The organism is Allobosea sp. UNC402CLCol (assembly GCF_000745475.1).
Taxonomy (GTDB): Bacteria; Pseudomonadota; Alphaproteobacteria; order Rhizobiales; family Beijerinckiaceae; genus Allobosea; species Allobosea spartocytisi.
Genome location: NZ_JQJJ01000014.1, coordinates 221,009 through 278,679 on the forward strand (window position 1 = coordinate 221,009; position 57,671 = coordinate 278,679).

Annotated in this window: 43 protein-coding genes (1 of these 43 cut by a window edge); 23 read left to right on the forward strand and 20 right to left on the reverse strand. The window is 67.3% G+C overall.

The genetic code is table 11. The features are described from left to right. The 11 genes from GY40_RS19610 to GY40_RS19660 all read right to left on the reverse strand — a co-directional run. A protein-coding gene (locus tag GY40_RS19610; RefSeq protein ID WP_051988300.1) for an efflux RND transporter permease subunit crosses the window boundary here: on the reverse strand, window positions 1–2,968 show its 5' portion. It extends 182 nt beyond the left edge of the window; the window shows 2,968 of its 3,150 coding nt (coding positions 1–2,968); its start codon is at window positions 2,966–2,968; its stop codon lies beyond the left edge, outside the window. Continuing rightward, window positions 2,965–6,129, reverse strand: coding sequence for an efflux RND transporter permease subunit (locus GY40_RS19615; protein ID WP_038365703.1), 3,165 nt, complete (start codon window positions 6,127–6,129; stop codon window positions 2,965–2,967). Before GY40_RS19615 ends, GY40_RS19610 begins: the two co-directional genes overlap by 4 nt. A gap of 13 nt (window positions 6,130–6,142) precedes the next feature. Next, window positions 6,143–7,606 carry an efflux RND transporter periplasmic adaptor subunit gene (locus tag GY40_RS19620; protein ID WP_051988301.1) on the reverse strand — a complete coding sequence of 488 codons (1,464 nt, stop codon included), beginning with the start codon at window positions 7,604–7,606 and terminating at the stop codon, window positions 6,143–6,145. Beyond that, on the reverse strand, window positions 7,603–9,087 hold the full coding sequence (locus tag GY40_RS19625; RefSeq protein WP_051988302.1) for an efflux transporter outer membrane subunit: 1,485 nt from the start codon (window positions 9,085–9,087) through the stop codon (window positions 7,603–7,605). Before GY40_RS19625 ends, GY40_RS19620 begins: the two co-directional genes overlap by 4 nt. Window positions 9,088–9,285: 198 nt before the next feature. Then, window positions 9,286–10,134, reverse strand: coding sequence for an ABC transporter permease (locus GY40_RS19630; protein ID WP_051988303.1), 849 nt, complete (start codon window positions 10,132–10,134; stop codon window positions 9,286–9,288). A 32-nt stretch (window positions 10,135–10,166) separates the two neighbouring features. Continuing rightward, on the reverse strand, window positions 10,167–11,108 hold the full coding sequence (locus tag GY40_RS19635; protein WP_038365705.1) for an ABC transporter permease: 942 nt from the start codon (window positions 11,106–11,108) through the stop codon (window positions 10,167–10,169). 36 nt (window positions 11,109–11,144) lie between these two features. Beyond that, window positions 11,145–12,737, reverse strand: a complete 1,593-nt coding sequence (locus tag GY40_RS19640; protein ID WP_038365707.1) for an ABC transporter substrate-binding protein — start codon at window positions 12,735–12,737, stop codon at window positions 11,145–11,147. 63 nt (window positions 12,738–12,800) lie between these two features. Continuing rightward, complete coding sequence (locus GY40_RS19645; protein ID WP_081925536.1) at window positions 12,801–14,498, reverse strand: M20/M25/M40 family metallo-hydrolase; 1,698 nt, start codon at window positions 14,496–14,498, stop codon at window positions 12,801–12,803. A gap of 71 nt (window positions 14,499–14,569) precedes the next feature. Beyond that, the gene (locus tag GY40_RS19650; protein ID WP_038365711.1) at window positions 14,570–16,120 is read right to left on the reverse strand and encodes an ABC transporter substrate-binding protein; all 1,551 of its coding nucleotides are present in this window, start codon (window positions 16,118–16,120) and stop codon (window positions 14,570–14,572) included. 1 nt (window position 16,121) lies between these two features. Next, window positions 16,122–16,919 carry a polysaccharide deacetylase family protein gene (locus GY40_RS19655; protein WP_051988305.1) on the reverse strand — a complete coding sequence of 266 codons (798 nt, stop codon included), beginning with the start codon at window positions 16,917–16,919 and terminating at the stop codon, window positions 16,122–16,124. Next, window positions 16,916–17,740, reverse strand: coding sequence for a polysaccharide deacetylase family protein (locus tag GY40_RS19660; protein WP_038365713.1), 825 nt, complete (start codon window positions 17,738–17,740; stop codon window positions 16,916–16,918). The genes GY40_RS19655 and GY40_RS19660 overlap by 4 nt, the downstream gene beginning before the upstream one ends. A 208-nt stretch (window positions 17,741–17,948) precedes the next feature. Between GY40_RS19660 and GY40_RS19665 the strand changes: the two genes are divergently transcribed. Both GY40_RS19665 and GY40_RS19670 read left to right on the forward strand, forming a co-directional pair. Next, entirely contained in the window at window positions 17,949–18,740 is a 792-nt protein-coding gene (locus GY40_RS19665) for an IclR family transcriptional regulator (protein WP_051988306.1), read from the forward strand. Window positions 18,741–18,802: 62 nt separating this feature from the next. Beyond that, the gene (locus GY40_RS19670) at window positions 18,803–20,491 is read left to right on the forward strand and encodes a M28 family metallopeptidase (RefSeq protein WP_081925553.1); all 1,689 of its coding nucleotides are present in this window, start codon (window positions 18,803–18,805) and stop codon (window positions 20,489–20,491) included. A gap of 86 nt (window positions 20,492–20,577) precedes the next feature. Here GY40_RS19670 and GY40_RS19675 read toward each other — a convergent pair whose 3' ends face one another. Further along, a complete protein-coding gene (locus tag GY40_RS19675) occupies window positions 20,578–21,318 on the reverse strand; it encodes a FadR/GntR family transcriptional regulator (RefSeq protein WP_038365715.1) in 741 nt (246 codons plus the stop codon). Window positions 21,319–21,562: 244 nt separating this feature from the next. Here GY40_RS19675 and GY40_RS19680 point away from each other — a divergent pair, with 244 nt between their 5' ends. From GY40_RS19680 to GY40_RS19720, 9 genes are all read left to right on the forward strand, one after another. Next, window positions 21,563–22,330: an HpcH/HpaI aldolase family protein gene (locus GY40_RS19680; RefSeq protein ID WP_197062782.1), complete on the forward strand. Its 768-nt coding sequence runs from the start codon at window positions 21,563–21,565 to the stop codon at window positions 22,328–22,330. 1 nt (window position 22,331) lies between these two features. After that, entirely contained in the window at window positions 22,332–23,459 is a 1,128-nt protein-coding gene (locus GY40_RS19685; RefSeq protein WP_038365719.1) for a four-carbon acid sugar kinase family protein, read from the forward strand. Further along, complete coding sequence (gene pdxA / locus GY40_RS19690; protein ID WP_038365721.1) at window positions 23,456–24,511, forward strand: 4-hydroxythreonine-4-phosphate dehydrogenase PdxA; 1,056 nt, start codon at window positions 23,456–23,458, stop codon at window positions 24,509–24,511. Before GY40_RS19685 ends, pdxA begins: the two co-directional genes overlap by 4 nt. An 11-nt stretch (window positions 24,512–24,522) precedes the next feature. Continuing rightward, a complete protein-coding gene (locus GY40_RS19695; protein ID WP_051988307.1) occupies window positions 24,523–25,683 on the forward strand; it encodes an iron-containing alcohol dehydrogenase in 1,161 nt (386 codons plus the stop codon). Further along, window positions 25,683–26,894, forward strand: coding sequence for a sialidase family protein (locus tag GY40_RS19700; protein ID WP_038365723.1), 1,212 nt, complete (start codon window positions 25,683–25,685; stop codon window positions 26,892–26,894). Before GY40_RS19695 ends, GY40_RS19700 begins: the two co-directional genes overlap by 1 nt. A gap of 83 nt (window positions 26,895–26,977) precedes the next feature. Then, the gene (locus GY40_RS19705; RefSeq protein ID WP_038366016.1) at window positions 26,978–27,742 is read left to right on the forward strand and encodes an ABC transporter ATP-binding protein; all 765 of its coding nucleotides are present in this window, start codon (window positions 26,978–26,980) and stop codon (window positions 27,740–27,742) included. After that, complete coding sequence (locus GY40_RS19710; protein WP_156116005.1) at window positions 27,742–28,614, forward strand: ABC transporter permease; 873 nt, start codon at window positions 27,742–27,744, stop codon at window positions 28,612–28,614. Before GY40_RS19705 ends, GY40_RS19710 begins: the two co-directional genes overlap by 1 nt. A 36-nt stretch (window positions 28,615–28,650) precedes the next feature. After that, window positions 28,651–29,721, forward strand: a complete 1,071-nt coding sequence (locus tag GY40_RS19715) for an ABC transporter substrate-binding protein (protein ID WP_038365725.1) — start codon at window positions 28,651–28,653, stop codon at window positions 29,719–29,721. Continuing rightward, window positions 29,718–30,425 (forward strand): SDR family NAD(P)-dependent oxidoreductase, encoded by a 708-nt coding sequence (locus GY40_RS19720; protein WP_051988308.1) that lies wholly within the window; start codon window positions 29,718–29,720, stop codon window positions 30,423–30,425. Before GY40_RS19715 ends, GY40_RS19720 begins: the two co-directional genes overlap by 4 nt. A 69-nt stretch (window positions 30,426–30,494) precedes the next feature. Here the strand turns inward: GY40_RS19720 and GY40_RS19725 are convergent, their stop codons facing one another. After that, complete coding sequence (locus GY40_RS19725; protein WP_038365727.1) at window positions 30,495–31,196, reverse strand: GntR family transcriptional regulator; 702 nt, start codon at window positions 31,194–31,196, stop codon at window positions 30,495–30,497. Between the two features lie 238 nt (window positions 31,197–31,434). Between GY40_RS19725 and GY40_RS19730 the strand changes: the two genes are divergently transcribed. The 7 genes from GY40_RS19730 to GY40_RS19760 all read left to right on the forward strand — a co-directional run bounded on the left by GY40_RS19730 (window position 31,435) and on the right by GY40_RS19760 (window position 39,313). Beyond that, window positions 31,435–32,445: an ABC transporter substrate-binding protein gene (locus GY40_RS19730; RefSeq protein WP_038365729.1), complete on the forward strand. Its 1,011-nt coding sequence runs from the start codon at window positions 31,435–31,437 to the stop codon at window positions 32,443–32,445. Between the two features lie 43 nt (window positions 32,446–32,488). Then, a complete protein-coding gene (locus GY40_RS19735; RefSeq protein WP_038365731.1) occupies window positions 32,489–33,277 on the forward strand; it encodes an ABC transporter ATP-binding protein in 789 nt (262 codons plus the stop codon). A gap of 55 nt (window positions 33,278–33,332) precedes the next feature. Continuing rightward, entirely contained in the window at window positions 33,333–34,166 is an 834-nt protein-coding gene (locus tag GY40_RS19740) for an ABC transporter permease (RefSeq protein ID WP_038365733.1), read from the forward strand. A gap of 125 nt (window positions 34,167–34,291) precedes the next feature. Further along, window positions 34,292–35,509 carry a lactonase family protein gene (locus GY40_RS19745; RefSeq protein ID WP_051988309.1) on the forward strand — a complete coding sequence of 406 codons (1,218 nt, stop codon included), beginning with the start codon at window positions 34,292–34,294 and terminating at the stop codon, window positions 35,507–35,509. 51 nt (window positions 35,510–35,560) lie between these two features. Then, entirely contained in the window at window positions 35,561–37,291 is a 1,731-nt protein-coding gene (araD, locus tag GY40_RS19750) for an L-arabinonate dehydratase (protein ID WP_038365734.1), read from the forward strand. 15 nt (window positions 37,292–37,306) lie between these two features. Then, the gene (locus tag GY40_RS19755) at window positions 37,307–38,020 is read left to right on the forward strand and encodes a ribonuclease activity regulator RraA (protein ID WP_038365736.1); all 714 of its coding nucleotides are present in this window, start codon (window positions 37,307–37,309) and stop codon (window positions 38,018–38,020) included. A gap of 180 nt (window positions 38,021–38,200) precedes the next feature. Further along, window positions 38,201–39,313: a M20 family metallopeptidase gene (locus tag GY40_RS19760; protein WP_038365737.1), complete on the forward strand. Its 1,113-nt coding sequence runs from the start codon at window positions 38,201–38,203 to the stop codon at window positions 39,311–39,313. A 180-nt stretch (window positions 39,314–39,493) separates the two neighbouring features. Here the strand turns inward: GY40_RS19760 and accC are convergent, their stop codons facing one another. From accC to GY40_RS19775, 3 genes are all read right to left on the reverse strand, one after another. After that, window positions 39,494–40,855, reverse strand: coding sequence for an acetyl-CoA carboxylase biotin carboxylase subunit (gene accC, locus GY40_RS19765; RefSeq protein WP_038366029.1), 1,362 nt, complete (start codon window positions 40,853–40,855; stop codon window positions 39,494–39,496). Between the two features lie 29 nt (window positions 40,856–40,884). Then, window positions 40,885–41,352 carry an acetyl-CoA carboxylase biotin carboxyl carrier protein gene (accB, locus tag GY40_RS19770; RefSeq protein WP_038365739.1) on the reverse strand — a complete coding sequence of 156 codons (468 nt, stop codon included), beginning with the start codon at window positions 41,350–41,352 and terminating at the stop codon, window positions 40,885–40,887. Between the two features lie 339 nt (window positions 41,353–41,691). Next, window positions 41,692–42,501, reverse strand: a complete 810-nt coding sequence (locus GY40_RS19775; RefSeq protein WP_051988310.1) for a DsbA family protein — start codon at window positions 42,499–42,501, stop codon at window positions 41,692–41,694. Window positions 42,502–42,714: 213 nt separating this feature from the next. Here GY40_RS19775 and GY40_RS19780 point away from each other — a divergent pair, with 213 nt between their 5' ends. Further along, complete coding sequence (locus tag GY40_RS19780) at window positions 42,715–43,905, forward strand: pyridoxal phosphate-dependent aminotransferase (RefSeq protein WP_051988334.1); 1,191 nt, start codon at window positions 42,715–42,717, stop codon at window positions 43,903–43,905. Window positions 43,906–43,988: 83 nt separating this feature from the next. Then, complete coding sequence (locus tag GY40_RS26695) at window positions 43,989–46,292, forward strand: mechanosensitive ion channel family protein (RefSeq protein ID WP_197062783.1); 2,304 nt, start codon at window positions 43,989–43,991, stop codon at window positions 46,290–46,292. A 13-nt stretch (window positions 46,293–46,305) separates the two neighbouring features. On the opposite strand, the gene GY40_RS19790 is transcribed toward GY40_RS26695, so the two are convergent. After that, entirely contained in the window at window positions 46,306–46,659 is a 354-nt protein-coding gene (locus GY40_RS19790) for a hypothetical protein (protein WP_038365740.1), read from the reverse strand. A gap of 137 nt (window positions 46,660–46,796) precedes the next feature. After that, window positions 46,797–49,598 (reverse strand): ribonuclease E/G, encoded by a 2,802-nt coding sequence (locus GY40_RS19795; protein ID WP_038365741.1) that lies wholly within the window; start codon window positions 49,596–49,598, stop codon window positions 46,797–46,799. A 718-nt stretch (window positions 49,599–50,316) separates the two neighbouring features. Here GY40_RS19795 and GY40_RS19800 point away from each other — a divergent pair. The 3 genes from GY40_RS19800 (at window position 50,317) to prfB (ending at window position 55,407) form a co-directional block, all read left to right on the forward strand. Next, window positions 50,317–51,519 carry an N-acetylmuramoyl-L-alanine amidase gene (locus GY40_RS19800; protein ID WP_051988312.1) on the forward strand — a complete coding sequence of 401 codons (1,203 nt, stop codon included), beginning with the start codon at window positions 50,317–50,319 and terminating at the stop codon, window positions 51,517–51,519. Between the two features lie 141 nt (window positions 51,520–51,660). Next, complete coding sequence (locus GY40_RS19805) at window positions 51,661–54,105, forward strand: penicillin-binding protein 1A (RefSeq protein WP_038365742.1); 2,445 nt, start codon at window positions 51,661–51,663, stop codon at window positions 54,103–54,105. Between the two features lie 173 nt (window positions 54,106–54,278). Further along, a protein-coding gene (prfB, locus tag GY40_RS19810) for a peptide chain release factor 2 (RefSeq protein WP_156116007.1) occupies window positions 54,279–55,407 on the forward strand; the annotation gives its coding sequence in 2 pieces (ribosomal slippage) (window positions 54,279–54,347 and window positions 54,349–55,407; 1,128 coding nt in all). Window positions 55,408–55,569: 162 nt separating this feature from the next. Here the strand turns inward: prfB and GY40_RS19815 are convergent. Together GY40_RS19815 and GY40_RS19820 are read right to left on the reverse strand one after the other, a co-directional pair. Beyond that, the gene (locus GY40_RS19815; protein ID WP_142021002.1) at window positions 55,570–56,880 is read right to left on the reverse strand and encodes a M23 family metallopeptidase; all 1,311 of its coding nucleotides are present in this window, start codon (window positions 56,878–56,880) and stop codon (window positions 55,570–55,572) included. A gap of 87 nt (window positions 56,881–56,967) precedes the next feature. Further along, window positions 56,968–57,432 carry a peroxiredoxin gene (locus GY40_RS19820; RefSeq protein WP_038365745.1) on the reverse strand — a complete coding sequence of 155 codons (465 nt, stop codon included), beginning with the start codon at window positions 57,430–57,432 and terminating at the stop codon, window positions 56,968–56,970. Window positions 57,433–57,671: the final 239 nt, after the last annotated feature.

A 57,671-nucleotide genomic window follows, 5' to 3' on the forward strand; every position in this document is an offset into this window, starting at 1 on the left:
GGCCTGTCGCGATCATCAGCGGGACAGCGCCGAGCATGGCCGAGAGCGTCGTCATCAGGATCGGCCGGAAGCGTTCCAGGCAGGCGTCGAAGATCGCCTCGCGCGGGGTCTCGCCGCGCTGCCGCTCGGCGCTGATCGCGAAATCGACCAGCATGATGCCGTTCTTCTTGACGATGCCGATCAGCAGGATGATGCCGATGAAGGCGATGATGGTGAGATCGGCGCCGGCGATCCGCAGCGCGATCAGCGCGCCCAGGCCCGCGGAGGGCAGGGTGGAGAGGATCGTCACCGGGTGGATCAGGCTCTCATAGAGCACGCCGAGGATGATGTAGACGGCGAGGATCGCGACCAGGATCATCATGCCCTGGCTGCCGGCTCCTTGCGTGAAAGCCTTGGCGTCGCCGGCGAATTCGGCGCGCAGCGAAGCCGGCATATGCAGCGCCTCGACCGCGGCGACCACGGCGTCGCTCGCCTCCTGCAAACCGACGCCGGGGGCGAGATCATAGGTGATCGTCACCGCCGGGAACTGGCCCTGATGGTTGATGACCAGCGGCGCCGTGCCGCGCTCGACCTTGACGAGGCTGCGCAGCGGCACCTGCGCGCCGTTGCGGCCGGGCACGTAGAGATCGAGGATGTCGCCCGGATCGCGGCTGCGTGAGGGCGCGACCTCGAGGACGACCCGGTACTGGTTGCGCGCGCCGTAGATCGTCGAGATCTGGCGCTGGCTGAAGGCGTCGGACAGGACGTTGTCGATGTCCTGGATCGCGACGCCGAGCTGCGACGCCTTGTTGCGGTCGATCACGACATTGGCCTGCAGACCGCCCTGTTCGCGATCGGTCGCGACGTCGACGATCTCCGGCAGCGTGCGCAGGCGCTCCAGCACCTTGGGCACCCATTCTTCCAGCTCGGGCAGGTTCGGGTCCCAGAGCGTGAACTGGTATTGCGAGCGGCCCTGCCGCCCGCCGGCGCGGACGTCCTGGATCGGCGTCAGGAAGATGCGCAGGCCCGGAATGGAGCCCAGGCGCCCGCGTAGGCGGTTGACCACCTGCGCCGAGCTCAGGCCGCGCTCCTCCAGCGGCTTCAGGCTGACGAAGAAGCGCCCGGTATTGACCGAGCCACTGCCGCCGCCGATGAAGGAGGCGACGCCGAGCACGGCGGGATCCGACGCGACGACGGCCGCGCCCCGCTGCTGGAGCTGCGCCATCGCCGGGAAGGAGATGTCGGTCGAGGCCTGGGTGAAGCCGATGATCAGGCCGGTGTCGTCCTGTGGGAAATAGCCCTTCGGCGCGCTGCGGAACATCTGCACGGTCAGCGCGACCGTCGCGATCATCACGATCAGCATGAACCAGCTATGCTGCAGCACGACCCTGAGCGTGCTGGCATAGAAGCGCGTCATCGCCGAGAGCACGCTCTCCACCGCCCGGTCGAAGCGGCTCGGCACATGCGGCCCGGTCTTGAGGAAATGCGCGCAGATCATCGGCGTGACGCTGAGCGAGACCGCCGTCGAGACCAGGATGGCGAAGGTCAGCGTCAGGGTGAACTCGCGGAAGAAGCGGCCGGCCACTCCGTCCATGAAGAAGAGCGGAATGAAGGCCGCGATCAGCGACAGGCTGATCGAGACGACGGTGAAGCCGATCTGGCCGGCGCCAAGCAGGGCGGCGCGCAGGGGCGACAGGCCGCGGGCGACGTTGCGCTCGATGTTCTCGATCATGACGATGGCGTCGTCCACGACGAAGCCGACCGAGATCGTCACCGCCATCAGCGAGAGATTGTCGAGCGTGAAGCCGGCGAGCCACATCGCCGCGAAGGTGCCGGCGATCGAGAGCGGCACGGTGACGCCGGCAGCGACGGTCAGCGTCGTGCGCCGCAGGAACACGAAGACGACCAGCATCACCAGGGCAATGGAGATCAGCAGCGTGTGCTGGATATCCGCGATCGAGGCGCGGATCGTCACCGTGCGGTCCGACATGATCGAGAACTGGATGCCGGCGGGCACCCATTTCTGGATCTCGGGCAGCAGCGCCTTCACCCGGTCGACCGTGTCGATGACGTTGGCATCGGCCTGCTTGGTCATGGTGATGAGGATGGCCGGCTTGCCGTTGTACCAGCCGGCGGCGCGGCTGTTGCGCACGCCGCGCTCCACCGTCGCGACATCGGCGAGCCGGACCACGGTGCCCTTGGCCGAGCGCACGACGATGTCGCCGTAATCCTCCGGCTGCCGGATCTGGTTGTTGGCGGAGAGCGTCTCGCTCTGGTGCGTCCCGTCGAAGGAGCCTACCGCGGACACCGTATTGGCGTTGACGATGGCGGTGCGGATCGTGTCGAGGCTCAGGCCCATGGCGGCAAGCTGGGCCGGGTCGAGGCGCACGCGGATCGCCGGCTGCTCGGCACCGGCGACCGTGACCTCGCCGACGCCTTCGACCTGGGAAATGCGCTGGGCGATGACGGTGTCGGCCGCGTCGTACATCGCGCTCGGCGTCATCGTGTCCGAGGTCAGCGCCAGGATCAGGATCGGGGCGGCGTTGGGATTGGCCTTGCGGAATTGCGGCAGTGTCGGCAGGTCGCCCGGCAGGTCGGTCGCGGCGGCGTTGAGCGCCGCCTGCACGTCGCGGGCGGCGCTGTCGGTGTTTCGCGTCAGGTCGAATTGCAGCACGATCTGGGTCGAGCCGAGCGAACTCGTCGAGGTGATCTCGGTGACGCCGGGGATCGAGCCGAGCCGCCGCTCCAGCGGCGCGGCGACGCTGCCGGCCATGGTCGCGGGGTCGGCGCCGGGGCGGCCGGCGAAGACGCGGATCGTCGGGAAGTCGACGCTCGGCAGGCTCGCCACCGGCAGGAACATGTAGGCGACCATGCCGACGAGGAAGAGGCCGATCGCCATCAGCGCGGTGCCGACCGGGCGCAGGATGAAGGCGTCGGAGAGACCCCGCACCGTCTTCCAGCCCTTGTCCTCCTCGGGCGCCGCGCTCATTCGGCCGCCTCCGGCCCCGGATATGGCACGACGCCGTCACGGCCGCCGCCGAGGCGCCGGCGCAGCCGTTCCAATGCCAGGTAGATCACGGGCGTCGTGTAGAGCGTCAGCAACTGGCTGAGCAGCAGGCCGCCGATGATGGTGATGCCGAGCGGCTGGCGCAATTCGCTGCCGGTTCCGGTCGCCAGTGCCAGGGGGAGGGCGCCGAAAAGAGCCGCGAGCGTCGTCATCATGATCGGGCGGAAGCGCAGCCGGCAGGCCTTGACGATGGCGTCCTCCGGCGAAAGGCCCTCGTTTCGCTCGGCATCGAGCGCGAAGTCGATCATCATGATCGCGTTCTTCTTGACGATGCCCATCAGCAGGATGATGCCGATCAGCGCCACGATCGAGAGCTCGCGGCCGGTCACGATGAGCGCGAGCAGGGCGCCGACGCCCGCCGAGGGCAGGGTCGTCAGGATCGTGAAGGGGTGGACATAGCTCTCGTAGAGCACGCCGAGCACCAAATAGATCGTCACGATGGCGGCCAGGATCAGCCAGGGCTGGTTGGCGAGCGAGCGGTTGAACTCGGCCGCGTCGGCGCTGAAGCTGCCCGAGATCGAGGTCGGCATGCCGATTTCCCGCTCGACGGCGGCGATCATCGTCACTGCATCACCCAGAGCGGCGCCCGCCGCGAGGTCGAAGCTGACGGTCGCGGCCGGAAACTGCTCCTGATGGGCGATTGAGAGCGGCGCCGTCTCGCGGATCAGGCGCGTGAACGATGAAAGCGGCACCTGCACGCTGTTTTGCGTCACGGTGGTGTTGCCAGCGCTGTTGGTCTGCCCTTGCGTGTTGGTGTTGCCGGTGACGTAGAGCTTCGTCAGCGAGGAGGGATCGCGCAGATATTGCGGCGCGGCCTCCAGGATCACGCGGTACTGGTTCGACTGCTCGTAGATCGTCGCGATCTGGCGCTGGCCGAAGGCGTCGTAGAGCGTGTCGTTCACCGCTTGGATCGAGATGCCGAGCCGCCCCGCCTTGGCCCGGTCGATCTCGACATGGGCGCGCAAGCCCCCGTCCTGCGTCTCGTTGGCGACGTTGCGCACCAGCGGCTCGCGGCGCAGCGCTTCCGAGAGCTTGCGTGCCCATTCCATCACCTGCGCTTGGTCGGCGCCGGTCAGGGTGTACTGATATTGCGAGCGGCTGGCGCGCGTCGTGATCTGGATGTCCTGGACCGGCTGGACATAGGTCACGGCGCCGGGGATCGCGGCTGCCGCGGCCCGGAGTCGTTCGGCGATCGTCACGGCGTCGTCGCGGCGCTCGTCCTTGGGGCGCAGCGTCACGGTCAGGCGGGCGGTGTTCAGCGTTGCGTTGGCCTGGCCGATGCCGAGCACGGAGACGATGCCGGTGACGTCGGGGTCCCGCTCGAAGGTCTGCGTCACCTGCTCCTGCAGCCGCTTCATCTCGTTGAAGGAGACGTCGGGCGAGGCTTCGAGGACGACGCTGAGCTGGCCGGTATCCTGGCTCGGCAGGAAGCCCTTGGGAATGACGATGTACATCCACACCGTCAGGGCCAGCGTCGCGACGGTCGCCAGCAGCACGAGGCCGCGTGCCTTCAGCGCCCAGCCGAGCGTCACGTCGTAGAGCCGGGCCATGGCCGAGACCGGCCATTCGGCCGCGCGCATGAGCCAGTTCTCGCGCTCATGCCCGGTATGGCGCAGCAGGCGGGCGCACATCATCGGCGTCAGCGTCAGCGAGACCACTGCCGAGACCACCACCGCGATGGTCAGCGTCAGGGCGAATTCGCGGAACATCCGGCCGACGAGACCGGTCATGAACAGCAGTGGGATGAAGACCGCGACGAGCGAGACGGTGAGCGAGATGACGGTGAAGCCGATCTCTCGCGCGCCGTCATAGGCGGCCTGCAGCGGCTTCTTGCCCTGCTCCATATTGCGCACGATGTTCTCGATCATCACGATCGCATCGTCGACCACGAAGCCGGTGCCGATGGTCAGCGCCATCAGCGAGAGGTTGTCGAGACTGAAGCCGGCAAGCCACATCACCGCGAAGGTCGCGATCAGCGACAGCGGCAGGGCGACGCCCGCGATGATCGTCCCGCGGACCGTCCGCAGGAACAGCAGCACGACCAGCACCACCAGCGCGCAGGCGAGCACCAGCGTGAACTGCACGTCGGCGATCGAGGCGCGGATCGTCTCGGTGCGGTCGCTGACCACCTGCAGATCGACGCCGGCCGGCATGCCGTTCTTCAGGCGCGGAATTTCCTGCTTCACCTGCGCGACCGTGGCGACGATGTTGGCGCCGGGCTGGCGCATGACGTCGATCACCACCGCCGTCTTGCCGCGGAACCAGGCGCCGATGCGGCTGTTCTCGAGGTCCTCCAGCACCACCGCCACATCGCGCAGGAAGACCGGGGCGCCGCTGCGATAGGCGACGACGATGTCGCGATAGGCCGCGGCGCTGCCGATCTGGTCGTTGGCGCTGATCGTGTAGGCCTGATGGTTGCCGTCGAGCGCGCCCTTGGCGCCGGCGACATTGGCGTTGACGATGGCGGTGCGCAGATCCTCCATGCCGAGCCCGTAGGAGGCGAGCCTGGCAAGGTCGGCCTGGATGCGGATGGCGGGACGCACGCCGCCCTCGATCGAGACATGGCCGACGCCGGAAACCTCGGAGAGCCGCGGCGACAGCAGCGTGTCGGCGAGGTCGCTGAGCTGGCGCAGCGAGACGGTGTCCGAAGTCAGCGCCAGCACCATGATTGGCGCGTCGGCCGGATTGATCTTCGCGTAGGTCGGCGGGTAGGGCAGGGTACGCGGCAAGGTGGAGCCGGCCGCGTTGATCGCCGATTGCACGTCCTGCGCGGCGGCGTCGATGTCGCGGTCGAGGTCGAATTGCAGCGTGATCTGGCTGAGGCCGAAGGAGCTCTGCGAATACATCGTCGAGAGCGAGGGGATCTGCCCGAACTGGCGCTCCAGCGGGGCGGTGACCAGCGAGGCGATGGTCTCAGGATTCGCGCCCGGCAATTGCGTGGTGATCTGGATCGTCGGGAAATCGACCTGCGGCAGGGCCGAGACCGGCAGGCGCAGATAGCCCAGGATGCCGCACAGCAGCACGGCGACGCCGAGCAGGGAGGTCGCGATGGGCCGGCTGATGAAAGGCGCGGACACGCTCATCGCGGCTGCCCCGTCATGGCTGCGCTTGCGGTCTTTGTGCCCCGGATCCGCTGCCGGGGGAAGCCTCGCCGTTCGGCCGGCCACCCTCGCGGCGCGTGCTGCCGGGCGCTGCTCCGTCCCGCCGCGGCCGCGCCTGCCCGTCGGCCGGGGGCGCTGCGGCCGGTCCGGACGGCGCCTCCGGCGCCGGAGCCGCGGAACCCGCTCCCGCGCCCGCCGCATTGCCGCCGGCCTGATCGCCTTGCCGGCGCTGCCCCTGTCCTTGCCCGGGCTCGCGCACGCCGCGCCGGCCGGGCGCGGTAGCCAGCGGCTGGGCAGCGTCCTCGGGGGTGGTGACGCGGACCTTGGCCTTGTCGGTCAGGCGTGCGAAGCCGGTGGTGACGAGCTTCGCCGGTGGCTCGACGCCCGAGGCGATCACGGCCGTCGTCTCATTCTGCTGGCCGACCGTGACATTGACGAGGCGGACCGTCTCGTCGTCGTTGACCACGAAGACGTAAGCTCCGTTCGGCCCGCGCTGGACTGCGGCGGTCGGCGCGACGACGACGTTCTTCAGCATGTCGACGAAGACCCGCACATTGACGAACTGGCCGGGCCAGAGCTGGAGCCGGTCGTTCGGGAAGCGCGCCTTGACCTTGATGGTGCCGGTGGTCTGATCGACGACGTTGTCGATGACCTCGACGACGCCCCTGTCGATGATCGTCGTGCCGTCGGAGTCGAGCGCATCGACCTCGACCGGCCCGCGCGCGACGGCCGCGCTGACGGCGCGAAGCTGCTGCTGCGGTAGGTTGAAGATCATGGCGATCGGCTTGAGCTGGGTGATGACGACGAGGCCGTTCGTGTCCGAAGCGCGCACGATATTGCCCTGGTCGACCTGCCGGATACCGAGGCGGCCGTCGATCGGCGCGCGGATCGTGGTGTAGTCGAGAATGGCCTTGGCGTTGTCGATCGCGCCCTGGTCGGAGCGAACCTGCGCCTCGAGCTGCGCCACCGTGGCGCGCTGGGTGTCGGCCTGCTGGCGCGAGCCGTAGTCGGTCTGGGCGAGCTTGGCGTAGCGTTCGAGGTCGGCGCGGGCATTGGCGAGCTGCGCCTCGTCCTGCGCCTTCTTGGCCATGGCCTGGTCGTACTGCGCCTGATAGGTCGCAGGGTCGATCTTCGCCAGCACGTCGCCCTTCTTGACGTCCTGCCCGTCCTTGAAGGCGATTTCGAGCAGCCGGCCGTCGACCTGCGTGCGGGCGGTCACGGTGTTCAGGGCCTGGATCGTGCCGACCGCATCGGCGGTGACCGGAACGTCGTCACGGCGGGCAGGGGTCGCGATGACGGGGATGGCTCCTTCGTTGCCGCCCAGACGAGCGCCACGCCGCCCGCCGCGCTGGCCCTGGGCCGCCTCGCTGTCCCCGCTGGAAGGCAGCCAGCCGCCATTGTAGCTGTGCCACCCCCAGGCGGCCGCGGCGAGCAGCAGGATGAGCAGAAGCCGTTTCATGGCGCGGTCTCGGTGGCGGCGATGGCGGCCTTGCGGTCGGCGTCGGTCCAGCCGCCGCCCAGCGCCTTGAACAGGTCGACATAGGAGATCAGCTTCTGGAGCTTGATCTGCGAGAGCTGGTCCTGCGCCTGGAACAGGGTCTGCTGGGTGTTCAGCAGCGTGACGATGTCGATGGTGCCCTCGCGCAGCCTCTGCTCCGTGATGGTGTAGGCGCGCCGGGCGGAGGCGACCGTGTCCGCCTGCAGGCGTTCGTGGCGGGTGTTCTCCTGGATGGCGATCAGGGCATTTTCGACATCGGCGAAGGCGCTGACGATGGTCTTGCGATAGGTCGCGATCAGCTCGTCGGCCGTGCCCCGCTCCAGTTCCACCCTGGCTTTGAGATTGCCGCCATCGAGAATCGGCTGCACCAGCCCCGCCGCGGCCGAGGCGAAGGCCGCGTCGGGGCGCAGCAGATTCTTCAGCAGCGCGCTTTCGAGGCCGCCCTGTCCGGTCAGGCTGATGCTCGGGAACAGAGCCGCGCGGGCGGCGTGGAGCGTCGCTTCCTGCGAGGTCAGGCGCGCCTCGGCCTCGGCGATGTCCGGCCGGCGCTGCAGCAGCTGCGAGGGCAGGCCGGCGCGCACGGAGGGCACCGCCACCGCGTTCAGGCTGCCGCCCTTGATCGCGACGGCGGCCGGCGTCTCGCCGACCAGCACGGCAAGCGTGACCTTGGCTTGGCGCAGGGAGAGTTCCAGCGGGGGCACCGAGGCCTTCTGCTGCGCGACGACGCTCTCCTGCTGGGCGATGTCGAGCTGGGTGGCGGTGCCCACAGCGAGCCGGGCGCGGATGACGGCGAGCGTCCGCTCAGCGGCCGCGATGTTCTCGCGGGCGATGGTCAGCCGGTCCTGCGCCGCCAGAACCTGGAAATAGGTGCTCGCTACGCTGGCGACGGCGGTGAGCGCCACCACGTCGCGGTCGAAGCGCGTCGCCTCGGCGGCGAAGCGGCCCGCATCGGCGGTCGCGCGGTTCTTGCCCCAGAAGTCGAGTTCATAGCTCGCCGAGAGGCCGAGGCTGAACTGATTGCCGACGCTCTCGCTGAACGGTCCGCGCTTGGAGCTCAGCGTACCCGGCCGCAGGCTGCGCGAGCCGTCGACCGAGCCGCTCAGCGTGGGGTAGAGCGCTGCGGCCGAAATGCGTGACTGCGCATCGGCCTGCCTGATTCGCGTCATGGCGATGGCGATGTCGAAATTCTCCCCGAGCGTTCGATCGACCAGCCTGTTCAGCTCGCTCGACCGGAACAGGCGCGGCCAGTCCGGCGAGACTGCCGGCGCGGCACGGCGCTCTCCCGCGGCGTAACCGGGCGTGACGGCGACGCCCAGTTCCGGGCGCTGATCTGCCGGCAGGCAGGCTCCCAGGCCGATGGCGGCGGCAGCGGCGCAGGCGAGGCGGGAGAGGGAACGTCCGACCGCGTGTCCCGCAAGATCACGCCTGTAGCCCGGCACCATTCCGCTCTTCTCCAGCCTCGATCAAAAAGAACGCGGAACACGACGCAACAGACGCTGCTTCTAGTTTGAACGGCCGACAAGAGAAAGTGAATTTCTCTTCATGTTCGCGCCTGCGACTGCGCGCGGCCGACTAGAGGTGGGGGATTCGACCGGAACAGTGCCCGCGATCCGGAGAAAGGCCGGAATGCCTGAGAGCTCTCAGTAGATTCGCCGTGGATCGAGCGCGTCGCGCAAGCCGTCCCCGAGCAGATTGACGGCGAGGACCGTCGCCGAGAGAAAGGCCGCCGGGATCAGGACGATATAGAACTTGAGCTGCCAGAGTGTGCGCCCCTCGGCCATGATGTTGCCCCAGGAGGGCGTGATCGGCGGCGTGCCGGCGCCGATGAAGGAGAGCACGGCCTCCGTGACCATGGCGGCCGCGCAGATATAGGTCGCCTGGACGATCAGCGGCGACAGGGAGTTCGGCAGGATGTGGCGGACGATGATTCTCGGCGTGCTCGCCCCGGCGGCGATCGCGGCCTCGACATAGGGCTGTTCGCGCAAGGAGAGCACCGTCGAGCGGACGAGCCGGGTCACGCGCGGGATCTCGACGATGGTCAGGGCGACGATCACGTTGATGACCGAGCCTTTCGTCAAAGCCATCAGCGCGATCGCCAGGAGCATGGAGGGGATCGACATCAGGCCGTCCATGACCCGCATGACGACGACGTCGACCCGCTTGATGAAGCCCGCGATCAAACCCAGAAAGAGCCCTCCGATCGAGGAGAACACCGCGACGGAGAACCCGACCAGCAGCGAGATGCGGGCGCCATACAGAACGCGCGAATAGAGATCGCGCCCGAGCATGTCGGTGCCGAAGATGAACTGGGCCGAGGGCTCGCGCAGCCGGCGCGCCAGCGACGTCGCGGTCGGGTCGATCGTGCCGAGCAGGGGAGCGAATATCGCGATCGCGACCATGGCGACGAGCACGGTCGCGCCGAACGGGATCGTCGGGTGCCGCCGCATCTGCTTGAGGGCCGCCGAAAGCCGCGAGCCCTCCGAGCGCATGGATGCGGCCCCGGCGTGAAATGTGGACGAGCTCAATAGCGGATCCTCGGATCGACGAGCGTGTAGATGAGGTCCACGGCCAGGTTGACGAGCACGTAGACGAAGGAGAACACCAGCACGAGCCCCTGGATGACCGGGTAGTCGCGGCGGAGGATGGCATCGACGGTCAATCGCCCCATTCCGGGGATGGTGAAAACGGTTTCGGTGACCACCGTGCCGCCGATCAGGGCGGCGAAGCCGATGCCGATCACGGTGATGACCGGGACCGCGCCATTCTTGAGCGCGTGGAGGAAGAGGACCTTGCGAGGTCCCAGCCCCTTGGCGCGGGCCGTCCGGACATAGTCCTGCTGCAGCACTTCGAGCATGGATGCCCGCGTGATCCGGGCGATCAGGACGATATAGACGAAGCCGAGGGTGATCGCGGGCAGGATCAATCGCTGCAGCCAGGGCCCGACGCCCTCGGAAAGCGGCGTGTAGCCCTGCGGTGGCAGCCATTGCAGCTTCAGGGCGAAGACCCAGGCGAGGATGTATCCGACCACGAAGAGCGGCACCGAAAAGCCGACGACGGAGACGCTCATGATCGCGCGGTCGATCCAGCTTCCGCTCTTCCAGGCCGCGACGACACCGAGCGGGACGGCGATCGCGATCGACAGGATGAGCGTCAGCAGCATCACCGACAGCGTCGGGCCGACCCGCTCCGCCATCAGCGACGTCACCGGCTGGCCGGTGAAGACCGAGTTGCCGAGATCGAAATGGGCGAGGCGCCAGAGCCAGCTGCCGAACTGGACCAGGAAAGACTGATCCAGCCCCAGGCTCTGCCGGATGCGGTCGATGTCGGCGGCCGAGGCTTGGTCGCCGGCGATCATCGTGGCGGGGTCGCCGGGCGCCAGGAACAGCAACGAGAACACCGTCAGGGCGACGACCAGCATGACCGGAATCGTCGCCAGGATGCGCTTCACGATATAGGCGAGCATTGGATCACCTGCTGCACGCCGGGGAGAGTGACCGCGTCAGCCACGACGGATGTTCCAGAACACGGTGGCGGTGCGCACGCGATCGACGAGGTCTTTCTTCAGCGCGGTCTGCCGATAGATGGCGCCGAGCGGGATCGCCGGCAGCTCGTCCATGCCCACGACCTGCATCTCCTGGGCGATGCGCTTGCGCTCGTCGGGCGAGGGCGAATTCAGCCAGGCGTCGCGGAGCTCCTCCAGCTTGGGGATCGTCGGCCAGCCGAACCAGGCGCTGCGGCCATTGCCGCGCAGCATGATGTTCGTGCCGGGATCGACGAACCAGCTGCCCGGGAAGAGCCAGCAGCTCATCGACCAGCCGCCCTTGTCGACCGGCTCCTCCGAGCGACGGCGCTGCGCGACCGAGGCGTTGTCGAGCAGCGCGATGTCGAGGTTCAGGCCGAGCTTGCCGAGCATGTCGGCCGCCACCTGCGCCAGGGGCGTCGTCGATGCCGGGCTGTCGGCGGCGCCGAGCAGTCTGACACGCTCATTGGAATAGCCGGCCTCCTTCAGCAGTTGCCTGGCCTTCTCGATGCTGCGCGGCCCCTTCAGCGGATCGAGACCGGCCTCGCTGGCCAGCGCTGTTCCGGGCGGGAAGAAGCCCGTGCCCGTCGCGAAGTTCTGCGGATTGGTGCCGGCCACCGCCATGCAGAATTCCGCCTGGTCGATGGCCGGAAGCAGCGCCTGGCGGATCTTCTTGTTGTCGAACGGAGCGTTGAGGGCGTTGAGCCGCATCATCGCCATCGAGGGGATGTCCTCGAGCCGTGGCAGGTCGATATCCTTGAAGCCTGCAAGCAGCTCGACCGTCTCGGAGGTCGGGCCGCCGATCCAGTCGACATCGCCCGTCTGGAGGGCTGCGGCGGCCGTCGCCGCATCGGGGATGCGACGCCATTCCACCCTGTCGAAATGGACCATCTTGGGTCCGGCGGTGAGGCCGCTCGCGGTGTTCGGCGTCGGCTTGTAGCCCTGGAACTTCTCGAAGACGGCGAGATTGCCGAGCTGGAACTCGTCGGCCTTGAACCTGAACGGCCCCGATCCCGTCCGGTCGGTGATCTGCGTCTTCACATCCGTCTGCGCGACGCGCTCGGGCATGATCAAGGGCACCGGTGCGCTGAGCTGTCCGAGGATCGCCGGGAGGATCGGGAAGGGACGCTTCAGCCGGAAGCGCAAGGTGCGGTCGTCGACAGCGACGAGCTCGTCGGTCAACGCAAACAGCGTCGCGCCCATCGGGGCGGCCTGCGACCAGCGTTTCAGGCTCGCGACGCAATCGCGGGCCCGGATCGGCTCGCCGTCATGGAAGGTGATGCCGCTGCGCAGGGTGATCGTGCAGCTGCGGCCGTCATCGCCCCACAGGAAGCCTTCGGCGAGCTGCGGCTGCGGCTGGAAATTCGCGTCCAGCCCGAACAGGGTGTCGTAGATCATGTAGCCGTAGTCGCGGGTGATATCGACGGTCGACCACATCGGATCGAAGATGGTCAGGTCCGTGTAGGGCACGAAGCGCAGCACCTTCTTCCGGGATGACTGCGAAAGCGCAGGCGCGCTGATCCCCGCCAGAGCCGCGGCGGCGCCGGCCTTCATGAAACTGCGTCGGTCCATGATGGTCCCCTTTTCGTGTCGCGCCGCGTCGAACGCGGCTGTCATTGGATCAAAATCGGAACATCAGAGCGCTTTGGCGGCCCTGCCTTCGATCAGCTCGATGGCGCGCGAGAGCCCATGGGCGATGCGGTTCGCGCGTTGCCGCAATTGCACCCGCGCCATCCGCGCGGCGTCGGGCTCCAGACGAGCGAGCGTCAGGGCCGGCGCCAGTCCCGGCAGGATGCGGCTGGCCCGGCCGAGATCGAACTCGAAGGCGCTGCGCGCATGATAAAGCACCGGGTTGAGATGGCGCCCGAGCCGCAGCAGCAGCGGATCATCGGCGCCGGTCGGGTGCCAGCCGCGCAGCGCTTCCGTCAGCCGCTCGGCGAGGCCGGTCAGGCGTGCGATGTCCTCGCAGTCCGGCGCGGCCTCGCGATAGGCGCACAGGCCCGCGAGCACGTCCTCGGCGATGGTTGCGGGCCTGAACGGAAGCGCCGGCGCATTCACCAGACCGGCGACGAGATTGCGATAGATCAGCGTGTCGACCGCCAGGATCTCGGCATCCATATGCTCGATCGTGTCCTGATCGGTATGCCACCACCAGGCCAGCCCGCTGCCGTGCAGGTGCTCGGGGCTGGCGGCGGGCAGGAAGGCGCTGACCTGGGCGGTCGCCAGGCCGATGCCGCTGAAGCTCTGGTCGGAATTGCGGGCCGAACGACGCGGGTCGATATAGGGGTCGAGGCGCTTGACCGAACGGTCGACGAATTCCTCTTCCTCCGGCGTCTGCTGGCCGATGGTCGCATCGAGCACCTGCCGGACATAGGCGGCGAGCTCGGCCGTGGTGTTCCGCAGCGCCTTGGTCGTGCCGCCGCGGCTGCCGACGATGTCGACGTTCAGATAGGCGATGGCGTCGTTGTAGAGGGAGTCGCGGAACGCATCCGCATACCAGGACGAGCCTGCATAGCCGCCCTGCTCATGCCCGGTCCAGAACGCGAATTTCACGCCGTAGCGGGGTTTCGGCTGCTGCTTCAGGAGACGCGCGAGCTCGATCAGCAGGGCGACGCCGGCCGTGTTGTCGGTCGCGCCATCACCCCAGGTGCAGTAATGCGCGCCGAGCAGGATGTAGCCGGGCTCGCGGCCTTCGATCTCCGCCACCGGCTGCTTCACCGGGCGCCATTCCGTGCGGATCTCGCTGTCCATCGTGACGGGCGTGCCTGCCGCGACAGCACGCTCAATAATCTCCGCCGCGTCGCGGGATACCTGAATCGCAGGAACGGTGGGCAGCAGCGCAAGATCGGCCGGACCTGTCGGGGCTCCCCAGAGCGGCGAGGCCTGGACGTAGTGACGCTGCGGACCGTGCGATAGCGCTATGACGCCGAGCGCGCCGGCTCGCTGCGCGCTCATGCAGGCGTCGTAGCGCGGCAAACCGTCGATCAGCAGGAAGGCACCTTGCAGTTCGCCGGGCTCGAGCGAGCGGGTGACACGGCCGGTGAGGCCTCCGGGTTGCGTCGAGGCCGTGAAGGCCGCGCCATTGGCGGGAAGCGTCTGGCCGCCGACGGTCAGCGATGCCTTCTCCGGCCAACTGATGAAAGCATCGAATTCCAGGACGTCCTGCATGATGTCGGACGACGCCAGTTGCGCGCTGATATAGCGGCAGGCCGCATCGGCGCGCTCGGAACCGGGCAGTTTCCGGCCCAGCGCGGCCAGATTGACGACGATCCGCTGCAATCGCTCGGATGAAATTCCAGCAGCCGCCGGGTCGGTCAGTATCGTGCTCGTCATATGGCCCTCGGCCGGTATCGTGATCGATTTGCGAGGTCACGGCCTTGCCGCGACCTCGGCTTCGGCGGCCGTCAGGGAGTGACGGAGACGTTCCAGTAGCGCGGCTTCTGACCGGGCCAGGGCTGGAAGCCGGAGACGTTCTTGCGGACGGCGATCGTCGTGGCGCGCGTGCCCCAGACGATCAGCGGCGCCTCGCTCATCTGCAGGCGATGCACCTCGTCATAAAGCGCCTGCTTGTCCTGCTGGTCGTCAGCGAGGACGAGCTTCTTCAGCAGCTCCTTCGAGGCCGGGCTGTCCCAGACCTTGTCGGGCTGGCGCGCCTTGTCGCCGGTGAAGCGCTCGACGATGAAAAGCGGGTCGAGATAGGGCGTGAGGTTCCAGACCATCATCTGGTAGCGCCCGCTGTAGAAGCGCTCGAACTGGGTAGCGAACTCCATGATCTCGACATCGACGTTGAGGCCGACGGCCTGCAGCATCGACTGGAGATAGATCGCCGTATCGCTCATGATCGGCGAGGCCTTGCTCGTGATCAGGACGATGCGATCGCCCTTGTAGCCGGAGGCCTTGATCAGGGCGCGCGCCTTGTCGGGATCGTATTCGGCGCCGTCGCGCTCGACCTGGCCATAGAAGCGGCTGGTCAGCGGGATCAGCGAGGGGGAAGCAATGCTTTCATCGTCCAGAACGGCCTTTGCCAGGCTTTTCCGGTCGATGGCGTGGCTGATCGCCTGGCGGATCCGAGGATCGGCAAGCACCGGATCGCGCGACTGGAGCGGGATCGTATAGATGCCGGCGACCGGCGTGGTCGTCACGGTGACGTTCTTGTCGTTGGCGAAATCCTTGATCGAGGCCGCGTCGACATCGGTCCAGAGGTCGAGCTGGCCCTGCAGGATGCCGAGCTTGGCGACCTGCGCGTCGGGAACCAGATTGATCCTGACCTTTTCGACCTTGGCTTCCTTGGCGCCGGCGAGCCCGTCCGACGGCTCGCTGCGGGATTTGTAATCGGCGAAACGGCTGAGCTCGACATATTGGCCCTTGCGCCATTCCGTCATCTTGAACGGGCCGGTGCCGATCGCCGTCGTCCAGTTGCCGTTCGCGTCGACCGCGTCCGGATGGGCGATGCCGGCGGAGTCGCAGTCGGCACGCGCCATCGCGCTCAGGAAGGATCCGCTTCGTTCGGCGAGCTGGAACGCGACGCGGCGATCATCGAGCGCCTTCACCGACTCGATCTTGGTCGCGTTGGTGCCGTTGAAGGCGCCACGGCAGGGCCACGCGGATTTGGGATCGAGAAAGCGTTCCCAGGTCCAGACCACTTCCTTGGCCGTCAGCGGGGCGCCGTTATGGAATTTCACGCCCTCGCGGAGAGTGAAGGTGTAGGTCTTGCCGTCGTCCGAGGTCTCGATCTTCTCAGCCAGCATCGGAGCGACGCTGCCGTCGGCCCGCCAGGCGACCAGCCCCTCATAGATGTTCTGAAGGACGCTGCCGGTCGCGGTGTCCGGGCTGCGTCCCGGCATGACGCCTCGAATGTCGGAGGTGAGCATCGTCCGCAGCGTCTGGGCATGCGCCGCGCTTCCGGCTGCCGCGAAGGCGCTCAATCCGAGGGTCAGAACCGCAATAGCTCGCATCTCAGTCTCCGACGTTCTCGATCTGGTTTGCCGCGCGTCCGGCGTGGATTTGCTCCGCCAGCTGACCGCAGAGGCTGGGTCGGGCACCCTGCTTTTCGGCCAGTCTGGCGAGGCGTTCGATCAGGGGCAGGCGGGCAAGCCGGCCGACCCCGATATCGGCGCGCGGATGGAAGGTGAGGCAGGCATAGCCATCGACCGCGAGAAGCGCCGCGAGCTCCTCGCGCATGAGGTCTTCCGCCCGGTCCTGCGTGACGCGCCGGCGGAAATGCGTCGCGTCGGTCAGGCCTTCCGAGACCGGAAGCTCGACCATGCCGTACCCGCCATATTCAGCGAGCGCGTAGGGGGTATCGTCGTCGAGGAAGCTCGAATCGTAATGATATCCAAGAGCTTGCAGGATCGGGATCGTGTTCTGCGAGAGCGTGCCGGTCGGGGCCCGGAAGCCGCGCGGAGCGACGCCGCTCAGGCGCCTGAGCGTTTCATGCGCCTCGCCGATCACCGATGCCTCCTCGTCGCGCCCGAGCTTGGCGTGATCCTCGAAGGCCCGGCCATGGCTGGCGATCTCATGACCCTCGCGGAGGCAGCGCTCGACCAGCCGAGGCAGTCTTTCGGCCTCCATGGCCGGCCAGAAGAAGGTGGCGGGCAGACGGTATTCGCCGAGCGCGTCGAGCACCCGCGCAAGGCCGATCCGATAGGTGTAGCGACCATGCGCATCGCGGCCGAACAGCTCGGCCTCGGGCGCGCCGGCCGCCTCCGGCCCGATGCCGTGCACGTTCACGGTGATCAGGAGGGCGCCGCTCATGAGCGCGCATCCCGCCAGCGCGCGGCATCGCCCAGGCAGTATTCCGCCAGTTCGCGGCAGGTCATGAAACGCACGCCGGGCGTCGCCTTGGCATAGGCGAGGAAGCGGTCGACGGCAGCTGCCCGTGCCGGGGTTCCGGAACCACCGCCTGCGCGCGGATGGACCGTCAGGTGGACGTAACCGTCGCGGCCGAGCGCGGCGTCGAGCTCCTGGACGAAATTGCGCTCGACTTCCGCCGCCGAGGCGCCACCGGTGAAGTACATCGGGAAATCGTCGAGCGAGACGGTGTTGTTCGGCAGGATCATGAAGCCATCCTCCAGCAGATAGGGGATGTCCTCGTCCTTCTCGCTCGCATCGTAGATGTAGCCGAGGCGGCGCAGCGTCGGCAGCGTCAGGCGGCTCTTGCGTCCCGAGGGCGAGCACCAACCCACCGGGGCCTGCCCTAGGGCCGCGAGGATGTCGTGGGTCTTTTCGAGAAGCTCGGGCTCGCGCTCGCCGAGTTCGAAGCCCTCATGCTGGTAGCCATGCGCCGCGATCTCGTGACCGGCCCGGTGGATCTCGTGAAACGGTTCCGGCCAATGCTCGGCGTCATAGCCGCAGCAAAAGAAGGTCGCCTTGATCGCATGGTGGTCGAGCATGTCGAGATAGCGGCGGATACCGCGCCGCAGCGCGTAGCGACCGCGGCTGTTGACGCCCAAATCGTTCTGCCCGCGACCGGCTTCGACCGCCGGGCCGTCGACATGGATTGTGACGCAGACGATCGCGCGGGCCCGGTCGGGCCATTCGATCCCGCGGACGGGTTCTGTTGCGTGTGAAGCCATCGGCTTTCGTTCCCCTCCCATCCCTTTGACTGCGGCCATGTTCGGGCTGCCGCCAAAGGTCGAGTTCGCGAGACCTTGCGTCGGTGAAGCGCTGATGTCAAATTATTGAACCGATGGTTCATTGAGTGAACCAATCGAACTGTGCTATGGCCGGATTCGTTGAATCCGCCGGCCCGGAGGCCGGGCAGGCCGAGCAAAAGGAGAGCCGATGACGAGCGCGGCACCGCCCAGGGAGATCGAGCAGTACCGGGTCGATGCGGTCGACGCGGCGCTCGGATTGCTGATGCTGATCGCGGAAACGCCGGATCTCGGATTGTCGGAGATCACGCGCCGATCCGGCCAGAGCAAGGCTCGCGTGTATCGACTCCTGTGCAGCCTCGAGGCCAATGGCTTCGTCAGCTGTTCGACCGAAAAGCGCAGTTACCGATTGGGCCTCGCGGCCGTGGCCGTCGGCAACGCAGCGGAACGGCAGATCGACATCGCCAGAGTGGCGGCCCCGATCGTCGCCAGGCTCGGCAGCGATACCGGCGAGACGGTTCAGCTTCGCGTCCGGGACGGCCGGAACAGCCTCTGCGTCGCCGGTTGGGAGCCCGACAGGGCGGTCAAGGTTCTGGCGAATATCGGCGGCAGCCGGCCGATGCATGCCGGTTCAGGCGTCGTTCTCCTGGCGTTTCAGGACGAAGCGTTTCGCGAATCGGTGCTCGGCGAGCCGCTGAAGGCGTTCACCGAGCGGACCTGCGTGGATCCCGAACGTCTCAGGCAGATTCTCGCGGCGGTCCGCGAGCAGGGCTATTACGTCAGCCATGGCGAGGTCAGCCCGGACCTGATTTCGATCTCGGCGCCCGTGATGGGGCGCGACGGCAAAATCATCGCCACCATCCATATCGGGGCGCCGACCGGACGCGTCAGCGACAGCCTGCTGCCGAACCACATCGAAACCGTGCGCCGCGCCGCGCGGGAGCTTTCCGCCCTGCTCGGCGGGGCACGGACTGCAGTTTGATGCGGCTGAAACCAGCGATTTCCACGATCGAACCCGCTTACAAAGACAAGGATGCCATCGACATGGCCCTGGCAACACAATCCGATGGCGCCGTCGAAAGCGCGGTTCCGGGCGCGGTCTCCGCGCAACGCATGATGGCCGGGCTGAAGACGCTCGCCCAATGGTCGAAGGTCGCGACGACCCCGGGCGAAGCCTCGAGCTTCGCCTGGCTCAAGCAGCAGCTCGACGAGATCGGGTTGAAGACCCGCCTGATCTCTCACGACGCCTATATCAGCATTCCCGGCCCGGCCCGGCTCGTTATCGGCGAGCGAACGGTTCCTGCGATCACGCATGCGATGTCGCTGTCCTCGCCGCAAGGCGGCCTGACGGGCCTCCTCGTCGATCTCGGCGACGGTTCGCGCAAAGCCTTCGCGGGGAGGGAAGTCGCTGGGCGGATCGTTCTGGTCGACGGCATCGCCAGCCCGGCCGTCGCTGCGCTGGCTTCAGCGGCCGGCGCGATCGGGGTGGTCCAAATCAGCCCGCATCATCTCCTGCACGAGATGTGCGTCTCGCCGATCTGGGGGAGCCCGTCCGCACAGACGCGCGCGGCCCTGCCGCAGGTGGTCGCCGTCACTGTCAGCAACGACGATGGCCGCGCCTTGCGCGAGGGGCTGAGCGCGGGAGCGAGCGAGGTGACGCTCTACGCCGAGGTCGATACCGGCTGGCGCAAGACGCCCCTTCTCGTCGGCGACATGCCGTCTTCCGGGAAACCCGGAGAGCCCTTCATTCTGCTCTCCTGCCATGTCGACACCTGGTTCCAGGGCGTCATGGACAACGGCTCCGCCAATATCGCGATGCTGGAAGTCGTGCGCCTGTGCATGGAGGCGCGGCGGGACTGGAAGCGCGGCCTGCGCATCTGCTTCTGGTCGGGCCATTCGCAGGGGCGCTATTCGGGCTCGGCCTGGTATGCCGACAACCACTGGACGGAGCTCGACGCCCGCTGCGCTGCCCATGTCAATCTCGACAGCCCCGGCGGCATCGGCGCGCAGGACCTGACCCGGACCGGTTCGGCCGGCGGTCTCTACGACATCGCGGCGGCGGCGATCGCGGCCGAAACCGGCCAGAAACTGGCCGGACGCCGCAAGGCCCGTTCCGCCGACGATTCCTTTCCCGGGGTCGGGATCCCCTCCGTCTTCGGCAGCCTCAGTCTGCAGGAGCCGGGCGAGGTCAAGATGCGGAACGATCTCGGCTGGTGGTGGCACACCGAGCATGATCTCATCGACAAGATCGACCCGGATTTCCTCGTTCGCGACACTCGGGTCGTGCTCCGGGTGGTCCTGAACCTGCTTACCCAGTCCCGGCTGCCGCTGGATTACTCCGCCCAGATCTCCAAGCTCGCGCAGGAACTGGAGGATCTCTCGGGCCGCTTGGGCGGTCGCTTCGATCTTGGCGAGACCTTGGAGGCGGCGGGATCGCTCGCCGATGCTCTCGTGCGATTGAGGCGGGGAGAGCTGGACCCGGCGACGCATGATCAGGTCCTGATGCGCCTGAGCCGCGTTCTGGTGCCGCTGGATTACACGGCCGGCGATCGCTTCGTTCACGATCCCGCGCTCGCGCTTTCGCCCTGGCCGGTTCTGGATGCGATCAGGCGCCTGGCTTCGGCCCCCGAGGGCGACGAGGGCCGTTTCGCGGCTGTCGATGCCGTGCGGGCGCGCAACAGGCTGAGCCATGCTTTGCGGGAAGCCTTGTCCGTAGTGCGCGGGTCGACGTGACCGGGCGAGAACCGCCCGTTTCCTCTGATGATGCCGCGCTGCTCCTCGTCGGCATCTTGCCGGCGTGGGCGCCCGCGAAGGGGCCTTTACAAGGATAGATCGAGCACCTTGCCCTCGAAGAGACGATCGTAGGAGCCCTGGATGTGCCGGCGCATCGCGTCGCGCGCGTCGTCCTCCTTGCGGTCGCGTATGGCGGCGAAGATCGCGTCGTGCTCGTCGAGCACGCCGATCAGCCCGCCCGACGGCCCTAGCAGCGACAGGCCGTGCAGCTTCATGCCGACATTGATGTGGTCCTTCAGCGCCTGCATCGAGGACAGGAAGAAATAGTTGTTCGCCGCCTCGGCGATGGCGATGTGGAAGGCGTAGTCGGCATCCTCACGATGGCCGTGGGCGCGCGTCGTGTCGCGCATCAGCTCGAGCGCGTTGCCGATGGCCGCCAGCGCCGCCTCGTTGTGCCGCTTGGCGGCGTAGAAGGCGTTGGCGGGCTCGACCTCGAGCCGGAACTCGTAGCAGCGCTGCACGTCGGCGATGGTGCCGACGGGCGCGAAGGCCAGCGCCTTTCCGGGCTCAGGCTCGCCGCCGCGGACGAAGGTGCCGGCTCCCTGCCGCGAGAACACCAGCCCGTCGTCGCGCAGGCGCCGCAGTGCCTCGCGGATGACGGGGCGGGAGACGCCGTAGAGCGCGGCGAGATCATGTTCGCCTGGCAAGCGGGTGTTCGCCGCGTACTCACCCGAGGCGATGCGCGCGCGCAACTGATGATGCACGCGCTGCACCAGCGGGGAGGGCGGGGCGCTTGCGTGATCCTGCGATCTTGCGAACTGGTCCATGCCGCGATGTTTACAAGCAATTACAACTTGGTCAAGGGCTATTGCGGGCGGCGATATTTTCTAGGTTTTTGGCGATCTGTGCGCTGATAATTACAACATGTTGACATGTTGTCCGGGTTGCGCTTCGATGGAGCCAAGGTCCGAAGAGGCCAGCGACAGGAAACGCTCTGGTGCCGTTCGTCTCGGCGGCTTCGCATCCGACGTGCTCCTGCCTCGCTCCCCGGATCCGAGCAGCAGGTGGATGATGGCCGAAATCAGAACGAATCGTTTCAAGCGCGATCTGGGCAAGCGACAGCAGCTCGGCATCTTCTCGACCTTCGCGAGCCCGGCGCTCACCGAGATGTTCGCCCAGCTCGGCTTCGACTGGCTGCTGCTGGACACCGAGCACAGCCCCAACGAGCCCTCCGAGATCGTGGCGCAACTTCAGGTCATGGCGGCGCTGCCGGCCGAGCCGATCGTGCGGCCGGCCTGGAACGACATGGTCATGGTCAAGCGCTGGCTCGATTTCGGCGCGCAGACCCTGCTCTTCCCTTACGTCCAGAATGCCGAGGAGGCGGCCCGCGCCGTCAGCTATACGCGCTATCCGCCGCATGGCGTGCGCGGCGTCTCGGGCTCGTCGCGGGCGGCCGCCTACGGGCTGATCCCGGATTATTTCGCCAAGGTCCAGAAGGAGATCTGCGTCATCGTGCAGATCGAGACGGCCGAAGCGCTGGCGCAGATCGATGAGATCGCGCAGGTCGACGGCGTCGATGCGGTCTTCATCGGCCCCGCCGACCTTGCCGCCTCGATGGGCCATCTCGGCAACACGCAGGCGCCCGCGGTGCAGGCTGCGATCGATGACGGCTTCAGGCGCCTGAAGGCGATCGGTAAGCCCGCCGGCTATCTCACCAACAATGAAGGCGAGGCCGTGCGCCGCGTCGCTCAGGGCATCGACTTCGTCGGCGTCGCCAATGACACCACCATCGTCGCGCGCGGCGCCCGCTCGCTGCTTTCCGCGGTCAAGGGCGGCTGAGATGGCGATACGCCGGCAGCCCCTGCGCCTGCTCGCCGACGACCTGACGGGCGCGCTCGACGCGGCCGCCGCCTTCGCGTCGCCGTCCGAGCCGGTTCCGGTCTGCTGGCGCGAGGCAGTGCCGACGGCTGGCGCCGTCGCGCTCGACAGCCGGACGCGCGAAGCCTCGGCCGAGGAGGCGTGCGCCGCTGTCGCGGCCGTGGCGGGGCGGCTGTTCTCTCCCGGCTCCGGCCTGGCCTTCAAGAAGATCGACAGCCTGCTGCGCGGGCCGCAGGGGGCCGAGATCGCGGCAATCCTCGAGGTGCTGAAGCCTTCGCGTTGCGTCGTCGCGCCAGCCTTCCCGGCGCAGGGGCGCATCACGCGCGGGGGCCGTCAATGCGTGCTGATCGAGGGCGCGGCGCGGCCTGTGCCGGCCGATCTCGGCGACGAGCTGCGGCGGGCCGGCCATGAGGTCATGCGGGCCCGGCCGGGCGACGCGGTTCCAGCGGGGTTGAGCCTGTGGGACGCCGAGAGCGATGCCGATCTCGACGCGATCGTCGCGGCGGCTCGTGGGGCCGAGGAGATTCTCTGGATCGGCAGCGCCGGCCTGGCCTCGGCGCTGGCGCGGGCGATGGGTTTCCAGGGCGAGGGGCGGGCCGCGGCTTTGCCGGCGCCGGTCGTTGGCTTCGTCGGCTCGGAGCACGAGACGATGCGCACCCAGCTCGCGGCGATAGGGGCGCGGCATTTGCGCCTCTCCGCACAGATGTGCGGAGAGGCTGCCGAGATCGGCCGGCGGCTGGCTGCCGACGGTGTCGTCCTCGCCAGCGTCGACCTTCCTGCAGGCATCTCCCGGGACGAGGCTGCAAGGGCGATCGAGGCCCGGTTCGGCGCGCTCTTGGCGGAACTCGACCGGCCGGGCACGCTCTTCGCCGCCGGTGGCGAGACGCTGCGCGGTCTCTGCGAGGCGCTGGGCGCCGAGCGTCTCGACGCTGTCGGCGAGGTCGCGCCGGGCGTGCCGCGCTCGATCCTGCGTGGCGGGCGCTGGGACGGTGTCACGGTCGTCTCGAAATCCGGGGCCTTCGGCGGTCCCGATCTTCTCAACGATATCTTCGCGGGCAGATCCGCGGCACTGGCCGGAGCGGCAGCATGAAACCCCATCTCGCCATCACCATGGGCGATCCGGCCGGCATCGGCCCCGAGATCATCGTCAAGGCCTGTCTCGAGCTGAAGGAGCGGATCGCCAGGGGCGATCTGCGCCTGCTCGTCATCGGCAGCAATCCGGCGCTTCACGCGGCGCGCGAGATGCTCGGCGCCGAGATCGCGATCCCCGAGGTCAACGAGACCAGTGCATGGCCGAACCTCGCCTGCCTCCAGGCAGGGCCGGAGGGCGAGCCGATCAAGCCCGGCGTGCTCAGCGCCGATGGCGGGCGCTTCGCCTATCTCGCCGTCGAGACGGGGGTGCGCCTGGCGCAGGCGGGTCGCATCCAGGGCATCGTCACGGCGCCGCTGAACAAGGAGGCACTGAACAAGGCCGGCTACAAATTCGCGGGCCATACGGACATGCTGGCGAGCCTGACCGCCTCGAAAGGCTCGGTGATGATGCTCGCCCATGGCAATATGCGCGTCAGCCACGTCACCACCCATGTCGCTCTCAAGGATGTGCCGGGCAAGCTCACGCCCGAGCGGCTGCGCTATGTCATCGAGCGCACCGACGAGGCGCTCAAGGCGCTCGACCTCGGACGGCGCAAGATCGCCGTCGCCGCGCTCAATCCCCATGCGGGCGAGGGCGGCCTGTTCGGCAAGGAGGACGACGAGGTCTCGGCCCCGACCATCGCCAGGGCGGTGGCGGACGGTTTCGACGTGGTCGGCCCCGTGCCGGGCGACACCGTCTTCGTGAAGCTGCGCGCCGGGCAGTACGACGCCGTGATCGCGATGTATCACGATCAGGGGCACATCCCGGTCAAGCTGCTGGGCTTCAACGTCAATCCCGAGACGGGCACATGGGACGCGCTGTCGGGCGTCAACATCACGCTCGGCCTGCCGATCGTGCGCGTCTCGGTCGATCACGGCACGGCCTTCGACATCGCCGGCAAGGGCATCGCCAACCAGCTCAGCCTGATCGAGGCCATCGAATACGCCGAGAAGCTGGCCGCAGCACGCGGCATCGCCGCCCCGACGAACACCGTCGACACCGCAGCGTAAGGGAGGCTCCCATGAACATCCACAGCCCCAGGCCGCTGGCGACCACGAGCCTGGCGACGCCGATCACGATCCAGCGTCCGCACATCATCGAATTCGGCGCCGGTACCGCGCCGCTGGCCGGCCGCTGGGCCGCCGCGCAAGGCTTCACACGCATTCTCGTCGTCGCCGACGCCTTCAACGCGAATCGCGTCGGCGTGCTGGAGCTGCAGGGCGAGGTCGCGATCTTCGGCGATGTCCGTCCCGAGCCCGATGTGCCCAACCTCGAAGCCGCCCTGGCGCTGGCCGGTCAGGTGAAGCCCGATCTCGTCATCGGCTTCGGCGGCGGCAGCGCGATGGACCTCGCAAAGCTCATCGCGGTCCTGCCCGGTTCCGGCCAGACACTTCACGACGTCGTCGGCCCGGAGAAGGTCGCGCGGAAGGGCGCGGCGTTGATGCAGGTGCCGACGACCTCCGGCACCGGCTCGGAAGCCGGGACGCGCGCGCTCGTCACCGATCCGGCGACGCAGAACAAGCTCGCGGTCCAGAGCCTGCATATGCTCGCCGACATCGCCATCATCGACCCGGTGTTGACGCTGACCCTGCCGCCGGCGGTGACCGCGGCGACCGGCGTCGACGCGATGGCCCATTGCGTCGAGGCCTTCACCAGCAAGAAGGCCCACCCGCTGATCGACATGTACGCGCTGGAGGGCGTGGCGCTCGTCGGCCGCTTCCTGGCGCGGGCCATCGCGGACGGCTCGGATGTCGAGGCGCGGGCAGGGCTCTCGCTCGCCTCGCTCTATGGCGGCTTCTGCCTCGGTCCGGTCAACACGGCCGCCGGCCATGCGGTCGCCTATCCGCTCGGCACGCGCCACCATATCGCCCATGGCGCGGCCAATGCGCTGATCTTCCCGCACACGCTCGCCTTCAACACCCCGGCCGCGCCGGAGAAGACGGCGGCGATCCTCGCTGCGCTCGGCCTGAAGGGCGGTGCGCGCGAGGAAGATGTCTTTGCGGCTGCGCATCGCTACTGCGCCGATCTCGGCTGCGAGATGACGCTCTCCGCGCTGAAGGTGCCGCGCGACGACCTGCCGGCCATGGCGAGCGAGGCCCACGCCATCCGCCGCCTGCTCGACAACAACCCCCGCGACATCAGCTGCGAGGAGATCCTCGCGATCTATGAGGAGGCCTATTGATGGGCGCTCATTCGACCGTCATCGAGCCGGCCGGCCTCGCCGAGCGCAGTGGAGTCTTGCATCCGCGCGAGGGCGATGCCGCCCGCATCGAGGCTTATCTGCCGAGCCCTTGCGTGCAGAACCATGCCGCCAATCTCGCCGTGCTCGGCAATGGCGATCTCGCCTGTGTCTGGTTCGGCGGCACGCAGGAGGGCATTCCGGACATCTCGGTGTATTTCTCGCGGCTGACGAAGGGGAGCTCGCGCTGGAGCGCGCCGGAGAAGCTTTCCGACGATCCCGGCCGCTCCGAGCAGAACCCTGTCCTGTTCACCACGCCGAAGGGCGAGCTCTGGCTGATCTGGACCGCGCAGATCTCGGGCAATCAGGACACGTCGTTGGTCCGCAAGCGCGTGTCGCGCGATCACGGCGTGACGTGGGGGCCGATCGAGACGCTGTTCGAGGCGCCCGAGGGCCATGGGCTGTTCGTGCGCCAGCCGCCGGTCGTGCTGGACGACGGCGCCTGGGTGATCCCGGTCTTCCACTGCGTCAGCGTGCCCGGCCGGAAATGGGTCGGCGACCGCGACGTCAGCGCCGTGCGGGTCTCGACCGACGAGGGGCGGAGCTGGGGCGAGCATGTCGTGCCGGGCTCGCTCGGCTGCGTGCATATGAACGTGCTGAAGACGAAGGAGGGGCTCGTCGCGCTCTATCGCAGCCGCTGGGCCGACCATGTCTATATCAGCCGTTCGGCTGACGGTCGCGACTGGTCCGCCCCGGAGCCGACCGAACTGCCCAACAACAACTCCTCCGTGCAGGCGACGGTGCTGGCCGATGGGCGCATCGCGCTGGTCTTCAACAAGGCGAGCCGGCTCGACGCCACCGATCGCCGCACCGGCCTCTATGACGATATCGAGGATGAGAGCGAGCCGGTCGTCGCGGCTGCGGACGCGCCTGCACCCTCTGCCCCCGAGCGCACCGCCTTCTGGGGCGCGCCGCGCGCGCCGATGACACTCGCGATCTCCGCCGATGGCGGCCGGACCTGGCCGGTGCAGCGCAATCTGGAAGAGGGCGACGGCTACTGCATGACCAACAACTCGAAGGACGGGCTGAACCGCGAATTCTCCTATCCCTCGATCACGCAGACGTCTGACGGCGAGCTCCAGATCGCCTTCACCTATTGGCGCCGCGCCATCAAGCATGTCCGTGTCACGCCCGCCTGGGCGGAACGCGGCTGAGCGACATCAGAAGAAGCACGAACAGGGAGACGCCCATGGCCGCCCTCGCTCAAGTCCACCCCATCTCGGAGGCAAAGGCCCAGATGCCGCGCGACCTCATCCGGATCAGCGGGCTCGAAAAGACCTATGCCGACGGCTCGGTCCACGCGCTGTCGAACATCGATCTCAGCATCAAGGACGGCGAGTTCGTCTGCGTCGTCGGCCCTTCGGGCTGCGGCAAGTCGACCTTGCTGCGCATCCTCGCCGGGCTCGACGATTACGACAGCGGCGAGGCCGCGCTTGACGGGAAGGCCATCACCGGCCCGTCGCGCGATGTCGGCGTCGTCTTCCAGGCGGCGAACCTGCTGCCCTGGCTCACCGTGCGCGAGAATGTCGCGCTGCCCTTGCGGGTCGGCGGCAAGCAGGTGGGGCAGGCGGAGGATGTCGACCGGCTGCTCGATGTCACCGGCCTCAAGGATTTCGGGCACCGCTACCCCTATGAGCTTTCGGGCGGCATGCAGCAGCGCGCCGGCATCTGCCGGGCGCTCGTGCGCAGCCCCCGCGTCCTGCTGATGGACGAGCCCTTCGGCGCGCTCGACGCGCTGACCCGCGAGCGGATGAACCTCGAACTGCAGCGCATCTGGCAGGCGAGCCGCAAGACCGTGATGCTGATCACGCATTCGATCTCGGAAGCGATCTTCCTCGCCGATCGCGTCGTGGTGATGTCGGCGCGCCCCGGCCGCGTCATCCGTGAACTCGAGGTGCCGATCCCGCGCCCGCGCTCCAACGACAGCATCATCAGCCACCCGGCCTATCCGGCGCTCGCCAAGGAAATCCGGGGCCTGCTCAACGCCCAGGGAGACGAATGATGAGCCAGGCACAGACCACCATCATCGCCGATTCCGCCGCGATCGAGAACGCCGCGCCCCGGCCCAAGGCCGCCGCTGGCAAGCGCCAGCGAAAGAAGGGCGTCAACGGCACCGCGATCACGCTCGTCGGCCTCGTCATCCTCTTCGCCGGCTGGGCGGCGGCGGTGAAGTATCTCGACGTTCCGTCCTACATCCTGCCGACGCCGCTGGCGGTGTGGAAGGCGCTCTGGTCGGGCCTCGCGGTCAGTCCGTCGAGCCCGCTCGGCTATTACCTGCCGCTCTGGGGCACGCTGAAGAACGCCGCGATCGGGCTTGCCATCGGTTCGGGCCTAGGCCTCACGCTCGGCTCGCTGATGGCCGAGAGTCGGCTGATCGAGAAGCTGGTGATGCCCTATGCCTTCGCGCTGCAATCGCTGCCGAAGGTGGCGATCGCGCCGCTAGTCGTGATCTGGTTCGGCTTCGGCGACGGCTCGAAGATCGCGATCTCGGCGCTGCTCGCTTTCTTCCCGATGCTGATCAACAGCTTCACCGGCCTGCGCGCCGTCGAGCCGGAGCGCATCGACCTGATGCGCTCGCTCTCGGCCTCGCGCTTCGAGACCTATCGCATCGTCAAGCTGCCCAACGCCGCTCCCTATATCTTCGCCGGGCTCGACATGGCGGTGGTCTACGCGCTGCTCGGCACCATCGTCGCCGAGTTCCTCGGCGCCCAGCAGGGCATGGGCGTCGTCATCACGCAGGCCCAGGCGGTGACCGACGTCGCCGGCGTCTTCGCCGCGCTCGTCATCCTGGGCGCGATGGGAATCCTGCTCCACGGCATCGTCCGCGGGCTGGAGGCACGCATCGTCCATTGGGGCGATCGCGGCCGCAAGTGAAACGACCACAACCATAAGCAAGCAAGGGAGAACGTCATGATCACCCGCAGACAATGGCTCCAGGCCAGCAGCGTCTTCGCATCCGCGCTGGCGCTTGGCCCGCGCTCCGCTTTCGCGCAGCCGGCCAAGACGGTGAAGGTCGGCGTCGGCCTCAAATCGATCAACGCCAGCGTCATCAACCTGCTGGTCGGCGAGGCGCTGGGCTACAATGCCGAGGAAGGTTTCAAGGTGCAGGGGCTGGCGCTCGGCGGCAACGCCAACGTCCAGGTCGCGACCGACAAGGGCGATGTCGATGTCGGTATCGGCGTGCCCTCCTACGCCCTGCCCATCCTCGCCCGGGGCGAATGGGGCCAGTCGCAATGGTTCTACCAGTACACCTATCCCTATAAATGGGACGTGGCGGTGAAGCCGGGCTCGGCGGTGAAGGCCTATGCCGACCTGAAGGGCAAGAATATCGGCGTCTCCGATTTCGGCGGTACCGAATATCCCGTCACCCGCAACGTGCTGAAGTCGCTCGGCATCGACCCCGACAAGGACGTGAAGTGGACGGCGGTCGGCGCCGGCGTGCCGGCCGGCGTCGCACTCCAGCGCGGCGCGATCGATGCACTCGCCTATTACGATACCGGCTTCGGCATCATCGATGGCGCGGGCATCCCGCTCGAATTGGTGAAGCGACCCGACAATCTGCCGATGATCGGCGGCCAGTTCCTGATGGGTCTGCGGCCGCGCATCCAAGCCGAGCGCGCCACCTTCGTCGGTTTCGGCCGCTCGACGGCCAAGGCTTCGCAGTTCATCCTCGAAAATCCGACGGCCGGCGCCAAGGCCTTCCTCAAGCTCTATCCGGAAACCGCCCCGCGCGGCTCCACCGAGGAGCAGGCGGTGAAGTCGGTGCTGGAGGCGATCAGCCGGCGCATCAAGCTCTACGAGCCGCCCTATCAGGGTGCCAAGATGGGCTCGATCCGGGTCGACGAATTCGTCACGGAAGCCAAGATGAACGACTGGGACATCAAGGACTTCTCCAAGATCTACACCAATGATCTGATCGGCGAGATCAACAATTTCGATGCCGAGAAGATCCGGGCGCAGGCGCGCGCCTATACCGGATGAGCGAGACCCCTTCCGAAACCGACGGGCGCGTGAAACATGCGCTCGTCACCGGCGTCAGCTCGGGCATCGGCGCAGCGATCGCGCAGCAACTGCTCGGCGAGGGCTGGGCCGTGACCGGCTTCAGCCGCAGCGCTCCGGCCTTCTCGCATGAGCGGCTCGCCCATGTGCCGGTCGACATCGCCGACCGGGCGGCGCTGGGCGGGGCGCTTTCGGGTCTGGCCGGCGTCGACGCCATCGTCCACGCCGCCGGCATCCTGCGCGTCGGCGTGCTCGGCTCCCTCGACCCCGTGAATGGTCAGGCGATGTGGCGGCTGCATGTGGACGCGGCCGAGCAGATCGTCGAGGCGCTGGCCGCATCGCTGCCGGAGGGCGCGCGCATCGTCTTCATCGGCAGCCGCACGGCGGCGGGCTCGGCCGGACGCGCGCAATATGCCGCGACGAAGGCTGCGCTCGTCGGCATGGCCCGCTCCTTCGCGATCGAGCTCGCGCCGCGTCGGATCACGGTGAACGTGGTGGCGCCCGGCGCGACCGATACGCCGATGCTGAGGGACCCGAACCGGGCCTCCGTCGCGCCCAAGATGCCGCCGATGGGCCGGCTGGTGAAGCCGGAGGAGGTCGCGGCGACTGCCGCTTTCCTGCTCTCGAAAGGGGCCGCGAGCATCACCGGGCAGCAGATCGTCGTCTGCGGCGGTGCTTCGCTCTGAAGGCGGCGTTCTGAGGCCGAGACTCCGATTCAACCGGGCATCGTTCTGCTTCCCGGCACTTTCGACGCGTCAGTTCCTGAAATAGGTCGGGTGCAGCTCTCGCAGCGAGGGCACGAAGTCGAGTGAGCGGGAGAGGTGATCGCGCAGCGCGTCCTGGGCCGCGGCCGGATCTTTCGCCTCGACCGCATCGAGGATGGCGGTGTGCGCCGCCAGGATTTCGCGCATCTTGCCTTCCTTGGGCAGATGCAGGCGCCGCAGCCGGTCGATATGGCCGCTCTGGCGCCGGACAAGCTCCCAGAGAACCGCCATATGCGCCGCATCGTACAAGCAGCGATGGAAGGCGTGGTCGGCGGCGGCGAAGGCTTCATGCTCGCCGAGATCGGCAAAGGCCGTCTGCTGCCGGACGAGGCTTCGCATTCTCGCCAGCACCGTCGGCTGCGGCGCGAGCGCAAGCGCCCGCACCAGCTCGAGCTCCACCGAGCGGCGCAGGAACTGGCCTTGCCGGGCGAGATCGAGGTCGATCGCGCTGACGACGGTGGCGTGCTGGGGGAAGACATCGACCAGCCGCTCTTCCTGGAGCTTCATCAGCGCGTCGCGGATCGGCGTCGAGGAGAAGCCGAAGCGCTCCTGCAATTCCTGCCGCGACAGCATCGTCCCCGGCGCCAGCGCCAGCGAGATGATCTCCTCGCGCAACAGGTCGAAGACGATGCCGGCACCGCCCTTGGTCGCCGGCTTGGGCGCTGCCGCAAATCTTTCGAGAAGGTCGCTCATCCTGTTCGCCTCTACCGCACCGGACCGAATACCGCATTCGGCGCGGCGTGACAGCTCCTTGCCGTGTTTCGCATTTTAGCAAGCGCCGATGCCCACGGGCTGGAACGCCGTCGTGCCGTTCGGATTTTAGCATTGCCGAAGGGTTGACGCACTAATGCATTAGTGGTTTGACTGATGCCAATCAAGGCGCATGGCCATCGGCCAAGGACGCGAACAAGAATCATCAGGGAGGGACCTCATGCTCACACGCAGGCAGACGCTCGCGCTCGGTGCGGCGGCGGCAATCGGCGTTCATTCCGGCGCAAGGGCGCAGGCGAAGACCGAGATCTCGCTGAGCCGCCAGCCCGGCATCCTCTACATGCCGACCCATGTCATCGAGAAGCAGAAGCTGATCGAGAAACATGCCGAGAAGCTCGGCGTGGCCGGCGTCACCACGAAATGGGTGAATTTCTCGAATGGCGGGGCGCAGCAGGACGCGTTGCTCTCCGGCAGCGTCGACATCATCAACACCGGCACCGGGCCGCTGCTGGTGCTCTGGGACAAGTCGCGCGGCCGGGTGAAGGGGATCTGCGCCAGTTCCGCCCAGCCCGCGCTGCTGCTGACGCGCGACCCGCGGATCAAGACGCTCAAGGACTACAAGGAAGGCGACAAGATCGCGGTGCCGACCATCCGCGTCTCGACGCAGGCGATCCTGCTCCAGATCGCGGCCTCCGACCTGTTCGGCCCCGATAAATGGAACCATTTCGATGCGATGACGGTGCAGCTTGGCCATCCCGATGCGCTGATTGCAATGAAGAACCCGAGCCACGAGGTGAAGAGCCATTTCGCGGCGCCGCCCTTCCAGTTCTACGAACAGCAGCAGATCCCCGAGGTGCGCGTCGTCGCGAGCTCCGCCGACATCATGGGCTCGCCGCTGAGCCAGGGCCAGTTCATGACGACGACGGGCTTCGCGGAGGCCAATCCGAAGATCGTCCAGGCGCTGCGCAATGCGGCTGAGGAGGCGAAGGGCTTCATCGAGACGAAGACGCCGGAGGCCGTCGAGATCTATCGCGAGGTCACGGGCGACAAGACGGAGACCGGCCAGATCCTGGCGATGCTAAAGCAGCCCGGCATGATGGAGTGGAACATCTACCCGCAAGGCACGATGAAGTTTGCCGAGCACCTCGCCCGCACCGGCGGCATCAAGTCGAAGCCGGCCGCGTGGAAGGACTATTATTTGCCGGTGGCGCATGACCTCTCAGGGAGCTGAGTTGGCTTCGCCGCATCTGTCCGCGCCGGTCCCGTCCGCGCCAATGTCGCAGGCCGTCGCCGTGGCCGAGCCCTTGCTCGACGTGTCCTCGGTCACCTTGCGCTACAAGCTGCCGGGGCGGGTGATCACGGCGACGGAGCGGGTCTCCTTCCAGGTCAACACCTCCGACCGCTTCGTGCTGCTGGGGCCGTCGGGCTGCGGCAAGTCGACCCTGCTCAAGGCGGTCGGCGGCTATCTGAAGCCGAGCGAAGGCAGCATGACGATCAAAGGTCGGACCGTGACGGCGCCCGGGCCCGACCGCATGATGGTCTTCCAGGAATTCGACCAGCTCCTGCCCTGGAAGACCGTTCTGGAGAACGTGATGTTCCCGCTGGTGGAGGCGCGCGGCCTGTCGCGCAAGGAGGCGGCCGAGAAGGCCAAGCTCTATATCGAGAAGGTCAACCTGACGCGGGCGCTCGATTCCTATCCGCATACGCTCTCGGGCGGCATGAAGCAGCGCGTCGCGATCGCGCGCGGCATGGCGATGGAGCCCGACATCCTGCTGATGGACGAGCCTTTCGCCGCGCTCGACGCGCTGACGCGCCGCACCTGTCAGGACGAGCTGATCCAGCTCTGGGAGGATACCCGCTTCACGGTGATGTTCGTCACGCATTCCATCGCCGAGGCGATCAGGATCGGCAACCGCATCCTGCTGCTCTCGCCGCATCCCGGCCGCGTCAAGGCCGAGGTGGTGGACGTCGATACAACGTCCGTCGCCGACGGCAGCGCCGGCCGCCTGGAGCGCGAGATCCACGACCTGCTCTTCGCCGATGACGGCGTGGCGGCGCATTAGAACCGGGACGATGGCCATGCCCCCAGAAACATCGTCTTCGACCGCCCGCATCGAGATGTGTCCCTCGTCCGGCCCGGCCAGCGCCGAGGTGGAGCGCAAGGTCGGCCTCATCGAGGCGCTCTGGGATGTCGGTGCCGTCCGCAAGACGGCGATCATCCTCGTCCTCGCCGCGATCTGGCAAGCCTATGGCGTCTATCTCGACAACCCCCTGCTGTTCCCGAGCCTGACCGAGACGCTGCGCTCGCTCTCCGAGAACATCGCCAGCGGCGTGCTGCCGGCCCGCGCCTGGGCCTCGCTCAAGGTTTTGCTGATGGGCTATGTCGTCGGCGTCGCCTTTGCCGGCGTGCTGACGATCGTGGCGATCAACACGCGCATCGGCTCCGATTTCCTCGAGACGGTGACGGCGATGCTGAGCCCGCTGCCGGCGATCGCGCTCCTGCCGCTGGCGCTGATCTGGTTTGGGCTCGGCAATGGCAGCCTCGTCTTCATCCTGATCCATTCGGTGCTGTGGCCGGTTGCGCTCAACACGCATTCCGGTTTCCGCGCGGTGTCGGAGACGCTGCGCATGGTCGGGCGGAACTATGATCTCCGTGGCTTCCGCTACATCCGCAAGATCCTGATCCCGGCCGCCTTTCCCTCGATCCTGACCGGCCTCAAGATCGGCTGGGCCTTTGCCTGGCGCACGCTGGTCGCGGCCGAGCTCGTCTTCGGCGTCTCGTCGGGGCAGGGCGGTCTCGGCTGGTTCATCTTCGAGAACCGCAATTTGCTCGAAATCCCGGCGGTCTTCGCCGGCCTGCTGACGGTCATCCTGATCGGGCTCGTCGTCGAGAACCTGATCTTCCGGACCATCGAGGCCCGGACCGTCCTGAAATGGGGCCTCCAGCATTAATCCGGCCGGCAGATCGACCACGATGGCGCGAGGGGATTGACATGGCAAAGTGGAGCAGAAGGCAGTTCGGGGCGATGACCCTGGCGGGCATCGCTGCGTCACCCTGGTCCGGAGGAACCGAAGCGATGGCGCAATCCGCCAAGACCCGCACGGCCGAGACCGGCACGACCACGGCCGCCAACGTCTCGACCGCTTATGTCGCGGTCGGCCCGGAGCTGACGCAATATGCGGTCGACGGGACGACGATCAGCCCCGTGCCCGGCAGCATGGTAAGCGTTCCGGCACCGATCCAATATGTCTGGCAGCATCCGGGCAAGCCGATCGCCTATATCGCGTCGAGCGATCGCTTCGCGGCAAAGCCGGCCGATCTTCACCACCTCAGCGCCTTCGCCATGGCACCGGGTTCGGGCAAGCTGAGCCTGATCGGAGCCCCACGGCTGTTGACGTCGCGGCCGATCAACATCTCGACCGATCGTGACGGACGCTTCCTCCTGGTCGCCTATAACGACCCGGCCTCGCTGACCGTCCACCCGATCGCGGCCGACGGCAGCGTCGGCGAAGCGATCAAGCAGGACGGCAAGCTCGATGCCGGCATCTATGCGCATCAGGTGCGAATGCTGCCGTCCAATCGCACCGTCCTTCTGGTGACGCGCGGCAACGATCCGGCTGGCGGCAAGCCGGAAGATCCCGGCGCGCTGAAGCTCTTCTCCTTCAACCAGGGCAAGCTCGCCGAGAAGCAGTCGGTTGCGCCGGGAAGCGGCTACGGGTTCGGCCCGCGTCATGCCGATTTTCACCCGACCAGGCCCTGGTTCTATGTGACGATGGAGCGGGAAAACCAACTCCAGATGTTCACGCTCGGAGCCGAAGATCGCATTGGCCCCGCGCCCACCTTCGTGAAGACCACGCTGGCCGAGCCCGGCAAGGTTCGTCCGGGGCAGGTGGCCGGTGCGATCCATGTCTCGCGCGACGGCCGCTTCGTCTATGTCTCCAACCGTGCCGACGGCAAGACCGAGCTGGATGGCAGGAAGGTCTTCGTCGGCGGCGAGAACAGCATCGTCGTGTTCGCGATCGACCCGAAGACGGGTGAGCCCACCTTGATCCAGGCCGTCGACACGCGCAGCTACCATGTCCGTACCTTCGCCATCGATCCCTCGGGCAAGACACTCCTCGCCGCGAGTGTCGCTCCGATGGACGTCGCCTCGGGCGGCCCCGTCTCGACCGTTCCGGCCAAGCTGACCGCCTTCGCGATCGGAGCCGATGGCAAGCTGAGCTTTACCGCAGAGCGGGCGGTGGACACGGCGAAGGGACCGATGTTCTGGTGCGGATTTACGCCGCTGACCTGATCGGGCGAAGATCGGCGACACCCTGGCGACACTGCGGAAGCGAAGCTGACAATGACGAAGACACCGGAAAACCTGCGCAGCGCGCGCTATTTCGAGCCGGACGATTTCCGCTCCTTCGGCCATCGTTCGCGGATGAGCCAGATGGGCTACGCGCCGGAGGAGTATCGCGGCAAGCCGGTGATCGCGATCATCAACACCTGGTCCGACCTCAACCAGTGCCATGCGCATTTCAGGCAGCGCGCCGAGGATGTGAAGCGCGGCATCCTGCAGGCCGGCGGCTTCCCGGTCGAATTGCCGGCGATCTCGCTCTCCGAGAGCAAGGTGAAGCCGACGACCATGCTCTATCGCAACTTCCTGGCGATGGAGACCGAGGAACTGATCCGCTCGCATCCCGTCGACGGGGCGGTGCTGATGGGCGGCTGCGACAAGACCACGCCCGGCCTGTTGCTCGGCGCGACCAGCGCCGGCGTGCCCGCGATCTTCGTGCCGGCGGGGCCGATGCTGCGCGGCAACTGGCACGGCAAGGTGTTGGGCTCGGGTTCGGACGCCTTCAAGTACTGGGATGAGCGCCGGGCCGGCAACATCTCCGACAAGGACTGGTCGGAGATGGAGGTCGGCATCGCGCGCTCCTACGGCGTCTGCATGACCATGGGCACGGCCTCGACCATGACGGCGCTGGCCGACACGCTCGGCATGACGCTGCCCGGCGCCTCCTCGATCCCCGCCGCCGATTCGAACCATATCCGCATGGCGACCGCGACCGGGCGGCGCATTGTCGAGATGGTCTGGGAAGGGCTGACGCCGGAGAAGATCCAGACCGAAGCCGCCTTCCGCAATGTCATCAACGTGGCCATGGCGATGGGCTGCTCGACCAATGCGGTGATCCATGTCGTCGCCATGGCGCGCCGCGCCGGCCATGCCATCGGGCTCGAGGATTTCGACGCGGCGAGCCGCAAGGTGCCGGTCATCGCCAATGTCAGGCCGAGCGGCGACACATATCTGATGGAAGATTTCTACTATGCTGGCGGGCTGCTTGGCCTGCTGACGCGGTTGACGCCCTTCCTCGACCTCGACCAGATCAACGCCTCCGGCAAGAGCTGGCGCGAGAGCCTCGTCGGGGCCGAGATCTACAATGACGACGTTATCCGCCCGCTCGACAACCCGATCTATGCCGAGGGTGCTATCGCGCTGCTCAAGGGCAACCTCGCGCCGCGCGGCTGCGTGATGAAGCCTTCCGCCGCCTCGCCGAAACTGCTGACGCATTCCGGGCCGGCGCTCGTCTTCGACGATTATCCGATGCTGAAGGCGAATATCGACCGCGATGATCTCGACGTGACAGCCGATACCGTTCTGGTGCTGCGCAATGCCGGCCCGCTCGGCGGCCCCGGCATGCCGGAATGGGGCATGCTGCCGATCCCCAAGAAGCTGGTGAAGCAGGGCGTGCGCGACATGGTGCGCATCTCGGATGCGCGCATGAGCGGCACCTCCTACGGCGCCTGCATCCTGCATGTCTCGCCGGAATCCTATGTCGGCGGGCCGCTGGCGCTGGTGAAGACGGGGGACATCATCACTGTCGATGTGCCTAACCGCAGGATTTCGATGGAAGTTTCCGACGAGGAACTGGCACGGCGCAAGGCCGCGCTGAAGCCCGAGCCTGCACGCTACGAGCGCGGCTATGGCTGGATGTTCTCGCGCCATATCGGCCAGGCCGACGAAGGCTGCGACTTCGATTTCTTGCGCACCGATTTCGGGGCGCCGGTTCCCGAGCCCGTTATTTTCTAGACCGGAGCGACGATCATGCTTTCCACCGAAACGCGCGAGAAGCTGAAGCGCGTCAGCACCGCGACGCTTTGTACGGCGCTGTTCAAGCGCGGCTTGCGCAACCAGTTCATCCAGAACGTGCACCCGCTCGGCTTCAAGGGCGAGAACATGGTCGGGCCGGCCTTCACCCTGCGCTACATCCCGGCGCGGGAAGACCTGAACCAGCTCAGCGTCTTCCAGGACAGGTCGCATCCGCAGCGCAAGGCGGTCGAGGAATGCCCGCCCGGCGCCGTCTTCGTCGTCGACAGCCGCCAGAATGCGCGCGCCGCGTCCGCCGGCTCGATCCTGGTGTCGCGATTGATGGTGCGCGGTGTTGCCGGCATCGTGACCGATGGCGGCTTCCGCGATAGCCCGGAGATCGCGGAGCTCGCGATTCCCGCCTATCACCAGCGCCCCTCGGCGCCGACCAACCTGACCTCGCATCAGGCGATCGAGATCAACGGGCCGGTCGGCTGCGGCGACGCGCCGGTCTTTCCGGGTGACATCGTCGTCGGGGACGGGGAGGGCGTCGTCGTCATCCCGGCGCATCTCGCCGACGAGATCGCGGAGGAGGCTATCGAGATGACGGCCTTCGAGGATTTCGTCACGGAGAAGGTGCTGGAGGGCCGCTCGATCCTCGGCCTCTATCCGCCGACCGACGAGCAGTCGAAGATCGATTTCGCGGCCTGGCGTCAGAAGACGGGGCGATAAGCGCCGCGTCGAGGGGGGCCGGACCTTCCGTTCGGGCGCCCGTCAATGGCCTGCCCCTGAGCAAGCTCAGGGAGCGGGCAGGGGTCGAAACCGGGCCTGGGTTCCGTCATGCGCTCATGGCTCGGCGGCGCGCTTGCGAATTCACTTGTCCCGTTCCGGCCTCTTGGCGATAGATCGGGCATGACACATGCCGATGCCGCCGCCGCGCTCTCCGTCTGGGTTGCGCTCGAGAGTCCCACCAGTCATCCCGCCGGCGTGAACGGCATGATGGATCTGGTCGCGAAGGAGGTCGCTGGCCTGCCGATCGCGGTCGAACGGATCGCCGGCCGCGACGGGCTCGGCGACATGGTGATGCTGCGGGCGGGGCTCGACAACGGCCAGCCGGCCGTCGCGGTGATGTCGCATCTCGATACGGTGCATCCGGTCGGGACGAGCAGCAAGGACCTGCCGGTTCGCATCGAGGGCGACAGGCTCTATGGGCCGGGCGTCTACGACATGAAAGGTGGGGCCTGGCTCGCCCTGCAAGCCTTCAAGGACGTGGCGAGGGCCGGTTCCGCGAAGCGGCCGATGATGTTCCTGTTCACGCCGGACGAGGAGATAGGCTCTCCGACGAGCCGGGGGGTGATCGAGGAGATCGGCCGGGGATCGACTGCCGTGCTGGTCACGGAGCCAGCGCGGCAGGGCGGCAGGATCGTGACGGCGCGCAAGGGCGTCGGCCGCTTCGAGGTCCGCTTGGAGGGCCGGCCGGCCCATTCCGGCTCGCGCCACGCCGACGGGCGCAGCGCCATCCGCGAGGCGGCGCACCAGATCCTCGCCATCGAGGCCATGACCGACTATGCGCGCGGCATCACCACCAGCGTCGCGCTGATCGGCGGCGGCACGGCGGCGAACGTCATTCCACAGCATGCCTGGTTCAGCGTCGACTGCCGCGTCACGACGCTTGCCGACGGGGCGATGATGGAGCAACGCATCCTCGGCCTGAAGGCTCATGATCCGGAGGTGACGATCCGCATCACCGGCGGCATGAACCGCCCGCCTTACGAGAAATCCGCCGCCGTTGCGGAGCTGTTCGAGACGGCGCGCGGCGTCGCGGCCGGGATCGGGCTCGACCTGCAGGATTGCCCGATGACGGGCGGCGGTTCCGACGGCAACTTCACCGCCGCGCTCGGCGTGCCGACGCTCGACGGCCTCGGCATCGATGGCGACGGTGCTCACACGCTGCAGGAATACGCGCTGATCTCCTCGATCGCGCCGCGCCGCGCGCTGATGAAGGGCCTGCTGGAGACGATCTGAGGTCTGCCCGCCTGACGAAAGGCCCTTTGAGGAACCATCGGTGGCATCCCGGCTCCGGCACGGATCCCGGGTCGCGCTTCGCTCCGCCCGGGATGACGGGCGAAGCGAGGTCGCAGTCACCGGAAAACAAAAAGCCCCTCGCATCGCGAGGGGCTTTTCCGTTTCCGGTGACCGGAACTCTCAGGCCTCGGGCTCACCCATGCCGCCGGCCGCGAGGAATTTCTCCAGCCAGTGGATGTTGTAGTCGCCGTTGAGAATGTCCGGGTTGCGCACCAGCGTGCGGAACAGGGGCAGCGTCGTATCGATGCCGTCGACGACGAACTCGTCGAGCGAGCGGCGCAGCCGCATCAGGCATTCGTCGCGGTTGCGGCCATGCACGATGAGCTTGCCGACCAGCGAATCGTAATGCGGTGGGATCGTATAGCCTTGGTAAGCCGCCGAATCGACGCGCACGCCGAGACCGCCCGGCGTATGGAACGAGGCGAGCTTGCCGGGCGAGGGGCGGAAGGTTGCCGGGTGCTCGGCATTGACCCGGCATTCGATGGCATGGCCCTCGAGGACGATGTCCGACTGCTTGAGCGAGAGCGGTGCGCCGGCCGCGATCCGGATCTGCTCGTTAACGAGGTCGATCCCGGTGATCATCTCGGTCACGGGATGCTCGACCTGGATGCGGGTGTTCATCTCGATGAAGTAGAACTCGCCGTCCTCGTAGAGGAATTCGATCGTGCCGGCGCCGCGGTACTGGAGCTCGCGCATCGCCTTGGCGCAGATCTCGCCGATGCGGTCGCGTTCGCCGGCGTTGAGGGCGGGCGAGGGGCCTTCCTCCCAGACCTTCTGGTGCCGGCGCTGAAGCGAGCAGTCGCGCTCGCCGAGATGGATGGCGTGGCCGCGGCCGTCGCCGAGCACCTGGATCTCGATATGGCGCGGCTTCTCGAGATATTTCTCGATATAGACGGCATCGTCGCCGAAATTCGCCTTCGCCTCGCTGCGGGCGGTCGAGAGCAGGACGGAGAGCTCGTCCTCGTTGCGCACGACCTTCATGCCCTTGCCGCCGCCGCCGGACGCCGCCTTGATGATCACGGGCAGGCCGATCTCGCGGATGATGCGCAGCGCCTCGGCATCGTCGGAGACGCCGCCCTCTGAGCCCGGCACGCAGGGGATGCCGAGGCGCTTGGCCGTGCGCTTAGCCTCGATCTTGTCGCCCATGCTGCGGATATGCTCCGCCTTCGGGCCGATGAAGGTGATGTTGTGACGATCCAGGATCTCGGCGAAGCGGGCGTTCTCGGACAGGAAGCCGTAGCCGGGATGGACGGCGTCGGCGCCGGTGATCTCGCAGGCGGCGATCAGCGCTGGGATGTTGAGATAGCTCTCGCGGGCCGGCGGCGGACCGATGCAGACGCTCTCGTCGGCGAGGCGCACATGCATGGCGTTGGCGTCGGCCGTGGAATGCACCGCGACGGTGGCGATGCCGAGCTCCTTCGCCGCGCGCAGCACGCGCAGCGCGATCTCTCCGCGATTGGCGATCAGGATCTTGTCGAACATCTTGATCTCGTCGTCGTTGCGCTTGGGCGTCACTCGATCACCAGCAGCGGCTCACCGTATTCGACCGGCTGGCCGTCCTCGACCAGGATCGCGGTGACCTTGCCGGCGCGCGGCGCGACGATGTCGTTGAAGGTTTTCATCGCCTCGACGAGCAGGATGCGCTCGCCCTGCTTCACGATGCTGCCGACCTCGACGAAGGGCTTGGCCTCGGGCGAGGGGCGGCAATAGGCGGTGCCCACCATCGGGGAGGTGACGGCACCGGGATGGCCCGCGCCGGGCTTGACCTCGACGGCGGCGGGCGCCGCCGGGGCAGGGGCGGCCGGAGCGGGAGCGACCGGATACGGAGCTGCCGGTACATGCACCGTGGTCGCCAGGCTGCGGGCGACGCGCACGCGCAGATCGCCCTTCTCGACCTCGATCTCGGTGAGATCGGTCTGGTTCAATAGCTCGGCAAGCTCGCGGACGAGGTCTGGATCGATCGGGCTCTTGGTCGCCATGGCGGATATCACCGTCTTCTCGGATAATCGGTTGGGACGGCGGCGGCGCCGCCATCCCGCTCGTTTTGGTTCAAGCGGCGAGAGCCGCAGGCTTCATCCCGGAGGTCGCGCCGACCTTTCGATCTGCCGGGCCGGACATGGCAGGGGATGTCCCGCTGCTGGATCGAGCCGACAGAGCGAAGGAGGAGCCTTTCGGCGTGGGCGTGGCGACCATGAAGGATGCGGATTCCAGGGACCGCGCGAGGCGGCGGACGCCGTCCTCATAAACGCTGCGGGCCGGCAGGGGAAGCCTCAAGGCTCCCTTGCCGGCCCACGGAAGGCGGTCATCCAGGCGGCGGATCAGCCGGCGCAGTCGGTCTTGCCGCAACGACGGACCGAGTCGAGCTTCTGCTTGAGGGCATCCTGGCCGACGGCGCCGAAGACGATCTCGTCGCCGATCACGAAGGCAGGCGTGCCCGTCAGGCCCAAACGATCGCCCAGCGCGACGGTGTCCTCGATCGAGGCCTTGGTGGCGGCCGCGTCCATGTCCTTGCGGGCGCGATCGATATCGACGCCGAAATCCTTGGCGATCTCGAGCGCCTTGGCGCCGTTCACGCGGCCCTTCACGCCCATCAGCTTGTTGTGGAAATCGAAGTATTTCGGCCCCTGGAGCTGGTTCTTGACCGCGATCGCGACGCGGCTCGCCTCGACCGAATCGGGTCCGAGGATCGGAAAGTCCTTGAGCACCACCTTGAGCTTCGGGTCGGCCTTGGACAGGGCGGTCACGTCCTGCATCGCCCTTTTGCAGAAGCTGCAATTGTAATCCATGAACTCGACGAGCGTGATGTCGCCTTCCGGGTTGCCGATGACGATGGAGGTGGCGGGGTCGGTAAGTTTGGCCTTTTCTCCCGCGACCGCGTTGCGCTGGGCCTCGGCCTGCGCAACGGTGTTGCGCCGCTCCAGCTCGACGAGCGCGTCCTGAATGATCTCCGGATTCTTGACGATGGTCTCGCGGATGAGATCGACGATCGCCTTGCGCTGCTCGGGCGTGAGCGGGGCCTGGCCCTGCGCCATGGCGGGCGCGGCGACCGTCGCGAGCCAGAGGCCGAGCGCGAGGCCGGCAGGGCGCAGGCAGGCGCGCGCTAGGCTGGTGAGGGTCGGGAAAGCCATCTCGTCGTCCTTTCGCTTGCGGCACCCGCAGGATGGGCGCCGGCACGGAAGCGTTTCAGCCCGTGCTTGTGGTTGCTCGGCGTGCCGGCGTCAAATCACAGCTTAGAGTGCCCAGCCTGACCCGGATGCTCCGATCGGCTCCCTTGCCGCAGGTTGCAGGCGGCGGCGGCCTCGGCTACGCCCGCGGCCAGATCGCCGCAAACGGACATGACGATGCCGCAACCCAGCTTTCCAGCTTCCGGCCTGCCCGCCCTTGCGGAACGAGCCCAGCGCGTCGCGCCATTTATCGTCATGGACGTGATGAACCAGGCGGCGGCCATCGAGCGCAAGGGCGGCTCGGTCGTGCATATGGAAGTCGGCCAGCCCTCGGCGCCGACGCCACGCTCGATCCGCGCCGCCGTTTCGCATGCGCTGGAGGATGGCCGGATCGGGTACACCCAGGCGCTGGGCACGGATTCGCTGAGGGCTCGCATCGCCCGCCATTATCGCGAGGCTTATGGCGCGGACGTGGCGGCGGAGCGGGTCGTGGTGACGACGGGCTCCTCGGGCGGCTTCGTCCTGGCCTTCCTCGCCTGCTTCCAGCCGGGCGCACGGATCGCGATCACGGCGCCGGGCTATCCGGCCTATCGCAACATCCTGATCGCGCTCGGGCTGGAACCGGTCGCGATCGAGGTCGGGCCGGAGACCCGTTTTGCGCTGACCCCCGAGCTGATCGAGCGCGCCCATCGCGAAAAGCCGCTTGCCGGCGTGCTGACGATGAGCCCCGCCAACCCGACCGGCGTGGTGATGACACCTGAGGCCATCGCGGAGGTCACCGCCTGCTGCCGTCGGCTCGGGCTCTGGTACATTTCCGACGAGATCTATCACGGCCTGACCTATGAGGCGCCGGCGACCACGGCGCTCGCCGCCGATCCCGACGCGATCATCGTCAACTCCTTCTCCAAATATTACTGTATGACCGGCTGGCGAGTCGGCTGGCTGGTGGTACCGCCGCGTCTCGTCAGGACGATCGAGCGGCTGCAGCAGAATTTCTCGATCTCGGTGCCCTATCTCAGCCAGGTCGCCGGCGAGGCTGCCTTCGACGCGACGGAAGAATGTGAAGCCATCAAGGCCGGCTACGCCGCGAACCGCGCCTTCCTGCTGAAGGCCCTCCCGCAGATCGGGCTGGGGGATTTCCTGCCGGTCGACGGCGCCTTCTACATCTATCTCGACGTCGGCCGATATTCGAACGATTCCATGAGCTTCTGCCGCGACGCTCTCGAAAGGGCAGGGGTCGCGATCACGCCCGGGCTCGACTTCGACGAGGGGCGTGGGGCGCGCACCGTCAGGCTCTCCTTCGCCGGCTCTCTCACTGAATGCGAGGAGGCCGTTTCGCGCCTCGGAACCTGGCTCAAGACGCGCTGACGACGAGCTTTGAGCGCGAGCCCCTTGCCAGGCTCGGCCAAAGCTCAGCATTGTCAGTGGCGAGCGCGAAGCGGAGATCTGCCATGAATCGTGGCGCGGCCGGCCCGGCTGTCATGAGATGGGGCGTTTCTCTGGTCCTGGCCTGTCTGGCCATGCTCGTTGCCGGCCATGCCGCGCGCGCCCAGACGCCGGCCCAGCCCCCGGTCGTCCTGACATTGCGCGGCGACGAGACGCCCGAGACGATCGCGAATACGGTGAACGCGCTGTCGGCCGGCGGCCGGCAGGTCGAGATCAGGCTCGCCGGAACGGCTCCGCCGCCTGCGCCCGACGCGACCGACAAGAAGCCAAAATCGGCATCGAAGCCGGCCGCGCCCGCGAAGGCCGGGCCGGTCGGAATGCCATCGACCGGCGACGACATGCTCTCCGGCCAGATCGACGCGCTGCTCGACCGGGTCGTCGACGGCATCGACTATGGCAACAGGGCGATTCCGAGCATTGCCGGGTTGCCGGCGGATTGGCAGGCTGCCTGGCAGCGCAATGCCAATGGGCAAACCGGGTTGCCGGCCGGCTGGCGCATCCTGTCGATCGTGGCGCTCGCGCTGGCCGTGGCCTTCCTGGTGCGGGCCGCCTGTGCGGGCTGGTTCGCCCGCAAGCGCGTGCCGGCCGGGCCGGAATTCACGCCGCGCCTGATCGCCTCCGCCTACGGCCTCGCCGAGGACATGCTGACGATCCTGCTGGCGCTGCTGGTCGTGCGGATCGCCCGCAACGCCTGGCTGCCGGAGAGCGACATCGCCTCGATCAGCCTGACGACGGCGACCAACGGCGCTGCCATCGGAGCGATCTACATCGCCGTCGGCCGTTTCCTGCTGGCGCCCGGCGCGCCGGAACGGCGCATCATGCCGCTGCCGCGGGCCGACCATCACTTCCGGCTGCTGGTCCTCTATGCGATCGCGACGCCGGTGATCGTCACCAGCATCCTGCTCACGCACCACGTCGCGCATGATCCCCTGCCGGCTGCCGGTCTCATCGCGCTGACCGGTTTCGCGGTGACGCTGTTCAAGCTCTGGTGGTTCTACGACATGCGCCATGACCTCGCGGCCCTGGTGCTGTCCGGGGCCTCGTCGCCGGGCGTGGTGCGGCGCATGGTGGCGGCCGGGGCTGCCTGGTTCTACATGGCGGCGAGCATCCTGCTCTGGCTCGTCGAGGCCGGGGCGGCGATGATGACGAATGGCGGGCGCTGGGCAGAAGCCGGTGCGCTGACGCAGACCGCCATCGTGATCCTGCCGATTCTCGTCGTGGGCATCTCCAGCCTGATGCATTGCCGGGCCATGCATCGCCAGACGACGCAGGGGGCGACGCCTCTGTCTCAGGCCGGCGGCGCGGCGCTGCGGGCCGCCGCGGTCGGTGTGATCTGGGCAGCCGGCCTCTTCGTGCTGGCGCGGCTCTGGGCCGCCTTGCTGCTCGGGATGAGCTCGGACCAGTTCGTGGTCTTTTCCCGCCAGGCGGCCGGCGTGGTCGTCTTCGCTTTCGCCGGCTGGGTGGCGCTGGTCTTCCTGCGCGCGTTCTTCGATGCCTATGCGCCGAAGCGCCTCGTCGTCGGTCCCGCCGATGAGGAGGCCGCCCATGACGATGCCGTTCCGACCCGTCTCGCCACGGTTCTGCCGGTCCTGCGCGGCGTCATTCTCGGCGCGGTGATCGGCCTGACCATCCTTGTCGTGCTCTCCCGCCTCGGCGTCGATATCGGCCCGCTGCTTGCCGGTTTCGGCATTCTCGGCCTCGCCTTTTCCTTCGGTTCGCAGACGCTCGTGCGCGACATCGTCTCGGGCATGTTCTTCATGATCGAGGACGCCTTCCGCGTCGGCGAATATGTCGATACCGGCCGCCTCAAGGGCACGGTGGAGAAGATCTCGCTGCGTTCGATCCAGTTGCGCCACCAGAGCGGCCAGATCCACACCGTGCCGTTCGGCCAGATTTCGTCGCTGACCAATGCGAGCCGCGACTGGGCGACGGTGAAGTTCAATGTCCGCCTCGACCATTCGGCCGATATCGAGCAGGCGCGCAAGGCGATCAAGAAGACCGGCCTCGCCTTGCTCGAGGATCCGGAATTCGGTCCGCATTTCATCGCCCCGCTCAAGATGCAGGGCGTCGCCGACATCACCGACAGCGCCATCGTGATCCGGCTGAAATTCACGGCCAAGCCGAACCAGGCCTCGGCGTTGCAGCGCGAGGCGCTGAAGCGGGTCTACCGGGTGCTGAACGAGGCCAGGATCCCCTTCGCCTCGAACGCGGTCACGGTGCGCGGCGGTGACCAGAGCACGCAGGCCGGGGCGGCCGCGGCGATCTCGACCGTGCCGCCGCCGACCCCGCTCGCGCCTGCGGCGGGTTGATGGCGCTCAAGCGTCAGAGCAACAGGAACAGCCCGAAGCCCGTCACCGCGAGCACGGCACCGAACAGACGGGCGAGCCGGGCGGCGCCGATGACCGACAGGCGTTCCGCGCGGCGGCCAGCACGCGCAGCCGGCTCGGCCTCCACCTCGCTGCGATACTGGTCGGCATAGAGGCCGGGCGTCATCTGCGGGCCCATCGGGCGATTGCCTTCGAGTTCGACCCTGACGGCGATGAACAGGACGAGCAGGCCGAGCACGCCGATGCCCAACCAGCCGACGGCGCGCCATGCGAGAATGGCAAGCGCGGCCAAGGCCGTCGCCGACAGGACGCTCAGGACGATAGGCTCCGTGCTGCGCGGTGGCGGCATGCTTGCCCCTCGGATGGCTTGCGAGCCTGCCGATGATGCCCCGCTTCGCGGCTGCGGCCAATGGCTGGCGAGGTCGGATCATGAAAAAGGCCCGCTGCGGAGCAGCGGGCCTTTCGATCTTGCGATGTTCTCTCGGCTCAGGAACGGCCGGCGAGCTTGTTCCACCAACCACCGCGCTTCGGCCGTGTCGGATCCGGCTCGGTCAGGACGACCGCGACGGGCTCTTCGACGGGGCGCGGAGCGGGAGCCGGCTCGGGTTCCGGGGCAGGCGGCGCAGCGGCGGCGCTAGGCTCGGCCTCCGCAGCGGGCTCCACAGCAGCCTTGGCCGGCTTCTCGGCACGGGCAGGCGCCTCGGGCTCCACCGGGGCGGGCGCAGACCCGGCAGCACCTCCCTCGGTGATCGGAACGACCTTCTTCCGCGACCGGCTACGCTTCGGCTTTTCGGCTTCGACTGGCGCGGCTTCCGCGACGACGATATCGGCCGCGACCTCCTTGGCCGCCTCGGCCTCCTTCGTCGCCTTCGGCTTGCGGGCGCGGCTGCGCTTCGGCTTGGGCTCCTCGGCCGGAGACGCAGCTTCCTCGGCGGCTACCGCCTCGATGGCCGGAGCCTCGGTCGCGCTCTCGACGACGGTCTCGGCGCTTGCCGATTCCTCGCCCTCGTCATCATCGCCGCCTTCGCCGTCCTCGCTCGCGGTGCCTTCGCCCTGCATGTCCTGCTGGTCGCGCTCGCCACCCCGCCGACGACGCCGGCGCCGGCGGCGACGGCGGTTCTCTCGGCTCTCGGCCTCGCCTTCGCCGCGCTCCTCCTGCGCGTCGCCGGCGGCCGTCTCGCTGTCGCCGGTCTCGGCGTCGAGTGCGGCGGCCTCGGCGGCGGCGTCGAGTGCCTCGTCATCGACATCGGAGGCGACCGCCTCTGCCTTGAAGGGCGAAGGTACGACCCGGCCCTCATTGCCGACGAACTCGCCGCGCTCCAGCTCGAAATAGCGGGTGCCGAGCAGGTTCACATCGGTCGAGATCGTGATCGCGATGGCGAAACGGTTTTCGAGATCGGCCAGATGCGCGCGCTTCTGGTTGAGGACGTAGAGCGCGACCTCCGGCCGGGTGCGGATGGTGAGGTTGTGCGAGGCGCTCTTGATCAGCGTCTCCTCCAGCGCGCGCAGGATCTGCAGCGCGACGGAGGGCGTCGAGCGGATCATGCCGGCGCCGGCGCAGTGCGGGCAGGGGATCGAGGAGCTCTCGAGCACGCCGGTGCGGATGCGCTGGCGCGACATCTCGAGCAGGCCGAAGGCCGAAATGCGCCCCAGCTGGATGCGGGCACGGTCGTCCTTGAGGCATTCCTTCAGCTTCTTCTCGACGGCCCGGTTGTTCCGGTTCTCCTCCATGTCGATGAAGTCGATCACGACGAGGCCGGCGAGGTCGCGCAGCCTGAGCTGGCGGGAGATTTCCTCGGCCGCTTCGAGATTGGTCTTGAGGGCGGTGTCCTCGATATTGTGCTCGCGGGTCGAACGGCCCGAGTTGATGTCGATCGCGACCAGCGCTTCGGTCTGGTTGATGACGAGGTAGCCGCCGGACTTCAGCGTCACCGTGTTCGAGAACATCGCGTCGAGCTGGCTCTCGACACCGAAGGCGGCGAAGAGCGGGGTCTGGTCGCGATAGGGCTTCACGCTCTTGGCATGGCTCGGCATGAGCATGCGCATGAAGTCCTTGGCCTCGCGATAGGCCTCCTCGCCGGCGACGTGAACCTCGTCGATGTCCTTGTTGTAGAGGTCGCGGATCGAGCGCTTGACGAGGTTGCCCTCCTCATAGACCAGCGCCGGGGCGACGGAGGCCAGCGTCAGCTCGCGCACGCTCTCCCACATCCGCATCAGATATTCGTAGTCGCGCCGGATCTCGACCTTGGTGCGCGAGGCGCCGGCCGTGCGCAGGATCAGGCCCATGCCCTCCGGCACCTCCAGCTCCTGGGCGATCTCCTTGAGGCGCTTGCGGTCCTCGGCATTGGTGATCTTGCGCGAGATGCCGCCGCCCTTGCCGGTGTTCGGCATCAGCACCGAGTAGCGGCCGGCGAGCGAGAGATAGGTGGTCAGCGCTGCGCCCTTGTTGCCGCGCTCCTCCTTGACGACCTGGACCAGGATGATCTGGCGGCGCTTGATCACCTCCTGGATCTTGTACTGGCGGCGCGACTGGCGGTGCGGCCGCTCGGGCATGTCGTCGAGGGCGTCGCCGCCGCCGATCTGCTCGGGAGCCTCTTCGGCCTCGTCACCATGATCCTCGTCGTCGCCGTCCTCGTGGTCGGAAGGCTTGCGGGCCTCGGCCTGATTCTCGGACGAGGCGGCCTCGTCGGCCGATGCGACCGCTTCCGTCGTCTCGAAGGTCAGCGGCGCGGCGTTTTCGACGGCGTCCTCGGTCGCCGATTCGGCAATGGCCGGCGCGAAGGACTCGCCGAAAGCCGGCGCGCCCTCGTTGACCATGGCGGCCTGCTTGCCGTCGGTCTCGACATGTTCGCCAGCGCTCTCGCCAGCCGTCTCGATCTCGGCCGAGACGGTCTCGTCGGCAGCAGCCTTCTTGGCGCGGTGGTCGCGGTCGCCACGGCGTCCGCGGTCGCGGCGGCCGCGCTTCTCGCGGCGCTCCTCGTCGCGCTCTTCGTCACGCTCGGCGCGCGCCTCGTCCTCGATGAGCGCCTGCCGGTCGGCGACAGGGATCTGGTAGTAGTCCGGGTGGATCTCGGAGAAGGCGAGGAAGCCGTGCCGGTTGCCGCCATATTCCACGAAGGCCGCCTGGAGCGACGGCTCCACGCGGGTCACCTTGGCGAGATAGATGTTGCCGCGGAGCGGCTTGCGGCTGGCGGATTCGAAATCAAACTCTTCGACGCGGGATCCGCGCACCACCACGACCCGGGTCTCTTCCGGGTGGGTGGCATCGATCAGCATTTTGTTGGCCATCAGAAATTTCCATGGGCGCGGCCGCTGGCAAGACCCGCGAGGCTGCGGACAAGAATCCGCTGCCGCGAGCCAGGGCGCCGCTGAAGGGCCGGCGCGAGCCGGCATGTTGCAGGAGGGAGAAGTCGGTCGAGACAGGAAGGCGGCTGGGGAAGGCAGAGCGAACGAAACGCCCAGCGCAATCCCGCAGGTTTGAATGCTTCACCGATGATACGTGCGGCGTCGCTTGCCCCGTCATCTGCCCTGACCTGCGGCGCGCCCGTCTCTCGACAGGACGCTCCGCGTTTGCACGCTCGCGAGACAGGGCAGGGCGCTGAACTCGCGATCCCGGCCCGCCCTCTGCGGACGATCCATTACGGTCGACCTGCTGCCACCGCCCGGATGGGCGGAGGCCCAACCTGCTCCGGACGCCGACGGATGGTTCGATCCGGATGTGTCCTATGGGCAGGTTGGCGGGCAACCATGTTCCATTACAGATAGGTCACAGTGATTTGCAAGTCACATCGCAACCGGATCGCGCGGAACGCATGGCGGCGCGGTTCATCGCGCGATGATGTCGTGGTAACGGCCTGTTAGGAATTCGGGTCGCTATGGTTAAGTCTTGGTGACGACAAGCGGGATTTTTGAGCTGTTTTCACGCATCCGCCAGGTCGAATCGGGCTTTTTCCGGGCTGTGGGGCGCTGGAGAGCGGTTTCGCGCGCGTGGTCCCGTGTCTGGCCGATGGTGGGGCTGTGCATCCTTCTCGGCGCCGTTCCGGCGTTCGGCGAGCCGGGCAGGTCGCAGAGCGAATTTCCCGTCGCGACCGATGCGCGGCTCGAGCAGCAAGGCGACATCGTCAAGCTGACCATGGCGCTCTCGACCGTCATCGACGTCGAGGCCTGGGTGCAGGCCGCGCCCGACCGCGTCATCGTCGAGATGCCATCGACGAATTTCCAGATTCAGCCCGGCGCCCGCAAGACCGCCGGCTTCATCGGCGCCTATCGCTACGGGCTGTTCACGGCCGACAAGGCCCGAATCATCATCGACCTTTCGCAGCCGGCGGCGATCGCGAAGGCCGAGGTTCGTGCCCTCCGGGGCGGGCTCGGCGAACTGGTGATCGAGCTCCGGAAGACTGGTCGCGCCGAATTCCTGGCCGAGGCCGCCAAGGCGAGGAAGCCGAACGTCACGGCCGCCCTGCCGACGCCGGCGAAGCCCACGGGAGAGGCGCGCCGCACGATCGTCATCGATCCCGGTCATGGCGGCATCGACCCCGGTACGCTCGTCGCCTCGATTGCCGAGAAATCGGTGGTGCTGAATTTCGGCCTTGCGCTGAAGCAGCAGCTCGAAGCCTCCGGCCGCTATCGCGTGGTGATGACCCGTGACGACGACCGCTTCGTGTCGCTCGGCGACCGGGTGAAGATCGGGCAGGACGAAAAGGCGGACCTGTTCATCTCGATCCATGCCGATTCGCTGACGCAGGCCCAGGATGTCCGGGGTGCCACCGTCTATACGCGCTCCGAACGGGCGACCGACGCCGAGGCTGCCAGGCTCGCCGCCAAAGAGAACCAGGCCGATGCCGTGGCGGGGCTGGAAACCAGCGAGGAGGTGCAGGACGTCGCCGGCATCCTGATCGATCTGGCGCGGCGCGAGACGCGGACCTTCTCGGGTGTCTTCGCCCGCAATCTGGTCGAAAAGATGGGGGCCTCGGTCCGGATGCACAAGATCCCGCTGCGCTCCGCGCGGTTCTGGGTGCTGAGCGCGCCGGACGTGCCTTCGGTGCTGATCGAACTCGGCTACATGTCGAGCCCGAAGGATGCCGAGCTGTTGACTTCCGCCGAATGGCGCGGAAAAGCGGTTGGTGCCGTCGGTGCGGCAGTGGACGAGTACTTTGCCCGGGAGCGTGCCTCTGTCGGGCAGGCAGCCGAGAACCGGCACGCGCCTTAAGTTCGCGAGATGGTGTCAAGTTGACACGAATTGTGGTCGCGAAGCCACGGTTCCGCCATCACGGTCATGTTATAGCTTGCCGTTGCAAAGCGCCCCGTTTCGGCGCGCGCCGGGTGGCAGAGATGGGGTCCGGGACCTGAGATGCGGTTTATCCTGCGAATCTTCGGATGGTTGTTCGCTGCCGGCACGATCGCTTTCGTGATCGGCGCGGCCGTGCTCGGCGGCCTGATCTGGCATTATTCCAGGGATCTGCCGGATTACGCCCAGCTTCGGAACTACGAGCCGCCGGTGATGACCCGCGTCCATGCGGGCGACGGCAGCCTGATCGCCGAATATGCCCGCGAGCGCCGCCTCTACATCCCGATCCAGGCGGTGCCGAAGCTCGTCGTCGATGCCTATATCTCGGCCGAGGACAAGAATTTCTACAAGCATATGGGCGTCGATCCCGAGGGCCTCGCCCGCGCGGCGATCTATAATTTCCGCAACCGCGGCGCCAATCGCAGGCCGCAGGGCGCCTCGACCATCACCCAGCAGGTGGCGAAGAACTTCCTCGTCGGCTCGGAGCAGTCGCTGGAGCGCAAGATCCGCGAGGCGCTCGTCGCGCTGAAGCTCGAATCGACCTACTCGAAGGACAAGATCCTCGAGCTCTATCTCAACGAGATCTATCTCGGCGCGCCGGCGCCTGGGCTCGGCAGCTACGGCATCGCCGCGGCGGCGCTGAATTATTTCGGCAAGTCGGTGCATGAGCTGAACCTGCAGGAGGCCGCCTATCTCGCGGCGCTGCCGAAGGCGCCGAGCGATCTGCAGCCCTTCCGCAATACCGATCGGGCGATCGAACGCCGCAACTACGTGATCGACCGCATGGTCGAGAACGGTTACGTCAAGCGCGACGTCGCCGAAGCCGCCAAGAAGCAGCCGCTCGGTGTCAATCCGCGCCAGGTCTCGCCGAACAACATCGCCGCCGGCTATTTCGCCGAGGAAATCCGCCGCGAATTGCAGGATCGCTATGGCGAGAAGAAGCTGCTCGAAGGCGGCCTGTCGGTCCGTGCCACGGTCGATCCCAAGATCCAGCTGACGGCGCGCAAGGCGCTGGTCGACGGTCTCGTGCGGTTCGACGAGGCGCGCGGCTGGCGTGGCGCCATCCAGAAGCTCGATATCGCCGGGCAGGACTGGGGCAAGGCGCTCGGCGAATTGCCGGTGCTGGGCGATGTGGCGCCCTGGCGGCTCGCCGTGGTGCTCGACGCCAACGGCGACAGCGCCAGGCTCGGCCTGCATCCGTTGCGCGACAATGCCGGCAACCTCAACACCCGCCGTGAAACGGTCACGCTGGCGGCGGACGGGATCAAATGGACCCGCCGTGGCCGTGTCTCGCAGGTGGTTTCGGCCGGCGATGTCGTCTATGTCGAACCGATCGAGAACCGGCCGGGCTATGCCCGCCTGCGTCAGCTGCCGGAGGTCAATGGCGCCATTGTCGTGATGGACCCGTTCTCCGGCCGCGTGCTCGGCATGGTCGGCGGCTTCTCGCACGACCAGTCGGAGTTCAACCGCGCCACCCAGGCGATGCGCCAGCCGGGCTCGTCCTTCAAGCCCTTCGTCTATTCGACGGCGCTGGACAATGGCTACACCCCGTCCAGCATCATCCTCGACGCGCCGATCGAGATCGACCAGGGGCCGGGGCTGGGCATGTGGCGGCCCGAGAACTTCGACGGCAAGTCGGTGGGGCCGCGCACGCTGCGCTACGGCATCCAGTTCTCGAAGAACCTGATGACGGTGCGCCTGGCCAAGGATGTCGGCATGCCGCTGATCGCGGAATATGCCCGCCGCTTCGGCATCTATGACGATCTCCAGCCCGTGCTCTCGATGGCGCTCGGCGCCGGCGAGACGACGGTGATGCGGATGACGGCGGCCTATTCGATGCTGGTCAATGGCGGCAAGCGCATCCGGCCGACGTTGATCGACCGCATCCAGGACCGCACCGGCTCCACCATCTTCCGGCACGACCAGCGCGTCTGCGAGGGCTGCAATGCCGATAAATGGGCGAACCAGACCGAGCCGCGCCTCATCGACAACCGTGAGCAGGTCATCGATCCGCTGACGGCCTACCAGATGGTCTCGATCCTGGAAGGCGTGGTCAATGCCGGTACGGCGACCGTGGTGAAGTCCGTCGGCAAGCCGCTCGCCGGCAAGACGGGCACGACCAACGATGCCAAGGACGTCTGGTTCGTCGGCTTCTCGCCGGACCTCGCAGTCGGCGTCTATATGGGCTTCGACAAGCCGAAGTCGCTCGGCACCTCCGCGACGGCGGGCCAGTATGCCGCGCCGATCTTCCGCGATTTCATGACGGTGGCGCTCAAGGACAAGCCCGCGACGCCGTTCCGCGTGCCGGCCGGCATCAAGCTGATCCGCGTCGATCCACGCACCGGCATGCGTGCCGGCGGCGAGGGCGGCATCCTCGAGGCCTTCAAGCCCGGCACTGCGCCGCCCGACAGCTATTCCGTCGTCGGCTCGGGCGACGGCAGCGCCCCGTTCGCCGCGCCGGCGGGTGGCGGACGCGCGGTCGGCTCGGGCACCGGCGGCCTCTACTGACGAGCGCTTTTCACGATGCAGCAAGTCCCGGATACGCATCCGGGCCTTGTCTTTGCCGGTGAGGGTGAACGCCCCGGGACCCGCAAGATGAGGCGGGCGTTTACAGCGCGGTCTTTCGCCCCTATCTCAGCGCTACGAATCCAAGACCGACAACGGAAGATCTGACGACGATCATGCGCCCCGAAATCCAGACGCAACTCGATAACGCCAAGCAGTCGATCGGACTGCTGAGGAGGCATCTTTGACTGGGATGAAGCCCAGCGCCGCCTAGCGGAACTCAACGCCCTCTCGGAGGGGCCCGATTTCTGGAACGATGCCGAAGCCGCGCAGAAGTTGATGCGCGAGCGCACCGGGCTCGAGACCCAGATCGAGGGCATCGGGAAGCTCGAGCGCGAGCTCGACGACGCTCTGACGCTGATCGAACTCGGCGAGATGGAGGGCGACGACGCCACCGTCGCCGAGGGCGAGCAGGCGATCAAGGCCGTTCAGGACGAAGCGGCGCGGCTGCAGGTCGAGACCTTGCTCTCGGGCGAAGCCGACATGCTCGATACCTATGTCGAAATCCATCCCGGCGCGGGCGGCACCGAAAGCCAGGACTGGGCCGAGATGCTGCTGCGCATGTATCGGCGCTGGGGCGAGCGGCGAAAGTTCAAGGTCGAGACGCTCGAATACCAGGACGGCGACACGGCCGGCATCAAATCGGCGACGCTGCAGTTCAAGGGCCACAACGCCTATGGCTGGCTGAAGACCGAATCGGGTGTGCACCGCCTCGTGCGCATCTCGCCCTTCGATTCGAATGCCCGGCGGCAGACCTCGTTCGCGTCGATCTGGGTTTATCCCGTCGTCGACGACCGCATCGTCATCGACATCAACGAATCGGACTGCCGCATCGACACCTATCGTGCCCAGGGCGCCGGCGGCCAGCACATCAACACCACGGATTCGGCGGTGCGCATCACGCATATCCCGACCGGCATCGCGGTGTCCTGCCAGCAGGAGCGCTCGCAGCACAAGAACCGGGCCAAGGCCTGGGACATGCTGCGCGCGCGCCTCTACGAGGTCGAGCTGAAGAAGCGCGAGGAAAAGGCCAATGCCGAGCAGGCCTCCAAGACCGATATCGGCTGGGGCCACCAGATCCGCTCTTATGTGCTGCAGCCCTATCAGCTCGTGAAGGATCTGCGCACCGGCGTGAGCTCGACAGCGCCTGCCGACGTGCTCGACGGCGATCTGGACGCGTTCATGGAGGCGTCGTTGGCCCAGCGCGTTTACGGCACCCAGGTCGAGGTCGAGGATATCGACTAGGCCCGACATCGCCATCCCGGCGCGCAACGGCACGGTTCGGAGCCCATGAGCGCGGAAATTGAAAAAGGGCGGCAATCATGCCGCCCTTTTTGCTGCGCCGTGTTCATGGGCTCCGGACTCATTGCTGCGCAATGCCCGGGAATGACAAAGGGGCTCTGCGCATCAGAGAATGTTCGCCAGCTTGCTGCCGGCATTGAGGAAGCGGGTCGGATCGACCGGCTCCTCGTTGATGCGGGTTTCGTAATGCAGATGCGGGCCGGTCGAGCGGCCGGTCGTGCCGACCTTGCCGACCACCGTGCCGGCCTTCACCATCTGGCCGACCGAGACGGAGATCGCCGACATATGGGCATAGCGCGTGCTCAGCCCGTTGGCGTGCTCGACCTCGACCATGTTGCCGTAGCCGCCGTTATATTCGGCCGCCACGACTTTTCCGGGCGCGGTGGCGAGGATCGGGGAGCCCGGCGCGGCGCGGAAATCGACGCCGGTATGCATTGCCAGCCCGCGCGTGAAGGGATCGGTGCGGTAGCCGAAATTCGAGGTGAAGTCGTGATCGCCTGTCATCGGCCGGCCGAGCGGCATCTGCTCGGCGAGGCCGCGCAGGCGAATGAGAGAGGTCAGACGCGGCTGCAGCGCGGTCAGGGTCGCCTCGAAGGGGCCGGCTGAGGGATCGAGCTTCACCGGTACCAGCGGGCCGCCGACGCCGCCATCGACGATGGCCGGGGCAGCCATGCGGTCGGTGTCGAGCCCGGTTTCCGCGAGCGCGCTGCGCAGCTTCTTCTGCGCCTCCGCGACCTTCTGGTCCATCTCCTTGAGGGCGTCGAGCTGCGCGTCGGAGGTTCGGGCCATGGCCTTGTCGAGCTTCTCCAGGCTCGCCTCGACCCGCTTGGCGGGGGGCTCGGGCGGGGCGACCTCGCCCGACTGCCAGCCATTCTGGGCGTTGGCCTCGGCGCCGCGCAGCGCTGGCGTCTCGGGGGCAGGGGTCGGCTTGCTCGGCATGATCGGCGCGAAGCTCGTCACGCCCGAGGCCCGAATCGCTTCCTCGGGCTTGGCCACGCGTGGGCGCAGGGGAAGCCTGTTGGCCGGCAGGACGCCGTTGGATTGCAATGCATCGGTCATCGCCGTCACGAGCGACTGCCGCGATTCGAGCTCGGCCTGGCGGGTTGCCAGCTCGTCGACGCGGGACTCGACACCGTCCTGGTCGAGCAAGGCGCGGCTGGCATAACGGTCGACATCCGCACGCAGGGCGGCGATGCGGTCCTCATAGGCGTATTGCCGCGTCGTCTCGCGGGCGATCATGCGGGCGGCGAGGTCGTCCTTGCTGAGGATGTACCAGCCGGCGGTGCCGCTGCACGCCGTCATCAGCGCGAGCCAGCCCAAACCCATGAGCATCGTCGAACGGCGGATGGTGTAGGTCTTGTGGACGACGAGCCCGCTGACCGGGAGGGACGGGGCTGTGTGAGGCTGTGCATGCATACGCGGTACCGGGGGAAACGCTGCCGATACCGTCATTAGGGATTGTTAGGGTTAATCTTTCGCAAAGACCGCGCCGATGTCGAGGCTCTACAGGGCTCGCGCCGCGGCCAGAACCGCCTCGGCATGGCCGGCGACCTTCACCTTGCGCCAGATCCGCGCGATCCGTCCGTCGGCGTCGATCAGGAACGTGGCCCGCTCGATGCCCATGAACTTTCGGCCATACATGCTCTTCTCGACCCAGATGCCATAGGCGTTGGCGAGAGCCTGGCCCTCATCGGCCAAGAGCGTCAGGTCGAGCTCGTATTTCTGCTTGAAGCGATCGTGCCGCGTAGCCGGGTCAGGCGAGACGCCGACGATCTCGGTGCCGCAGGCGGCGAAATCAGGACGGAGCCGGTTGAAGTCGATCGCCTCTCGCGTGCAGCCGGTCGTGTCGTCCTTGGGGTAGGCGTAGAGCACCAGTTTGCGCCCCCGAAAGCCGGCCAGCGTGACCTCGCCACCGCCATCGCGCGGCAGACGGAAATCCGGTGCCGCATCACCTTCCTGCAAAACCATCGTTTCCGCCTTCCTTTTGTCGCCTTCGGGGGGCATGGACCGCCGCAGCCGCTAGATTTGAGTAGGATCGGTTCTTCGATCGGGTTCGTGTGCCCGACGAAACCCGTCCCTCACTGGCCGGGGAGCGGCGCGATCTGGCGAAAGACGAGGCAGCCGCCGGTTACGGGTTGCCGAATCGCATCGTCAGGTCACATCGACATCCATGCCGTCTCCCGAGATTGCGGCAAGGGGCGCTTTTG

Coding starts and splice junctions, on each gene's coding strand:
- GY40_RS19615 (WP_038365703.1), bottom strand. CDS start 6,129: ATGAGCGTGTCCGCGCCTTTCATCAGCCGGCCCATCGCGACCTCCCTG.
- GY40_RS19620 (WP_051988301.1), bottom strand. CDS start 7,606: ATGAAACGGCTTCTGCTCATCCTGCTGCTCGCCGCGGCCGCCTGGGGG.
- GY40_RS19625 (WP_051988302.1), bottom strand. CDS start 9,087: ATGGTGCCGGGCTACAGGCGTGATCTTGCGGGACACGCGGTCGGACGT.
- GY40_RS19630 (WP_051988303.1), bottom strand. CDS start 10,134: ATGCGCTCGGAGGGCTCGCGGCTTTCGGCGGCCCTCAAGCAGATGCGG.
- GY40_RS19635 (WP_038365705.1), bottom strand. CDS start 11,108: ATGCTCGCCTATATCGTGAAGCGCATCCTGGCGACGATTCCGGTCATG.
- GY40_RS19640 (WP_038365707.1), bottom strand. CDS start 12,737: ATGGACCGACGCAGTTTCATGAAGGCCGGCGCCGCCGCGGCTCTGGCG.
- GY40_RS19645 (WP_081925536.1), bottom strand. CDS start 14,498: ATGACGAGCACGATACTGACCGACCCGGCGGCTGCTGGAATTTCATCC.
- GY40_RS19650 (WP_038365711.1), bottom strand. CDS start 16,120: ATGCGAGCTATTGCGGTTCTGACCCTCGGATTGAGCGCCTTCGCGGCA.
- GY40_RS19655 (WP_051988305.1), bottom strand. CDS start 16,919: ATGAGCGGCGCCCTCCTGATCACCGTGAACGTGCACGGCATCGGGCCG.
- GY40_RS19660 (WP_038365713.1), bottom strand. CDS start 17,740: ATGGCTTCACACGCAACAGAACCCGTCCGCGGGATCGAATGGCCCGAC.
- GY40_RS19665 (WP_051988306.1), top strand. CDS start 17,949: ATGACGAGCGCGGCACCGCCCAGGGAGATCGAGCAGTACCGGGTCGAT.
- GY40_RS19670 (WP_081925553.1), top strand. CDS start 18,803: ATGGCCCTGGCAACACAATCCGATGGCGCCGTCGAAAGCGCGGTTCCG.
- GY40_RS19675 (WP_038365715.1), bottom strand. CDS start 21,318: ATGGACCAGTTCGCAAGATCGCAGGATCACGCAAGCGCCCCGCCCTCC.
- GY40_RS19680 (WP_197062782.1), top strand. CDS start 21,563: ATGGCCGAAATCAGAACGAATCGTTTCAAGCGCGATCTGGGCAAGCGA.
- GY40_RS19685 (WP_038365719.1), top strand. CDS start 22,332: ATGGCGATACGCCGGCAGCCCCTGCGCCTGCTCGCCGACGACCTGACG.
- pdxA (WP_038365721.1), top strand. CDS start 23,456: ATGAAACCCCATCTCGCCATCACCATGGGCGATCCGGCCGGCATCGGC.
- GY40_RS19695 (WP_051988307.1), top strand. CDS start 24,523: ATGAACATCCACAGCCCCAGGCCGCTGGCGACCACGAGCCTGGCGACG.
- GY40_RS19700 (WP_038365723.1), top strand. CDS start 25,683: ATGGGCGCTCATTCGACCGTCATCGAGCCGGCCGGCCTCGCCGAGCGC.
- GY40_RS19705 (WP_038366016.1), top strand. CDS start 26,978: ATGCCGCGCGACCTCATCCGGATCAGCGGGCTCGAAAAGACCTATGCC.
- GY40_RS19710 (WP_156116005.1), top strand. CDS start 27,742: ATGAGCCAGGCACAGACCACCATCATCGCCGATTCCGCCGCGATCGAG.
- GY40_RS19715 (WP_038365725.1), top strand. CDS start 28,651: ATGATCACCCGCAGACAATGGCTCCAGGCCAGCAGCGTCTTCGCATCC.
- GY40_RS19720 (WP_051988308.1), top strand. CDS start 29,718: ATGAGCGAGACCCCTTCCGAAACCGACGGGCGCGTGAAACATGCGCTC.
- GY40_RS19725 (WP_038365727.1), bottom strand. CDS start 31,196: ATGAGCGACCTTCTCGAAAGATTTGCGGCAGCGCCCAAGCCGGCGACC.
- GY40_RS19730 (WP_038365729.1), top strand. CDS start 31,435: ATGCTCACACGCAGGCAGACGCTCGCGCTCGGTGCGGCGGCGGCAATC.
- GY40_RS19735 (WP_038365731.1), top strand. CDS start 32,489: ATGTCGCAGGCCGTCGCCGTGGCCGAGCCCTTGCTCGACGTGTCCTCG.
- GY40_RS19740 (WP_038365733.1), top strand. CDS start 33,333: ATGTGTCCCTCGTCCGGCCCGGCCAGCGCCGAGGTGGAGCGCAAGGTC.
- GY40_RS19745 (WP_051988309.1), top strand. CDS start 34,292: ATGGCGCAATCCGCCAAGACCCGCACGGCCGAGACCGGCACGACCACG.
- araD (WP_038365734.1), top strand. CDS start 35,561: ATGACGAAGACACCGGAAAACCTGCGCAGCGCGCGCTATTTCGAGCCG.
- GY40_RS19755 (WP_038365736.1), top strand. CDS start 37,307: ATGCTTTCCACCGAAACGCGCGAGAAGCTGAAGCGCGTCAGCACCGCG.
- GY40_RS19760 (WP_038365737.1), top strand. CDS start 38,201: ATGACACATGCCGATGCCGCCGCCGCGCTCTCCGTCTGGGTTGCGCTC.
- accC (WP_038366029.1), bottom strand. CDS start 40,855: ATGTTCGACAAGATCCTGATCGCCAATCGCGGAGAGATCGCGCTGCGC.
- accB (WP_038365739.1), bottom strand. CDS start 41,352: ATGGCGACCAAGAGCCCGATCGATCCAGACCTCGTCCGCGAGCTTGCC.
- GY40_RS19775 (WP_051988310.1), bottom strand. CDS start 42,501: ATGGCTTTCCCGACCCTCACCAGCCTAGCGCGCGCCTGCCTGCGCCCT.
- GY40_RS19780 (WP_051988334.1), top strand. CDS start 42,715: ATGCCGCAACCCAGCTTTCCAGCTTCCGGCCTGCCCGCCCTTGCGGAA.
- GY40_RS26695 (WP_197062783.1), top strand. CDS start 43,989: ATGAATCGTGGCGCGGCCGGCCCGGCTGTCATGAGATGGGGCGTTTCT.
- GY40_RS19790 (WP_038365740.1), bottom strand. CDS start 46,659: ATGCCGCCACCGCGCAGCACGGAGCCTATCGTCCTGAGCGTCCTGTCG.
- GY40_RS19795 (WP_038365741.1), bottom strand. CDS start 49,598: ATGGCCAACAAAATGCTGATCGATGCCACCCACCCGGAAGAGACCCGG.
- GY40_RS19800 (WP_051988312.1), top strand. CDS start 50,317: ATGGTGGGGCTGTGCATCCTTCTCGGCGCCGTTCCGGCGTTCGGCGAG.
- GY40_RS19805 (WP_038365742.1), top strand. CDS start 51,661: ATGCGGTTTATCCTGCGAATCTTCGGATGGTTGTTCGCTGCCGGCACG.
- GY40_RS19815 (WP_142021002.1), bottom strand. CDS start 56,880: ATGCATGCACAGCCTCACACAGCCCCGTCCCTCCCGGTCAGCGGGCTC.
- GY40_RS19820 (WP_038365745.1), bottom strand. CDS start 57,432: ATGGTTTTGCAGGAAGGTGATGCGGCACCGGATTTCCGTCTGCCGCGC.